Annotated in this window: 60 protein-coding genes, 3 tRNA genes and 1 pseudogene (1 of these 64 only partly in view); 44 read left to right on the forward strand and 20 right to left on the reverse strand. The window is 65.9% G+C overall.

The window, feature by feature from the left end; all coding sequences use genetic code 11:
• The 10 genes from G3N98_RS10495 to G3N98_RS10540 all read left to right on the forward strand — a co-directional run.
• Nucleotides 1–252 (forward strand): hypothetical protein (locus tag G3N98_RS10495; protein ID WP_206148134.1); only part of this gene is annotated, 252 nt, incomplete at its 5' end.
• Nucleotides 249–737 carry a type II secretion system protein gene (locus G3N98_RS10500; protein ID WP_089472688.1) on the forward strand — a complete coding sequence of 163 codons (489 nt, stop codon included), beginning with the start codon at nucleotides 249–251 and terminating at the stop codon, nucleotides 735–737. The genes G3N98_RS10495 and G3N98_RS10500, both read left to right, overlap by 4 nt.
• Entirely contained in the window at nucleotides 712–1,107 is a 396-nt protein-coding gene (locus G3N98_RS10505) for a prepilin-type N-terminal cleavage/methylation domain-containing protein (protein WP_089425255.1), read from the forward strand. The genes G3N98_RS10500 and G3N98_RS10505 overlap by 26 nt, the downstream gene beginning before the upstream one ends.
• Nucleotides 1,094–1,633 (forward strand): type II secretion system protein, encoded by a 540-nt coding sequence (locus tag G3N98_RS10510; protein WP_089472689.1) that lies wholly within the window; start codon nucleotides 1,094–1,096, stop codon nucleotides 1,631–1,633. Before G3N98_RS10505 ends, G3N98_RS10510 begins: the two co-directional genes overlap by 14 nt.
• Before the next feature lie 13 nt (nucleotides 1,634–1,646).
• On the forward strand, nucleotides 1,647–2,330 hold the full coding sequence (locus tag G3N98_RS10515; RefSeq protein WP_089425257.1) for a response regulator transcription factor: 684 nt from the start codon (nucleotides 1,647–1,649) through the stop codon (nucleotides 2,328–2,330).
• Between the two features lie 587 nt (nucleotides 2,331–2,917).
• Nucleotides 2,918–3,439 carry a fimbrial protein gene (locus G3N98_RS10520; RefSeq protein WP_206148135.1) on the forward strand — a complete coding sequence of 174 codons (522 nt, stop codon included), beginning with the start codon at nucleotides 2,918–2,920 and terminating at the stop codon, nucleotides 3,437–3,439.
• 17 nt (nucleotides 3,440–3,456) lie between these two features.
• The gene (locus tag G3N98_RS10525; RefSeq protein WP_206148136.1) at nucleotides 3,457–4,185 is read left to right on the forward strand and encodes a molecular chaperone; all 729 of its coding nucleotides are present in this window, start codon (nucleotides 3,457–3,459) and stop codon (nucleotides 4,183–4,185) included.
• Nucleotides 4,186–4,299: 114 nt separating this feature from the next.
• The gene (locus G3N98_RS10530) at nucleotides 4,300–6,876 is read left to right on the forward strand and encodes a fimbria/pilus outer membrane usher protein (RefSeq protein WP_206148137.1); all 2,577 of its coding nucleotides are present in this window, start codon (nucleotides 4,300–4,302) and stop codon (nucleotides 6,874–6,876) included.
• Entirely contained in the window at nucleotides 6,873–7,841 is a 969-nt protein-coding gene (locus G3N98_RS10535; protein WP_206148138.1) for a fimbrial protein, read from the forward strand. The genes G3N98_RS10530 and G3N98_RS10535 overlap by 4 nt, the downstream gene beginning before the upstream one ends.
• Before the next feature lie 123 nt (nucleotides 7,842–7,964).
• Entirely contained in the window at nucleotides 7,965–8,510 is a 546-nt protein-coding gene (locus G3N98_RS10540; protein WP_254600243.1) for a cytochrome b/b6 domain-containing protein, read from the forward strand.
• Between the two features lie 264 nt (nucleotides 8,511–8,774).
• Here the strand turns inward: G3N98_RS10540 and G3N98_RS10545 are convergent.
• Nucleotides 8,775–8,861: transfer RNA gene (locus G3N98_RS10545), tRNA-Leu, on the reverse strand.
• 249 nt (nucleotides 8,862–9,110) lie between these two features.
• Here G3N98_RS10545 and rnr point away from each other — a divergent pair.
• The 6 genes from rnr to G3N98_RS10575 all read left to right on the forward strand — a co-directional run bounded on the left by rnr (nucleotide 9,111) and on the right by G3N98_RS10575 (nucleotide 16,309).
• Nucleotides 9,111–11,579, forward strand: coding sequence for a ribonuclease R (gene rnr, locus G3N98_RS10550; RefSeq protein WP_089472695.1), 2,469 nt, complete (start codon nucleotides 9,111–9,113; stop codon nucleotides 11,577–11,579).
• A 148-nt stretch (nucleotides 11,580–11,727) separates the two neighbouring features.
• On the forward strand, nucleotides 11,728–12,471 hold the full coding sequence (rlmB, locus tag G3N98_RS10555) for a 23S rRNA (guanosine(2251)-2'-O)-methyltransferase RlmB (protein WP_039358863.1): 744 nt from the start codon (nucleotides 11,728–11,730) through the stop codon (nucleotides 12,469–12,471).
• A gap of 97 nt (nucleotides 12,472–12,568) precedes the next feature.
• Complete coding sequence (locus tag G3N98_RS10560) at nucleotides 12,569–13,441, forward strand: N-acetylmuramoyl-L-alanine amidase (RefSeq protein WP_206148139.1); 873 nt, start codon at nucleotides 12,569–12,571, stop codon at nucleotides 13,439–13,441.
• Between the two features lie 91 nt (nucleotides 13,442–13,532).
• Nucleotides 13,533–14,228 (forward strand): ribose-5-phosphate isomerase RpiA, encoded by a 696-nt coding sequence (gene rpiA, locus G3N98_RS10565; RefSeq protein ID WP_089472697.1) that lies wholly within the window; start codon nucleotides 13,533–13,535, stop codon nucleotides 14,226–14,228.
• A gap of 277 nt (nucleotides 14,229–14,505) precedes the next feature.
• Nucleotides 14,506–15,222 carry an FCD domain-containing protein gene (locus tag G3N98_RS10570; RefSeq protein WP_089425265.1) on the forward strand — a complete coding sequence of 239 codons (717 nt, stop codon included), beginning with the start codon at nucleotides 14,506–14,508 and terminating at the stop codon, nucleotides 15,220–15,222.
• A gap of 100 nt (nucleotides 15,223–15,322) precedes the next feature.
• A complete protein-coding gene (locus tag G3N98_RS10575; protein WP_089431016.1) occupies nucleotides 15,323–16,309 on the forward strand; it encodes a Gfo/Idh/MocA family oxidoreductase in 987 nt (328 codons plus the stop codon).
• A gap of 32 nt (nucleotides 16,310–16,341) precedes the next feature.
• Here the strand turns inward: G3N98_RS10575 and G3N98_RS10580 are convergent, their stop codons facing one another.
• The 7 genes from G3N98_RS10580 to G3N98_RS10610 all read right to left on the reverse strand — a co-directional run bounded on the left by G3N98_RS10580 (nucleotide 16,342) and on the right by G3N98_RS10610 (nucleotide 21,612).
• Nucleotides 16,342–17,034, reverse strand: a complete 693-nt coding sequence (locus tag G3N98_RS10580) for an amino acid ABC transporter permease (protein ID WP_006484207.1) — start codon at nucleotides 17,032–17,034, stop codon at nucleotides 16,342–16,344.
• Between the two features lie 122 nt (nucleotides 17,035–17,156).
• Entirely contained in the window at nucleotides 17,157–17,951 is a 795-nt protein-coding gene (locus G3N98_RS10585; protein ID WP_039358847.1) for a cystine ABC transporter substrate-binding protein, read from the reverse strand.
• 100 nt (nucleotides 17,952–18,051) lie between these two features.
• Nucleotides 18,052–19,089, reverse strand: a complete 1,038-nt coding sequence (locus G3N98_RS10590) for a quinone-dependent dihydroorotate dehydrogenase (protein WP_124584173.1) — start codon at nucleotides 19,087–19,089, stop codon at nucleotides 18,052–18,054.
• Between the two features lie 98 nt (nucleotides 19,090–19,187).
• Entirely contained in the window at nucleotides 19,188–20,018 is an 831-nt protein-coding gene (locus tag G3N98_RS10595; protein ID WP_089425267.1) for an arginyltransferase, read from the reverse strand.
• Nucleotides 20,019–20,051: 33 nt separating this feature from the next.
• The gene (gene aat / locus G3N98_RS10600; protein WP_069247864.1) at nucleotides 20,052–20,816 is read right to left on the reverse strand and encodes a leucyl/phenylalanyl-tRNA--protein transferase; all 765 of its coding nucleotides are present in this window, start codon (nucleotides 20,814–20,816) and stop codon (nucleotides 20,052–20,054) included.
• 11 nt (nucleotides 20,817–20,827) lie between these two features.
• On the reverse strand, nucleotides 20,828–21,373 hold the full coding sequence (locus tag G3N98_RS10605) for an NUDIX hydrolase (RefSeq protein WP_089425269.1): 546 nt from the start codon (nucleotides 21,371–21,373) through the stop codon (nucleotides 20,828–20,830).
• A gap of 162 nt (nucleotides 21,374–21,535) precedes the next feature.
• Nucleotides 21,536–21,612 (reverse strand) — tRNA-Met (locus G3N98_RS10610).
• Between the two features lie 197 nt (nucleotides 21,613–21,809).
• Here G3N98_RS10610 and G3N98_RS10615 point away from each other — a divergent pair.
• From G3N98_RS10615 to G3N98_RS10625, 3 genes are read left to right on the forward strand one after another with little or no spacing between them, the layout of a single operon-like run.
• Nucleotides 21,810–22,307, forward strand: a complete 498-nt coding sequence (locus G3N98_RS10615; RefSeq protein ID WP_206148141.1) for a heme-degrading domain-containing protein — start codon at nucleotides 21,810–21,812, stop codon at nucleotides 22,305–22,307.
• A gap of 3 nt (nucleotides 22,308–22,310) precedes the next feature.
• Nucleotides 22,311–22,649 carry a multidrug efflux SMR transporter gene (locus tag G3N98_RS10620; RefSeq protein ID WP_039358831.1) on the forward strand — a complete coding sequence of 113 codons (339 nt, stop codon included), beginning with the start codon at nucleotides 22,311–22,313 and terminating at the stop codon, nucleotides 22,647–22,649.
• Nucleotides 22,650–22,680: 31 nt separating this feature from the next.
• A complete protein-coding gene (locus tag G3N98_RS10625) occupies nucleotides 22,681–23,835 on the forward strand; it encodes an enoyl-CoA hydratase/isomerase family protein (RefSeq protein WP_206148143.1) in 1,155 nt (384 codons plus the stop codon).
• Nucleotides 23,836–23,953: 118 nt separating this feature from the next.
• On the opposite strand, the gene G3N98_RS10630 is transcribed toward G3N98_RS10625, so the two are convergent.
• Nucleotides 23,954–24,382: a hypothetical protein gene (locus G3N98_RS10630; RefSeq protein ID WP_006484223.1), complete on the reverse strand. Its 429-nt coding sequence runs from the start codon at nucleotides 24,380–24,382 to the stop codon at nucleotides 23,954–23,956.
• Nucleotides 24,383–24,723: 341 nt separating this feature from the next.
• On the opposite strand from G3N98_RS10630, the gene ssuD reads away from it, so the two are divergent.
• The 8 genes from ssuD to G3N98_RS10670 all read left to right on the forward strand — a co-directional run bounded on the left by ssuD (nucleotide 24,724) and on the right by G3N98_RS10670 (nucleotide 29,830).
• Nucleotides 24,724–25,881 (forward strand): FMNH2-dependent alkanesulfonate monooxygenase, encoded by a 1,158-nt coding sequence (gene ssuD / locus G3N98_RS10635; protein ID WP_059496210.1) that lies wholly within the window; start codon nucleotides 24,724–24,726, stop codon nucleotides 25,879–25,881.
• A 17-nt stretch (nucleotides 25,882–25,898) separates the two neighbouring features.
• Entirely contained in the window at nucleotides 25,899–26,711 is an 813-nt protein-coding gene (ssuC, locus tag G3N98_RS10640; protein WP_206148145.1) for an aliphatic sulfonate ABC transporter permease SsuC, read from the forward strand.
• Nucleotides 26,708–27,667, forward strand: coding sequence for an ATP-binding cassette domain-containing protein (locus tag G3N98_RS10645; protein ID WP_206148151.1), 960 nt, complete (start codon nucleotides 26,708–26,710; stop codon nucleotides 27,665–27,667). The genes ssuC and G3N98_RS10645 overlap by 4 nt, the downstream gene beginning before the upstream one ends.
• 57 nt (nucleotides 27,668–27,724) lie before the next feature.
• A complete protein-coding gene (locus tag G3N98_RS10650) occupies nucleotides 27,725–27,940 on the forward strand; it encodes a TOBE domain-containing protein (RefSeq protein ID WP_006476104.1) in 216 nt (71 codons plus the stop codon).
• A gap of 141 nt (nucleotides 27,941–28,081) precedes the next feature.
• Nucleotides 28,082–28,279, forward strand: a complete 198-nt coding sequence (locus G3N98_RS10655; protein ID WP_089425274.1) for a hypothetical protein — start codon at nucleotides 28,082–28,084, stop codon at nucleotides 28,277–28,279.
• Between the two features lie 55 nt (nucleotides 28,280–28,334).
• Nucleotides 28,335–28,580 (forward strand): hypothetical protein, encoded by a 246-nt coding sequence (locus tag G3N98_RS10660; RefSeq protein ID WP_089425275.1) that lies wholly within the window; start codon nucleotides 28,335–28,337, stop codon nucleotides 28,578–28,580.
• Nucleotides 28,581–28,710: 130 nt separating this feature from the next.
• Entirely contained in the window at nucleotides 28,711–29,697 is a 987-nt protein-coding gene (gene dusA, locus G3N98_RS10665) for a tRNA dihydrouridine(20/20a) synthase DusA (protein WP_071334403.1), read from the forward strand.
• Between the two features lie 57 nt (nucleotides 29,698–29,754).
• Nucleotides 29,755–29,830, forward strand: a tRNA-His gene (locus G3N98_RS10670).
• On the opposite strand, the gene G3N98_RS39760 is transcribed toward G3N98_RS10670, so the two are convergent.
• Nucleotides 29,819–30,088, reverse strand: coding sequence for a hypothetical protein (locus G3N98_RS39760; RefSeq protein WP_241025849.1), 270 nt, complete (start codon nucleotides 30,086–30,088; stop codon nucleotides 29,819–29,821). The two genes, G3N98_RS10670 and G3N98_RS39760, sit on opposite strands and share 12 nt — an antisense overlap.
• A 599-nt stretch (nucleotides 30,089–30,687) precedes the next feature.
• On the opposite strand from G3N98_RS39760, the gene G3N98_RS10680 reads away from it, so the two are divergent.
• Nucleotides 30,688–31,644 (forward strand): phosphatase PAP2 family protein, encoded by a 957-nt coding sequence (locus G3N98_RS10680; RefSeq protein ID WP_206148153.1) that lies wholly within the window; start codon nucleotides 30,688–30,690, stop codon nucleotides 31,642–31,644.
• A gap of 122 nt (nucleotides 31,645–31,766) precedes the next feature.
• On the opposite strand, the gene G3N98_RS39765 is transcribed toward G3N98_RS10680, so the two are convergent.
• A complete protein-coding gene (locus tag G3N98_RS39765; protein WP_241025850.1) occupies nucleotides 31,767–32,567 on the reverse strand; it encodes a VUT family protein in 801 nt (266 codons plus the stop codon).
• Nucleotides 32,568–32,911: 344 nt separating this feature from the next.
• Here G3N98_RS39765 and G3N98_RS10690 point away from each other — a divergent pair.
• Nucleotides 32,912–33,172 (forward strand): annotated as a pseudogene (locus tag G3N98_RS10690) (GNAT family N-acetyltransferase); the annotation flags it as partial.
• 75 nt (nucleotides 33,173–33,247) lie between these two features.
• On the opposite strand, the gene G3N98_RS10695 reads toward G3N98_RS10690, so the two are convergent.
• Nucleotides 33,248–33,712: a hypothetical protein gene (locus G3N98_RS10695; protein WP_089472705.1), complete on the reverse strand. Its 465-nt coding sequence runs from the start codon at nucleotides 33,710–33,712 to the stop codon at nucleotides 33,248–33,250.
• Nucleotides 33,713–34,037: 325 nt separating this feature from the next.
• On the opposite strand from G3N98_RS10695, the gene G3N98_RS10700 reads away from it, so the two are divergent.
• Nucleotides 34,038–34,433: a hypothetical protein gene (locus G3N98_RS10700; protein WP_206148154.1), complete on the forward strand. Its 396-nt coding sequence runs from the start codon at nucleotides 34,038–34,040 to the stop codon at nucleotides 34,431–34,433.
• A gap of 278 nt (nucleotides 34,434–34,711) precedes the next feature.
• Entirely contained in the window at nucleotides 34,712–35,269 is a 558-nt protein-coding gene (locus G3N98_RS10705; RefSeq protein WP_241025851.1) for a hypothetical protein, read from the forward strand.
• A 429-nt stretch (nucleotides 35,270–35,698) separates the two neighbouring features.
• On the opposite strand, the gene G3N98_RS10710 is transcribed toward G3N98_RS10705, so the two are convergent.
• A complete protein-coding gene (locus G3N98_RS10710; protein ID WP_089472708.1) occupies nucleotides 35,699–36,442 on the reverse strand; it encodes a DUF695 domain-containing protein in 744 nt (247 codons plus the stop codon).
• 86 nt (nucleotides 36,443–36,528) lie between these two features.
• Here G3N98_RS10710 and G3N98_RS10715 point away from each other — a divergent pair, with 86 nt between their 5' ends.
• From G3N98_RS10715 to G3N98_RS10730, 5 genes are all read left to right on the forward strand, one after another.
• Nucleotides 36,529–36,912 (forward strand): VOC family protein, encoded by a 384-nt coding sequence (locus G3N98_RS10715; RefSeq protein WP_089472709.1) that lies wholly within the window; start codon nucleotides 36,529–36,531, stop codon nucleotides 36,910–36,912.
• 46 nt (nucleotides 36,913–36,958) lie between these two features.
• Nucleotides 36,959–37,267: a phosphatidylserine/phosphatidylglycerophosphate/cardiolipin synthase gene (locus G3N98_RS10720; protein WP_175240331.1), complete on the forward strand. Its 309-nt coding sequence runs from the start codon at nucleotides 36,959–36,961 to the stop codon at nucleotides 37,265–37,267.
• 207 nt (nucleotides 37,268–37,474) lie between these two features.
• Entirely contained in the window at nucleotides 37,475–37,717 is a 243-nt protein-coding gene (locus G3N98_RS40330) for a hypothetical protein (protein WP_089425913.1), read from the forward strand.
• A 178-nt stretch (nucleotides 37,718–37,895) separates the two neighbouring features.
• The gene (locus tag G3N98_RS10725) at nucleotides 37,896–38,441 is read left to right on the forward strand and encodes an aspartyl-tRNA synthetase (RefSeq protein ID WP_206148169.1); all 546 of its coding nucleotides are present in this window, start codon (nucleotides 37,896–37,898) and stop codon (nucleotides 38,439–38,441) included.
• A gap of 162 nt (nucleotides 38,442–38,603) precedes the next feature.
• Nucleotides 38,604–39,077 carry a VOC family protein gene (locus G3N98_RS10730; protein WP_089472710.1) on the forward strand — a complete coding sequence of 158 codons (474 nt, stop codon included), beginning with the start codon at nucleotides 38,604–38,606 and terminating at the stop codon, nucleotides 39,075–39,077.
• A 74-nt stretch (nucleotides 39,078–39,151) separates the two neighbouring features.
• Here G3N98_RS10730 and G3N98_RS10735 read toward each other — a convergent pair whose 3' ends face one another.
• Nucleotides 39,152–40,123 carry a sensor domain-containing diguanylate cyclase gene (locus G3N98_RS10735; protein ID WP_089472711.1) on the reverse strand — a complete coding sequence of 324 codons (972 nt, stop codon included), beginning with the start codon at nucleotides 40,121–40,123 and terminating at the stop codon, nucleotides 39,152–39,154.
• Between the two features lie 264 nt (nucleotides 40,124–40,387).
• Between G3N98_RS10735 and G3N98_RS39770 the strand changes: the two genes are divergently transcribed.
• Nucleotides 40,388–40,606 (forward strand): hypothetical protein, encoded by a 219-nt coding sequence (locus G3N98_RS39770; protein WP_089472712.1) that lies wholly within the window; start codon nucleotides 40,388–40,390, stop codon nucleotides 40,604–40,606.
• A gap of 106 nt (nucleotides 40,607–40,712) precedes the next feature.
• Here G3N98_RS39770 and G3N98_RS10745 read toward each other — a convergent pair whose 3' ends face one another.
• Nucleotides 40,713–41,336 (reverse strand): phospholipase D family protein, encoded by a 624-nt coding sequence (locus tag G3N98_RS10745; protein ID WP_034201824.1) that lies wholly within the window; start codon nucleotides 41,334–41,336, stop codon nucleotides 40,713–40,715.
• Between the two features lie 340 nt (nucleotides 41,337–41,676).
• Nucleotides 41,677–42,165, reverse strand: coding sequence for a helix-turn-helix domain-containing protein (locus G3N98_RS10750; RefSeq protein WP_069247882.1), 489 nt, complete (start codon nucleotides 42,163–42,165; stop codon nucleotides 41,677–41,679).
• 178 nt (nucleotides 42,166–42,343) lie between these two features.
• On the opposite strand from G3N98_RS10750, the gene G3N98_RS10755 reads away from it, so the two are divergent.
• Entirely contained in the window at nucleotides 42,344–42,781 is a 438-nt protein-coding gene (locus tag G3N98_RS10755; RefSeq protein ID WP_039358790.1) for a PaaI family thioesterase, read from the forward strand.
• Nucleotides 42,782–42,928: 147 nt separating this feature from the next.
• Nucleotides 42,929–43,981 carry an NADP(H)-dependent aldo-keto reductase gene (locus G3N98_RS10760; RefSeq protein WP_124584208.1) on the forward strand — a complete coding sequence of 351 codons (1,053 nt, stop codon included), beginning with the start codon at nucleotides 42,929–42,931 and terminating at the stop codon, nucleotides 43,979–43,981.
• 87 nt (nucleotides 43,982–44,068) lie between these two features.
• Here the strand turns inward: G3N98_RS10760 and G3N98_RS10765 are convergent, their stop codons facing one another.
• Both G3N98_RS10765 and G3N98_RS10770 read right to left on the reverse strand, forming a co-directional pair.
• Nucleotides 44,069–45,355 (reverse strand): MFS transporter, encoded by a 1,287-nt coding sequence (locus G3N98_RS10765; protein ID WP_089472714.1) that lies wholly within the window; start codon nucleotides 45,353–45,355, stop codon nucleotides 44,069–44,071.
• Nucleotides 45,356–45,389: 34 nt separating this feature from the next.
• A complete protein-coding gene (locus tag G3N98_RS10770; RefSeq protein WP_206148159.1) occupies nucleotides 45,390–46,811 on the reverse strand; it encodes a M20 family metallopeptidase in 1,422 nt (473 codons plus the stop codon).
• 166 nt (nucleotides 46,812–46,977) lie between these two features.
• On the opposite strand from G3N98_RS10770, the gene G3N98_RS10775 reads away from it, so the two are divergent.
• The 4 genes from G3N98_RS10775 (at nucleotide 46,978) to G3N98_RS10790 (ending at nucleotide 50,702) form a co-directional block, all read left to right on the forward strand.
• Nucleotides 46,978–47,931, forward strand: coding sequence for a LysR family transcriptional regulator (locus tag G3N98_RS10775; protein ID WP_089440016.1), 954 nt, complete (start codon nucleotides 46,978–46,980; stop codon nucleotides 47,929–47,931).
• Between the two features lie 64 nt (nucleotides 47,932–47,995).
• A complete protein-coding gene (mnmH, locus tag G3N98_RS10780; protein WP_206148160.1) occupies nucleotides 47,996–49,123 on the forward strand; it encodes a tRNA 2-selenouridine(34) synthase MnmH in 1,128 nt (375 codons plus the stop codon).
• On the forward strand, nucleotides 49,120–50,178 hold the full coding sequence (locus tag G3N98_RS10785) for a permease (protein WP_206148162.1): 1,059 nt from the start codon (nucleotides 49,120–49,122) through the stop codon (nucleotides 50,176–50,178). The genes mnmH and G3N98_RS10785 overlap by 4 nt, the downstream gene beginning before the upstream one ends.
• Before the next feature lie 101 nt (nucleotides 50,179–50,279).
• Nucleotides 50,280–50,702 (forward strand): hypothetical protein, encoded by a 423-nt coding sequence (locus G3N98_RS10790; RefSeq protein ID WP_034174145.1) that lies wholly within the window; start codon nucleotides 50,280–50,282, stop codon nucleotides 50,700–50,702.
• Nucleotides 50,703–50,738: 36 nt separating this feature from the next.
• Here G3N98_RS10790 and G3N98_RS10795 read toward each other — a convergent pair whose 3' ends face one another.
• Together G3N98_RS10795 and nodI are read right to left on the reverse strand one after the other, a co-directional pair.
• Complete coding sequence (locus tag G3N98_RS10795) at nucleotides 50,739–51,572, reverse strand: ABC transporter permease (protein WP_089472719.1); 834 nt, start codon at nucleotides 51,570–51,572, stop codon at nucleotides 50,739–50,741.
• A gap of 6 nt (nucleotides 51,573–51,578) precedes the next feature.
• Entirely contained in the window at nucleotides 51,579–52,493 is a 915-nt protein-coding gene (gene nodI / locus G3N98_RS10800) for a nodulation factor ABC transporter ATP-binding protein NodI (protein WP_241025852.1), read from the reverse strand.
• Between the two features lie 336 nt (nucleotides 52,494–52,829).
• Here nodI and G3N98_RS10805 point away from each other — a divergent pair, with 336 nt between their 5' ends.
• A protein-coding gene (locus G3N98_RS10805) for a universal stress protein (protein WP_039358765.1) crosses the window boundary here: on the forward strand, nucleotides 52,830–53,160 show its 5' portion. It continues 167 nt past the right edge of the window; only the first 331 of its 498 coding nucleotides appear in the window; it begins with the start codon at nucleotides 52,830–52,832; its stop codon lies off the right edge, out of view.

Here is a 53,160-nt window from a genome sequence, read left to right on the forward strand (position 1 = left end):
ATTAGCCGCTCTCCCCACCAGACGCGCTTCCGATCTGCCGTTGCGCGGGTGACCGTGGCCGATGCCGCTGCGCCGCGCGCGGCGCTCGCCGAGCCGCAGGCACGCGGTGAGCATCGCATCACCGCCGCGGTACGCTCGCTGATCGGCTCGCTCCAGGCGCTCGTCGCGCGTTTGACGGGCGAGCGCGAACCGGCGCCGGTGCGGTATGCCGACGCGCCGGTGCTGCCGTCGCGCGCACGGGGCTTCGCATGAGCATCCGTCGACGTGCGCGCGCGCGCGGTTTCACGCTGATCGAGCTGCTGGTGGCGTTGACGCTGCTCGCGTTGCTCGCGACCGTCGCGCTGCCGCTGACCGACCTGGTCAAGCGCCGCTCGGACGAGGCCGAACTGCGCCGTGCGCTGGTGGTGATCCGCTCGGCGCTCGACGCGTACAAGGCGGCGGCCGATGACGGGCGCATCGAGCGCAGTGTCGACGCGAGCGGCTATCCGCCCGACCTGCACGCGCTCGTCGACGGCGTCGAGGACAAGAAATCGCCGGACGGCGCGAGACTGTACTTCCTGCGCAAGATCCCCGCCGATCCGATGTGCGAATGCGAGGGCAAGGCGCCGGAGGACACCTGGGAAACGCGCAGCTATGCGAGCGACCCCGATGCGTTCTCGTCCGGCGAGGACGTGTTCGACATTCGCTCGACCAACCGCAAGGAGAGCCTCAATGGCGTCCCGTACAACCAGTGGTAAGCGTGCACGCCGCACCGCGGGCTTCACGCTGATCGAACTGCTCGTCGTGATGGCGATCATCGCGTCGCTCACCGCGTTCGTCGCCCCCGGCTACCTGAAGCAGAGCGATCGCGCGAAGGAAACGGTGCTGCGCCACAACCTGAACACGCTGCGCCAGTCGATCGACGACTATCGGGCGGATCACGGCCGCGATCCCGACACGCTCGAGGTGCTGGTCGACAAGCGCTATCTGCGCGAGATCCCGCTCGACCCGGTCACGGGCAAGCGCGGCTCCTGGCAACCGCAGGCCGGCGACCGGGGCGGCGTCGCGGACGTGAAGAGCGGCGCGAAAGGGCGTGCGCTCGACGGGAGCGCATATGGGACATGGTAACCGGCGGCGTGGCGGCCGATGCCGCGGCCCGCGCGGGCAGCGCGGCATCGCGTATCTCGGCGTGCTGATGCTCGTCGCGGCGTTGGGGCTCGGCATGACGCAGGCCGCGCGCATCTGGCAGACGGTGCAGCAGCGCGATCGCGAGGCGCAGTTGCTGTTTGTCGGCGACCAGTATCGCGCGGCGATCGCAAGCTACTACAATGCGGCGGGAGGCAGCCGCTATCCGGAGTCGCTCGACGTATTGCTCGAGGACCGCCGCGCGCTGCCGACGCAGCGTCACTTGCGGCGCCTGTACGCCGATCCGCTGACCGGGTCGACGCAGTGGGGGCTCGTGAAGGCGCCGGACGGCGGCATCATGGGCGTGTTCAGCGAGGCGCCGGGGCAGCCGCTGAAGCGCCAGGGCTTCCCTGCGCGGTACGATACGTTCGGCGACAGCGACGCCTATGGCGAATGGGCTTTTGTTTACTTGCCGCCCGCTCCGGCCGACGGAGTGGCGAACGGGCCCGAGGGCGGGGCGGCATCTTGAGACTGGATCGAACATGATTGTCGCAATACTCGAAGACATGGTGACGCAGGCGGGCGTCGTGGCCGGCTGGCTCAACAAGGCCGGTTACGACACGGAGGTGCGTCACGACGGCGACAGCTTCATCGAGCTGGTGCGCACGCAGCGCGTCGACGTACTGCTGCTCGACTGGGACGTGCCCGGCAAGTCGGGAATCGAGGTGATGCGCTGGGCGCGCGAATCGTTCGCCGACACGCTGCCGATCATCATGATGACGCAGCACGACGGCGAGAACGACATCGTGTTCGGTCTGAACACCGGCGCAGACGACTATCTGATCAAGCCGTTGCGGGAGCGCGAACTCGTCGCGCGCGTCAATGCGCAGGCGCGCAAGTACTATCCGGAGACGCAGCGCGCGAAGGTCGTCGAGGTCGGCAAGTTCGTGCTCGACACGAGCTCGCATGCCGCGACCGTCGATGGCGTGCCGGTCGAGCTGTCGCAGCGCGAGTTCGATCTCGCGCTGATGCTGTTCGAGAGCGTCGGGAGGATCGTGTCGAAGGACATGATGATCAAGCGTATCTGGGGCGTGGTGGACCGGAAGTACGACGCGACGCTGGCCACCTACGTCAGCAAGTTGCGTACGAGCCTCGGGCTGCGGCCGAAGAACGGGCTCGCGATCACGACGATCTACAACTACGGGTATCGGCTCGAGTTGACCTGAGCAATCGGCCGGCCGCGGCGACGCGCGCCGGCTGACGACAGGATCGATATCGCCGATCCTTCCAGTCCCCATCCGTATTCCCGTTCCGGCAAGGCTGTCGCGGCACGCCGCTTCAGCCGCCGTTCGGCATTGAATCGACGCGCCTGCGCGAGGCTATCCTGAGGCTTTCGCGAGGCACGGCAGCCTGTCTCGCGCTCCGGTCACATCCCGTTTCCCCCGTCGTTCGTCATCGCCGCCGCGAGCGGTACGCTCGGTCGTGCCGGCCTCGGGCGCGTTTGCGCGCACCATCCGTGCCGACGGCCATATCGCTGCACGGTGCATCTTTCGCCATATGGTGAGGATTCCTTTCGTATTGATCGGGTGCTATCCGCTACGTCGACAGGTGTGCACGTGATGGCTGGGAAGCGTCGTCGCCAGCGTCGCATTGCATCGTGATTCATCCGTCCAGGCGGCATGCGTTGAGAATTTTCTTAAGTTTGTTGGGTGGCGATGGCCGGATCGGAATAATGCCTGCGAACTCGACGGGTTCGTTGTTCCGCTGTCAGGGACCGGCAGCGGAAATCCTCAATTCTCTACCCAGATACTCGATGAAAAAGACCCAGAAATCCCTCCTGTTGGCCGCGCTCCTGGCCGCATTCGGTTCGACGTCCGCACTCGCCGCGGATGGCACGATCAACTTCCACGGCAAGATCGTCGCGACGACCTGCAAGATCGACAACAGCAATATTCAGGTGCCGCTCGGCGCGATCGGTATCGACCAGCTCGCCACCGCCGGCCAGGAAAGTCGCCGCGTGCCGTTCCAGATCGCGCTGAGCGAGTGCAACGACCAGCTGAGCGGCGTGCGCGCGCAGTTCGAGGGCACGTCGAACGGCGACGATCCGACGCTGCTCGCGATCGGCACCGGCGCGCAGGACGACGCGAAAGGCGTCGGCATCCAGTTGATGGACGAAGGCGGCAAGCAGATCGGCATCAACACCGAGACCGACACGCTCAAGCTGACGCCGGGCAGCAACGTGCTGAACTTCGCCGCGAACTACGTCTCGACGTCGAACCAGACCGAGGCGGGCGAGGCGAACGGCACGGCGTCGTTCACGCTGCACTACCGCTAAGCAGACGGGATCGACCGATGACGATTCAATTCGGACAACGTACGCTGGCCTGCGTGCTCGGGCTGTGCATGACCCAGGGCGCGCTGGCGGGCGTGGTGGTGGGCGCGACGCGCGTGATCCTGCAGGAGGACCGGCGCGAAGCCGTCGTGCCCGTGAAGAATGCGGACAGCCAGCCTTACGTCGTGCAGGCCTGGATTGACGGCGGGGCGACGAAGGGCGGCGCGAAGGCACCGTTCTTCGTCACGCCGCCGCTGTCGCGGCTCGATCCCGGCAAGGAAAACCTGCTGCGCGTGATGCCCGTCAAGCACGGGCTGCCGTCCGATCGCGAGTCGCTGATGTGGCTGAACGTGAAGGAGATTCCAGCCACGCCGAAGCAGGACAACGTGCTGCAGATCGCGATCCAGACGCGGATCAAGGCGTTCTATCGGCCGCAAGGCCTGACCGGCTCGTCGGCCGATGCGCCGGCGGCGCTGACCTGGCGCATCGCGCCGTCGGGCGATGGTGTGCTGCTGACGGTGAACAATCCGACGCCTTATCACGTCACGTTCTCGAAGATCGGCATCGATGCCGGCACGATCGAGGACGTCGATCTCGAGATGGTGCCGCCGCTGCAGGCGACGACCTACAAGCTGCGCTACATCCACGCGGTGCCGACGCAGCCCGTCACGCTGCGGTTCAGCACGATCAACGACTACGGCGCGGTGACGCCGTCCGTCACGATGAAGGTGCCGACCGGCGCCGTTTGACGCAACGCGGTCGCGGGGCCGGCCAGCGGCCGTGCCGCGATCCGCTTTTTCGACTTTCCATTTTTTTGACTTCATGCGGCGTGCGCTCATCCGGCGCGCGCCGTTCCCCCATTCATGACACGATGCCTTGACCCGCTGCGCCGATGCGTGCTCGCGCTCGCTTCGACCTTCGCGTTCGGATTGCCGACCGCGGGGGCGCACGCGCACGCGAATACGGCATTCAATCCCGCGTTCCTCGCGTTCGGCAACCCGCAGGCGGACGTGGACCTCGACGTGTTCGCCGAAGCGAACGTGCTGCTGCCCGGCGTGCACCCGGTCGAGGTGTCGGTCAATGGCGAAGCGTCGGGCATGCACGACATCCGCTTCGAGCGCGATCCACGCGACGAGCAAGGCAATGCGGTACGGCCCTGCCTGGGCGCCGCGCAGCTCGACGGGTTCGGCGTGAACCTCGCGGCCTATCCGCGCGTCGCCGAGGTGGATGCCGCGGATGCCGCCGGCGCTACGCTCGCGTGCGTCGATCCGCGCGATGCGATGCCGGACGCAACGGTCACGGTGGATCCGGATCGCCAGACGCTGGCGCTGACGGTCCCGCAGGCGAAGATGAAGCGCGTGCCGCGCGGCTCGGTCGATCCGTCGCGCTGGGACGAAGGCATCAATGCACTGCGCTTCGACTATCGCTTCAACGCCGCACAGCGGCGTTACGACGGGCCGTCGGGCCACGCGACGGAAGCGTACGGCAGCGTGCGCGCGGGCCTGAACCTCGGCGCGTGGCGCCTGCGCAGCAGCGCGATGGTGAACCACAACGCGTCGGGGCTGCAGACGCAATTCATGAATACCTATCTCGAGCGCGACATTCCCGGCTGGCGCAGCCGCGTCACGTTCGGCGAGAACTTCACGTCCGACAACGTGTTCGACAGCGTGGCATTCCGCGGCGTGCAGCTCGCGTCCGACGACACGATGCAACCGGACAGCCAGCGCGGCTACGCGCCGGTCGTGCGCGGCATCGCGCAAAGCCATGCGAAGGTCGAGATTCGCCAGAACGGCTATCTGATCTACAGCAGCTACGTGCCGCCGGGGCCGTTCGAGATCGACGACCTGTACGCGATCGCGGCGCATGCGGACCTTGAGGTGACGATCGTCGAGGCGGATGGCCAGAAGCGCAGCTTCATCCAGCCGTCGGCGAGCATTCCGACCCTGCTGCGCCAGAATGCCTGGTCGTATCGCGCGGCCGCGGGGCGCTTGCGTGCCGATTCCGCCCAATCGCAGTGGTTCACGTCGGCGAGCGCCGCTTACGGCTTGCCTGGCGAGACGACGATCTACGGCGGCGCGACGTTCGCGAACGGGTATGCGGCGCTGGCGGCCGGCGCCGCGCGCAACCTGGCGCGGATCGGTGCATTGTCGGTGGACGTGACGCACGCCCGTTATCGGGACCAGGCGGGGCAGGCGGGCGCGGGCAGCGCAGTGCGCGCGATGTACGCGAAGGCGTTCGCGTCGACCGGCACGGAACTGCGCGCCGCGCATCACCAGTACTCGGGCGGCTATCGCAGCCTGTCCGACGTCGTGGTGCGCTACGCGACGTCGGTCGACACATGGGCGGGCCGTGCGGGCAAGCGCAGCCGCAGTGAGCTGAGCGTGTCGCAGAGCCTGGGGCGCGCGGGCTCGCTGTACGTCAGCGCGAGCCGGCGCGCCTACCGCGACGGTGCGGGCGAGGACCGGCTGCTCCAGCTCGGCTATTCGGGCAGCGTGTCGCGCGTGTCCTACAACGTGAGCCTGAGCGCCGAGCAGCGCGCGCGCGGCGAGCGCAGCCGGCAGGTGTCGCTGAACCTGTCGATTCCGTTCGGCGGCGGGCGCACGACGACACCGCATGCGTACGGCAGTGCGACGCTGATTGCCGGTACCGCGGGCACCGAGCAGCGCGCGGGCGTGTTCGGCACGTTGTTCGACGACGATCGCCTGAGCTATGGCGTCGACGCCGATCGCACGGCACACGGCCTGGGCGGTGCGGTGAACCTGAACTACCGTGCGACGGCCGGCCAGTTCGGGGCCACCCACAACCAGACGCGCAGCGGCTCGCAGACCTCGGTCAGCGCGGCGGGCGGGATGGTCGTGCACGGCGGCGGCGTCACGCTGTCGCAGCCGCTCGGCGAAACCGTCGCTCTGGTGCGCAGCGAGGGTGCGGCCGACGTCGGCGTGATCGCGCATGCCGGCGTGCGTACCGACCGCGCGGGCTATGCGGTCGTGCCGAGCGTCACGCCGTACCGGCAGAACCGCATCGCGTTGCGCACGGCGGAACTCGATCGTCAGCTCGAGATCCGCAACGCGATCGTGCACGTCGTGCCGACGCACGGCGCGGTCGTGCTGGCGCCGTTCGAGGTCGAGGCGGGCCGCCTGATGCTCGACATGACCGACGACGCGGGCCAGCCGGTGCCGTTCGGTGCCGCCGTGCTGACGACGGCCGGCAAGGAGGTCGGCATGGTCGGCCCGAACGGGCAGGGCTTCGTCACCGGCGTCGGCCGGGCCGGCGACCTGTTCGTGCGATGGGGCGCGCGCCCGGACGAGCGCTGCGCGCTGTCGTACAACATGGGCGAGTCGACGCCGCACAGCAATTTCCCCGAACTCGAGGTCGTCTGCTCGCGCACGCATCCGGCGCTGCGGGCCGACGCTTCTTCACCCACGTCACCCCGTTCATGAAACCCACGATATCCCGATTTGCCGCATGCCTGCGCCGCTGGGCGGCATTCGTCGCGCTGACGCTCTGCACGGCGCCCGCGTTTGCCGCGTGCCTGAGCCTCCCCGAAGATTTCAATCCGATCGAGTTCGGTTCGATCGCGGCCGACGGCGTCGAGGTCGGCGGCGTCGTCCGGTCGGTCCGGTTCACGCTGACCCTCGCCTGTGCGCCGAACGGCCAGGGCGAGCCGCTGGCGCGGACCTTGAACTACTCGAGCGAGTTCGGCCCCGCGCCGGGGATGAACCTGTGGGCAACCAATCTCCCCGGCCTTGCGCTGCGGATGGTGCGCGACGGCGAGGATCTCGGCAGCAAGACGGAAGGCGTGCTCGGGACGCATCCGGGGGACGGCTCGGCGCGCGAGTTCGTGATCGACATGGAGCTCGTCAAGATCGGGCCGGTGACGCCCGGCTTCCTGCTGGGCCAGGCGTTTGTCGTCGAGGCGTCGCCCGTGAGCGGCGATCCGGGCCATTACGTGGTGCGCAAGCACATTACGAGCAGTTACGTGCGGGGCGTCGCGTGCACCGTCAATACGGCCTCGAAGCATCTCGTCGTACCGCTCGGTGCCGTGCCCGCGTCGGCCTTCGACGGTCCGGGCTCGACCCAGGCGTCACGCGAATTCGCGATCGACCTGACCTGCAGCCCGTTCGGCGAGGCACGGCCGACACCGCTGTCGATCCAGCTGCTCGGCGAGACGGTGCCGGGCACGACCGACGTGCTGAAGCTGCTCGGCGATGACGCCGCGCAGGGCGTCGGCATTCGCGTGCTGCAGAACGACGCGCCGGTCGCGTTGAATACCTGGCACAGCCTCGGCGACGCGACGGTCGGGGCAACCACGTTGCCGTATACCGCCCAGTACTACCAGTACGGCGAGCGCGTGAAGGCGGGGTCGGGTGACGGCGTGATGACGTTCCTGATCGAGATGCGCTGACGCTGCGCCGGGTATTTTGAAATCCTTGAGAATGGTTATCAACACGGGTTTCCGCCTCGATAATTTCATCCACATATCCATGGCAACCATGTCTTCGCAACCGATAAAGGATGAATCATGCAGGTGGCTTCCCAAACAGATTTGCAGAACGAAACATTATCCAGCGGTCGATACGACCGCTTTTCCCGCGCGCTGCACTGGATTTTCGCAGCCGTGATCCTGTACACGATGGTGGCCGGAATTTCGCTGCACTTCATCACGCAGCCGGATCTCTGGCGTTTCGTGTCGACCCTGAACATGTCGCTCGCGAGCTGTCTGATCGTGCTGTTTCCGCTGCGCTACGTGTGGTCGTTCTTCCGCCGCACGCCGCCTGACGTCGCGTCGATTCCGCGTCAGCAGCAATCGATCGCGCACCTGGTGCACTCGCTGATTTACGCGCTGGTCGCCTTCGTGCTGTTCAGCGGGTTCGTGATGGTGCCGGACGGTTACTGGCTGTTTGGCCTGCTTTACGTGAAGACGCCGTATAGCGCGGGGCCGGTGACCGAGCACTGGTTCGAACTTCACAAGTTCGGCTGCTATACGCTGGCATTCGTGGTGGTGGTACACGCGGGGGCGGCACTCAAGCATCATTTCGTGTCGAAGAACGACGTGCTGAAGCGCATGCTCTGATGGTGGCAAGGCGCAAGGCGCAAGGCGGATTTCGATCCGCCACACGCGCACCACTTTGGTGCTGATTCGCGACGATTCCGGGCGGGCTGCGATGGGCGCCCAAGGCTCGGAAACGAAGGGAAGGTGGCCGGCACGATGCCGGCTTTTTTGAATGCAGAGGCAGTCGGGGAGAGGGCTCGGTTGCACATGCCCGATCCGGGCGCAGGGTTCCCTGGGCTTGAAATGAAAAAAGGCCGGCTAGAAGCCGACCTTTTCAAAAACAGATGGTGCCCAGGAGAGGACTCGAACCTCCACGATGTTGCCACCGCTAGGACCTGAACCTAGTGCGTCTACCAATTCCGCCACCTGGGCACGTTTTGCAGTAGCTGCTTGCTGCAAAGAAGCGAAATTATAGCGCCCCAATTATTCGTGTCAACACTTTTTTGCGATGCATCGCAAACCGGGCTCCACCATGCCTGCTGGCGGCATTCCGGTCATTTGGCGACACAGGCGGGTGATAGAATGACCCGCCGCCGTCAATATAGAACTGTCTGACGGACACCTCTATGTTGATGCCGTGCACCATCAATCAACGCAACGAGAACAACCATCGACAAACCCTTGAGCAAATATCCGTACCCCATTCCGAGCCGTGAAGAAATTCTCGGCGTGCTGCGTACGAGCGACGCGCCGCTGGCCGCCAACGACATCGCGGAAGCACTGTCGATCAAGCGTCAGGAGCGCGAGGGGTTCTTCCGGCGTGTCGCCGCGATGGAACGCGACGGCCAGATCCGCCTCGACAAGCGCGGCCACTACCAGTTGACCCATCCGTCGAACTTCGTCGCCGGGCGCGTGCAGGGGCATCGCGACGGCTACGGGTTCGTGATCCGCGACGACGGCCAGGACGACCTGTTCTTGCCGAACGGCGAAATGCAGAAGGTGATGCACAACGATCGCGTGCTCGCGCGGATCGTCGGCTACGATCGCCGCGGCCGTCCGGAAGGGCATGTCGTCGAAGTCACCGAGCGCGCGAACAAGCGCGTGATCGGCCGCCTGCTCAACGAGAACGGCGCGCTGATCGTCGCACCGGAAGACAAGCGGATCGGCCACGACATCCTGATCACGCAGAACGTGAAGAAGGCGAAGGTCGGGCAGGTCGTCGTCGTCGAGCTGACCGATTTCCCGAGCCGCCATTCGCAGCCGCTCGGCCGTGTCGTCGAGGTGCTCGGCGACATCGACGATCCGGGCATGGAAATCGAAATCGCGGTGCGCAAGTACGGCGTGCCGCATGAATTCAGCCAGCCGGCGCTCGACGAAGCCGCCGCGCTGCCCGACAAGGTGCGGCCGACCGACCTGCGTTTCCGCGTCGACCTGCGCGACGTGCCGCTCGTGACGATCGACGGCGAGGACGCCCGCGACTTCGACGACGCCGTCTACTGCGAGCCGGTCAAGGTCGGCCGCGGCGACGGCTACCGCCTGATCGTCGCGATCGCCGACGTGTCGCACTACGTACAGCCGGGCAGCGGGCTCGATGCCGACGCGCTCGAGCGCAGCACGTCGGTCTACTTCCCGCGCCGCGTGATTCCAATGCTGCCGGAGAAGCTGTCGAACGGCCTGTGCTCGCTGAATCCGCAGGTCGACCGTTGCGTGCTCGCGTGCGACATGGTGATCACCGCGCGCGGCGAGATCAAGGCGTACCAGTTCTATCCGGCCGTCATCCATTCGGCGGCGCGCCTGACGTACACCGAAGTCGCCGCCGTGCTGTCGAACACGAAGGGGCCGGAGGCTGCGCGCCGCGCGGATCTTCTGCCGCACCTGCAGGACCTGTACGGCGTCTACAAGTCGCTGTTCGCCGCGCGACAGAAGCGTGGCGCGATCGACTTCGACACGACCGAGACCTACATCGTCTGCAACTCGCAGGGCAAGATCGAACAGATCGTGCCGCGCCAGCGTAACGATGCGCACAAGCTGATCGAGGAATGCATGCTGGCCGCGAACGTCTGCGCGGCCGATTTCCTGAAGCGCAACAAGCATCCGGGCCTGTACCGCGTGCACGCGGGGCCGACGCCGGAGAAGCTCGAGAACCTGCGTGCGTTCCTGCGCGGCATGGGCCTGTCGCTCGGCGGCGGCGACAAGCCGCATGCGAGCGACTACGCGGCGCTGATGGCGCAGATCCGCGACCGGCCCGATGCGCAAATGCTGCAGCCGATGCTGCTGCGCTCGATGCAGCAGGCCGTCTACAGTCCGGACAACATCGGTCACTTCGGCCTGGCCTACGAGGCGTACGCGCACTTCACGAGCCCGATCCGCCGTTATCCGGACTTGCTCACGCACCGCGCGATCTACGCGATCCTGTCGGGCAAGAAATACGTGCCGAAGGCGCCGGACGGTTTCGAGCTGAACACCGCGCTGTCGCCGCGCGCCCGCGCGATGCAGCAGGCCGACGACGAATCGCGCGGCCGCTCGCGTTCGAACACGGCGATCTGGGAAGAACTCGGCCTGCACTGCTCGGCGAACGAGCGCCGCGCGGATGAAGCATCACGCGACGTCGAGGCCTGGCTCAAGTGCTACTTCATGCGCGACAAGCTCGGCGAGGAGTACGGCGGGATGGTGAACGGCGTCACGTCGTTCGGCATCTTCGTGCAGCTCGACACGCTGTTCATCGAAGGGCTCGTGCACGTCACGGAACTCGGCTCGGACTACTTCCAGTACGACGAGATCAAGAACGAGCTGCGCGGTGAACGCACGGGCATCCGCTATCGCCTGTCGGATCGCGTGCGCGTGCAGGTGAGCCGCGTCGATCTCGATGCCCGCAAGATCGACTTCCGCCTCGTGCGCGATACGCCGGTGAAGGCGCCGCGTCCGTCGCCCGCGCCGGCTTCCGCTGGCGGCGGTGTCGACCGCGGTAATGGCCCGCGCGTACGCACGCTGCCGCAGGTGGAGGATCCCGTGCCGCGCCGCAAGAAGGCCGCGAGTGCGCCGAGCGTTGCGGTGAATGAAGCGCGCGCCGCGCGCAAGAAGGGTAGCAGCGGTGGCGGTGCGGCGGCGAAGCCGACCGCGAAGAAGACACGCGCCCGCAAGAAGTATTGAGCGTTCGGGGCGGCGCCAGCGCCCGCCCTGCAGTATCGAGAGACGCCGCGTGACCGGTCATCAGCCGGCAACGCGGCGCTTTCCTTTTCCATGGATCGCGGCTGCGCGCGTCGCGCGGCCGCACGTTTGATCGAAGGTTGTTCCAGTCATGTCACGTCTGAAGGTTCTTTACGGTTTTCATGCGGTGACCGCACGTTTGCGGCACGATGCATCGACGGTTGCGGAGGTGCTGTACGACCAGACGCGCCGCGACCGCCGCATGCAGGACTTCCTGCACACCGCGAAGGAAGCGGGCGTGCGGTTGATTGCAGCCGACGAAACGCGCCTGTGGGGCCTCGCGCATACCGAGCGTCACCAGGGTGTCGTCGCGCGTGTCGAGGACATCCCGCTCGCGCAGAACCTGTCCGAGCTGCTCGACGGCATCCAGGGCCCGGCGCTGCTGCTGGTGCTCGACGGCGTCACCGATCCGCACAACCTCGGCGCGTGCCTGCGTGTCGCCGATTCGGCCGGCGCGCATGCGGTGATCGCGCCGCGCGACCGCGCGGTCGGCCTGAACGCCACCGCGGCCAAGGTGGCGAGCGGCGCGGCGGATACGGTGCCGTACATCACGGTGACGAACCTCGCCCGTGCGCTGCGCGAGCTGAAGGACGCCGGCGTGTGGATCATCGGCACGTCGGACGAGGCATCGGCGACGCTCTACGAAACCAAGCTCGACGGCCCCGTCGCGCTCGTGATGGGCGCGGAAGGCGAAGGCATGCGCCGGCTGACGCGCGACACCTGCGACGAAGTGATGAGCATTCCGATGGCCGGCAGCGTGGAAAGCCTGAACGTATCGGTCGCAAGCGGCGTGTGCCTGTACGAAGCCGTGCGCCAGCGGCGCGTGAAGGGCTGACGCAGCCCGTCCCGCGCGCCCTGCGCGGGCCTCGAATGACCCGAACGACGCGTGCCGCGATCCGATGTGGCACGCGGCTCTCCGGAGCTCGCGACCGATGACCCTGTTTCGCGCTGGCGCATCCTGCACCGTGCTGTGCCTGCTGGCTGCCTGCACGTCGCCGTCGCTCGTCGAACGCGGTACCTACTACGCCGACACGAGCCTGCACGCGCGCGGCGCCGATGCGCGGATCCGCTTTCTCGTGATGCATTACACCGAAAGCGACGAGGCGAAATCGCTGCGCACGCTGACGGGCGATTCGGTCAGCGTGCATTACGTCATCCCGCCGCAGCCACGCCTCGAGCGCGGGATGCCGGTCGTCTTCCAGCTCGTTCCGGAATCGGAGCGCGCATGGCACGCGGGCGTCAGCGAGTGGCAGGGCACGACCGAGCTGAACGCGGTGTCGATCGGCATCGAGAACGTGAACCGCGGGCCGCTCGATCCGCAAAACCGCACCTGGCAGCCTTATCCGCCCGAACAGGTCGCGGCGCTGACCCGGCTGTCGAAGGACATCGTCGCGCGCTACGGGATTCCGCCGACGCGCGTGGTCGGGCACAGCGACATCGCGCCGCAACGCAAGATCGATCCGGGGCCGCTGTTTCCTTGGCACGCACTGGCCTTGGCCGGCGTCGGCGCGTGGCCGGACGATGCGGCCGTGGCCGCGCGGCTCGGCGGTCGCGATCCGCATGCGCCGGTCGACGTGCGCGAACTGCAGCTCAAGCTCGCGCGCTACGGTTACGACGTGGCCACCGATGGCGTGCTCGACGCACGCACGCGACGCGTGTTCGCGGCGTTCCAGATGCATTTCAGGCCGTCCGACTATGCAGGCAACCCGGACGCCGAAACCGACGCGATCGCGCAGGCGTTGCTCGACAAGTACTTTCCCGGCACGCAACCGGCGGACAACGCGCCCGCGGCGGGCGCACCCTGAATCCGCCGCGCCCGGCACGCCGAAAAACCCGGGCCGTCATCCGAGTCCGGTAAACTGGCGGTTTTCCGCAATCCCGCAGCATCACCATTCCATGACTCAAGACGAACTCAAACGCCTCGTCGGCCAGGCCGCCGCTGATTACGTGATCCAGAACGTGCCGGAAGGTGCCGTGATCGGCGTCGGCACCGGCTCGACCGCCAACTGCTTCATCGACGCGCTCGCCGTCGTCAAGGCGCGCTATCGCGGCGCCGTGTCGAGCTCCGTTGCCACGACCGAGCGCCTGAAGTCGCACGGCATCAAGGTGTTCGACCTGAACGAGGTCGACTCGCTGCAGGTGTACGTCGACGGCGCCGACGAGATCGACGCGAGCGGCGCGATGATCAAGGGCGGCGGCGGCGCGCTGACGCGCGAGAAGATCGTCGCATCGGTGGCCGATACGTTCGTCTGCATCGCGGACGCCAGCAAGCGCGTGCCGGTGCTGGGTGCGTTCCCGCTGCCGATCGAAGTCGTGCCGATGGCGCGCACGGCGATCGGCCGGCGCGTGACCGCGCTCGGCGGCGTGCCGGTGCTGCGCGTGACGAAGGACGGTGCGCCGTATATCACCGACAACGGCAACGAGATCATCGACGTGAAGGGGCTGCAGATCGCCGATCCGCGTGGTTTCGAAGCGCAGGTGAACGGATGGCCGGGCGTCGTGACGGTCGGCCTGTTCGCCGAGCGCGGTGCGAATCTGTGCTTGCTCGGCACGGAAAACGGCGTTGAAACGATCGTTTATTCGGCTAATTGAAAGATATGGCAAGCAGTCCGTAATGGTGTGTCGCGTCGTAATGGACTGAATGTTTAAATCTTGTGGAAATCGGGGCCCGGTAGGCGCAATGCGCTTCCCGGGCCTTATTTTTAGCCGTATAAATCACCCGGTCAAAAAGAGGGATAACCCTGTCAGGTGTTTACCAGATAGCGAAATATCCTCGAACTCATCAACTTATAGATCATAAGAACAGTCGTAACCAGGGCCGGCGGAACTGCGGAGCAGGTGTTCGCAAATCGACGCACGGGGAGGTGTCATGGAGCAGGGCAAAGACCGGTCACTGGTCGCGAAAGTGATGGATGGGCTTGTCTCGGGTATCGTCGAGGACAAGTACGGCGGCATCTTGCCGCCGCAGGACGTGCTGTCGAAAGAGTTCGATGTGAGTCGCACCGTGATGCGGGAAGCGCTGTCGATGTTGCTTGCGCGCGACATGCTGGACGTGCGTCCGAAAGTCGGCACGCGCGTGCGGCCGATGCGCGACTGGCGGATGATCGACGAAGACGTGGTGAGCTGGCGATTCCGGGCGAAACCCGATCCGCAGTTCATGCGCGACGTCATCGAATTCCGGATGCTGATCGAACCGCGCGCGACCGCGCAGGCGGCGGTGCGTGCGACGGCTGCCGACATCGCGAGCATCCGCGAAGCGTTCGATGCGTTCAAGGTGCTGCAGCCGGGCGACTCCGGCTACGACACGGCGGACGAGTTGCTGCACACGCGGATCGTGCAGGCGAGCGGCAACCAGTTCTTCCAGCAGATGGCGGCGATCGTGCGCGGTGCGGTGCGTCTCGTGAATCCGCGTGTCGTGCAGAAGGAAGGTGCACACGACGTCGTCGTGAAGGCGCATGCACGTGTGGTCGACGCGATCGAGCGGCGCGACCCGCGCGAAGCCGAAGCCGCTTCGCTCGCGCTGATCGATTTCAGCGCCGACGAGATCTCGCGCGATTTCTCCGTCGACGTGCCCATGCGCGCCTGACGCTGCGCGAATCGCTCATCCGTGTGCCGCGGGCCGTTTATCATGACGGCCGGCCGGCAGCGTGCCGGCCACCGTCATACGACCGACACGGAAGATCAGGATGAACGACAACGACCATCGCACGGTGCGCTTCGGCATCATTGGCGCAGGCAGCATCGCGCGCCGTTTCGCGCAAAGCCTCGCGCACGTGCCGGGCGCCACGCTCGCCGGTGCCTGGGCCCGCCGCGCCGATGCCGCGGCAGACTTTTGCGAAGCGTACGGCGGTACGCCTGCTGCAAGCCTCGAAGCACTCCTCGCGAGCGATATCGACGCGGTCTACATCGCGACGCTCCATGACAGTCACGCGCAGTACACGCTGGCCGCGCTTGCTGCCGGCAAGGCCGTGCTGTGCGAAAAACCCGCGACGCTGAACGCGGCGCAGCTCGACACCGTGCTGCGTGCGGCACGCGACGCCGGGCGGCTTTTCATGGAGGCGATGAAGCCGCCGTTCTTCCCGCTGTACCGTCAGTTGCGCGCGCATCTGCATGACGACCCGATCGGCGAGATCCGGCTCGTGCGGGCAGGGTGCGCATCATCATCGGTGCCGGACGACCATGCCGTCTATCGTCTCGATCGCGCGGGCGGCGCACTGCTCGATATCGGGATCTACGAGGCGTTTCTCGCGGTGGACTGGCTCGGCGCGGCGCGCGACGTGCAGACGCTCGGCCGCGTCGGCGCAACGGGTGTCGATCTGTTCGCGAGCCTGAACAGCGTGCATGCGAACGGCGGGATCGCGCAGCTCTTTTGCGGGCTCGACGTGATGGGGCGCGGCGACGCGCTGATCGCCGCGGCCGGCGGCCACGTGACGATTCACGAGAAATGGTGGAACCCCGCGCGTGCGACGATTCGTTATGCGGACGGGCGCACCGTCGAACTCGATGCGCCGGTCGACGGCGGCGGGCTGAACTACGAGACCGCGCATTTCTGCGACTTGCTGCGCGCGGGCCAGACCGAAAGCCCGATCATGACGCACGACCATTCGCGGCAGATGATCGCGATGACCGATGCCGCGCGAGCGGCGCTCGGCGTGCGTTATTCGGGCGAGTAAGCGGGGAGGCGGGAGCCGGGCACGGCGTGCGCTCAGTGCCGCGACGGCAGCGACAGGCGCTTTTCGTACCAGCGCTGCACCCATTCGAGGATCTGGCACAGGATCCAGTACACCGCGGCGGCGGCGAGATAGAGCGGCAGCGGCTGATAGGTCGCGGCGATCACTTCCTGCGCGCTGCGCAGCAGTTCGGTCACGGTGATCACGGACACGAGCGACGTGTCCTTGATCAGGCTGATCAGGCTGTTCGACAGGCTCGGCACCGCGATGCGCAGCGCCTGCGGGCCGATCACGTAGCGCAGCGTCTGCCCCCACGACAGCCCGAGGCTGTACGCGGCCAGCCATTGACCGCGTGCGATCCCGTTGATCGCGCCGCGCATGCTTTCCGACATGTAGGCCGCGACGTTCGCGGACAGCGCGATGACGCCGGCGGGCGTCGGGTCGAGCGAGATGCCGAGGCTCGGCAGCCCGTAATAGATGACGAAGATCTGCACGAGCAGCGGCGTGCCGCGCATCAGGCTCACGTATGCGCGTGCCAGCCACGCGAGCGCGTTGACCCAGATGCGTTCGAAGCCGTCGAGCGCTTCGCTTTGCCGGATGCCCATCATCGCTAGCACGACGGCGCCAAGCAGGCCGAACACCATCGACAGCACGGCGAACTTGACGGTCAGAACGGCGCCTTGGGCGAGCACCGGCAGCGATTGGACGAGCAGGGACGTTGTCGACATGGAATACGAATCGAATGCGTGCGCGAAAGCGCAATCATAAACCGGACGAATAAAACAAAGGGCGGCATCGTCACGGATGCCGCCCTTTCCGGCCCGCCGTCAGGCGGGAAATGCAGGCGTGCTTACTTGATCGGCTTCGTCACGTCGATGCCGAACCACTTGTCCGAGATCTTCGTGAAGGTGCCGTCGGCCTCGAGTTGCGCCATCGCGTCGTCGATCGCCTTCTGGAACTTCGGGTTGCCCTTCTTGAACGGGATGCCCGACGGGTTCGCCGAACCGACGTTCGCGCCCGGGCGCAGCGGCAGTTGCGAGTTCTTCGTCAGGTACGCGAGCATCAGGCGGTCGTTGAGCGCCGCGTCGAGACGGCCGGCCGCGAGATCGCGCAGGTACTCGGGCGCGCCCGGGTACGTCTTCACGTCGATGCCCGGCACCGACTTCGCCATGTCCATGTAGTTCGTGCCGAGCGCGACGCCGAGCTTCTTGCCCTTCAGGTCTTCCAGCGACTTGAAGTCACGCGTGTCGTCCTTGCGCTGGATCAGCTGCGCGGACGAGTACGTGTACGCCGGCGAGAAGTCGAGCGTTTCCTTGCGCTTGTCGGTGATGCCGACCTGGTTGGCGATCACGTCGAACTTGCCGGCCTGCAGGCCCGCGATGATGCCGCTCCATTCGGTCGTCACGAATTCGGCCTTCACGCCGAGCTTCGCGGCCACGGCCTTCGCGATGTCGACGTCGAAGCCGACGAGTTCGCCTTGCGGGTTCTTCGAGTTGAACGGCGGGAACGTGCCTTCGAGGCCGACTCGCAGCGTGCCGCGTTGTTTCACCTGGTCGAGGAGGTCGGCCGCATGCGCGGTGGCAGCGGCGAACGACGTGCCGATCAGGCCGGCAACCAGCAGCTTCTTCAGCAGCGCAATTTTCATCGTGTGTTTCCTTGCCCTGTCCGGGTCATTGATTCTGATATCGAGGCCAATGATAGCAAAAATGCAATCGACCTCTAAATATCGTTTGTTTATGGCTATATTACGCGGTGCGTTCGCGGGCGACGGCCTTCACGCATTCCGCGACGAGTGCGGGACCGCGGTAGATGAACCCCGTATAGAGCTGCACCAGCGCCGCGCCGGCCGCGAGCTTCGCCCGGGCATCCTCGCCCGAGAAAATCCCGCCGACGCCGATGATCGGCACGTCGCTGCCGACTTCGGCGTGCAGCTTGCGGATCACTTCGTTCGACGCGTCGAACACGGGGCGGCCGGACAGGCCGCCGGCTTCGTCCGCATGCGGCAGGCCCTGGACGGCCGCGCGCGACAGCGTCGTGTTGGTGGCGATGACCGCCTCGATCTTGTGGCGCAGCAGCGTGTCGCCGATTTCCTTGACCTGTTCGTCGTCGAGATCGGGCGCGATCTTCAGCGCGAGCGGCACGAGCTTGCCGTGCAGGTCGGCGAGGCGCTGCTGCTTGTCCTTCAGCGCCGCGAGCAGTGCGTCGAGCTCGCCCGCACCCTGCAGCTGGCGCAGGTTCTTGGTGTTCGGCGACGAGATGTTGATCGTCACGTAGCTCGCGAACGGGTACACGCGCTCGAGGCAGTACAGGTAGTCCTCGGCGGCGCGCTCGATCGGCGTATCGGCGTTCTTGCCGATGTTCAGGCCGAGGATGCCGCGATAGCGGGCAGCCTGGACGTTCTTCACGAACTGGTCGACGCCGTGGTTGTTGAAGCCCATCCGGTTGATCAGTGCTTCGGCCTGCGGCAGGCGGAACATCCGCGGGCGCGGGTTGCCGGGTTGCGGGCGCGGCGTGACCGTCCCGACCTCGATGAAGCCGAAGCCGAGCGCCGCGAGCCCGTCGATGGCCGCGCCATCCTTGTCGAGGCCGGCCGCGAGGCCGACCGGGTTGCGGAACGTGAGGCCCATCACGGTACGCGGCGCGTCGGGCACGCGGGCCGACAGCGCGCAGGCAAGGCCCGTGCGGCCGGCCGCGCCGAGCGCGCGCAGCGTGAGGTGGTGAGCGTCTTCCGCATCCATCTTGAACAGGGATGCGCGGGCCAGCGGATAGAGGGAACTGAACACGGGAATTGGGCGGACAGCCGGAATGAATGACAACCCGCTATTTTACCGGGAGTTGGGCGGCAGGGGCGCGCTTCGCTTCGTCACCCCCGCGGCGCGCATCAACCCGAGCCGGAATGCCCGCCCGGCAACGGCGCACGGGCCAGTGCAGCATCGACGGGCGGCAGGTCGATCCGTTCCGGATCGAGTATCTTCCAGCGGCCGTCGATCAGCCCTTCGAGCGGGTGGAAGTTCGCCTTGTAGGCCATCTTCGGACTCTCGCGGATCCAGTAGCCGAGGTACACGTAGGGCAGGCCGAGGCTCTTCGCCTGCTCGATCTGCCACAGGATGTTGTAGGTGCCGTAGCTCGTGTGCCGGTCGTCGGGCTCGAAGAACGTGTAGACGGACGACAGCCCGTCGCCGAGGATGTCGATCATGCTGACCATGCGCAGCTTCCCGGGCTCGCCGCCCGGGGCGTCGAGGTCGCGGAATTCGACGAGGCGCGAGTTGATCCGGCTCTGCAGCAGGAATTGCTCGTACTGGTCGCGGCTGTCGCGATCCATGCCGCCGCCCGCGTGGCGCGCGGACTGGTAGCGCATGTAGAGCGCGTAGTGCTCTTCGTCGTAGTGCAGCGGCGAAACCGTCGCGACGAGCGTGCGATGTCGCTTCCACATCCGGCGCTGCGTACGCGACGGCGCGAACGCGGCGACGGGGACGCGCACCGGCACGCAGGCACGGCAGCCGTCGCAGTATGGACGATACGTGAAGACGCCCGAGCGCCGGAAGCCGGCCTTCACGAGCTCGGTGTAAATGTCGGAGTTGATCAGGTGGCTCGGCGTCGCGACTTGCGAGCGCGCGACGCGGCCGTCCAGATAGCTGCACGGATAGGGCGCCGTTGCATAGAATTGCAGCGCCGAAAGCGGTGAAAGCGGCAGCTCAGTCGGGTGAGTCATGGGCAGCTCTCGTTGCAGGGAGGGAGTGCCGCGCTAGCGCTCGATCCCGGAGGGGGCCGCCGTTTCGGCGCGGCCCGTCAGCGCGGCGAGCACGCGCTTGTCGAACTGCCACGGAATCGGCGGTTCGGCTACCGCGCTGCGCACGTGAGCGACAAAGGCCTTGCGTGCGATCTCGCGGCCGCCGAGCGACGCTAGATGCGACGTATTCTGCTGGCAGTCTATCATTTCCAGCCCCTGCTCGCGAAGGTGCGCGACGAGCGCGGCCAGCGCGATTTTCGACGCATCGGTCGCGTCAGCGTACATCGATTCGCCGAAAAACATCCGCCCGAACGACACGCCGTACAGGCCGCCGACGCGCCGCCCGTCGTGCCACGTCTCGATGCTGTGCGCGTTGCCGGAGCGGTAGAGCGACGTGTACGCGTCGATGATCTCGGCCGTGATCCAGGTACCGCGCTGCCCGCGGCGCGGCGCCTGCGCGCACGCGCGCATCACGCCCGGAAAGTCGTGGTCGACGCGCACTTCCCATTCGGGCTCGCGCAGCACGCGCTTCAGCGTCTTGCGCAGCGAGGGCGACACCTTGAATTCGGCCGGCACGAGGATCATGCGCGGGTCGGGGCTCCACCACAGCACGGGCTGGCCGTCCGAATACCACGGGAAGATGCCGCGCAGGTACGCGTCGATGAGGCGCGAGGGCAGCAGGTCGGCGCTCGCGGCGAGCAGCCCGGGCGCGCCGGTCGCGGGACCGAGCGCGCGTTCGATGGGCGGAAACGGATCGTCCGGGCCGAGCCAGGGGACCATGGGGCGGGGGCTCAGCCGTTGCGCAGCGAGCGGAAGATATCGCCGGTGTGCACGCCGTAGTCGCCCGCGGCGCGATCGGCGAAGAAGAATCGCAGGGTCTGGCTGACGGTCGGGAACGCGATTTCGTCCCACGGGATGTCGGCTTCGTCGAACAGCTTCACTTCGAGGCTTTCCTCGCCGGCCTCGAACGCCGGATCGGTGAGCCGCGCGAGGTAGAACAGGTGAACCTGGTGCACGTGCGGCACGTTGAGCAGCGTGAACAGGTTCTGCACCTCGACGCGCGCGCCGGCTTCCTCGAGCGTTTCGCGCGCGGCGGCTTCGGCCGTCGTCTCGCCCATTTCCATGAAGCCCGCGGGCAGCGTCCAGAACCCGTAGCGCGGTTCGATCGCGCGGCGGCACAGCAGGATCTGATCGCCCCAGACCGGAACCGTGCCGACGACGTTGCGCGGATTCTGGTAGTGGATCGTGCCGCAGTGATCGCAGATGAAGCGCTCGCGGTTGTCGCCCGGAGGAATGCGCGCGATGACTTCGTGACCGCAGACGGAGCAGAATTTCATGTCGAGTGGAAGGGACGAGGTGATGCGAGTGTATCACCGGGGCGTGGCATTCTTGAACGCCTGCGCGTGCAGGCCGCGTGTCGCGCGAAGCGGGACGGGGCCTGCGGCGGAAAAACAAAAAGCCCGGCGTGGAGCCGGGCTTTTTGCGTAATTCTGGACGGTTGGTTGCGGGGGTAGGATTTGAACCTACGACCTTCGGGTTATGAGCCCGACGAGCTGCCAGACTGCTCCACCCCGCGTCCGTCGAAGAAATGAATTATAAGGAGTAACCCGAATGCGTGCAAGCGGTTTCTGACAATTTCTTGTCGCTGCTTGTGGGGCCGGTACGGCGGGTGCGTGCGCTAGAATCGAGCGGTTTATTTCGTTTCTTCGGCAGCGCGGCCGTGCGCGATCGCTTCGGCGCTGTTGCGACTCTCATTACTGTATCGACGGATTCATGGACATCGCTCACGATCTGCAATCGATCGGCGCGCAGGAACAGGCGCTCGTATTTCCCCATTTCGACCCGGCCCGCGCATGGGCGCTCGGCAACCGGATGCACGCGCTCGCGACGTCGCGCGGCCATGCGATCGCGATCGACATCGTCACGTTCGGCCAGCCGCTGTTCTACGCGGCGCCGGCTGGCGCCACGCCCGACAATGCCGACTGGGTACGCCGCAAGCGCAACGTCGTCGCGCATTTCCGCCGGAGCTCGTACGCGATCGGCCTGCGCATGCAGCAGGCCGGCGCGACGCTCGCCGACAAGCACGGGCTGCCGATCGCCGAATATTCGCCGCACGGCGGCTCGTTCCCGCTGACCGTCGCCGGTGCCGGCGTGATCGGCTCGATCACTGCGTCGGGGCTCCCGCAGCGCGCGGACCACGAATTCGTCGTCGAGGCGCTGTGTGCCGAGCTCGGCCACGACTACGCCGTGCTGGCCCTCGCAAGGAGCTGAGCGATGCAGCTTCCCGGTTACGCATGGCTCGCGATCGCGATCGTCGCGGAAGTGATCGGCACGTCGGCGCTGCGCGCGGCGGACGGCTTTACGCGCCTCTGGCCGTCGTTGCTGGTCGTGGCCGGTTATGGCATCGCGTTCTACTGCCTGTCGATCACGTTGCGCACGATGCCCGTCGGCATCATCTATGCCGTCTGGTCGGGCGCGGGCATCGTGCTGATCACGCTCGTCGCGATGCTGCTCTATCGCCAGGTGCCGGACCTGCCGGCCGTGATCGGCCTCGGCCTGATCATCGCCGGCGTCGTGGTGCTGAACCTGTTCTCGAAGATGCAGGCGCACTGAGCGTGCGACTGCCATTTGCCGGATGACTCTCATGACCGATTCCACTTCCGCTGCCGTTTCCGCCGAATCCACTGAGCCCGACGTGCGCGCGACTGTCGCGAACCGCATCGGCTTTCTCGAACTGAACCGGCCGAAGGCGCTGAACGCGCTGTCGGTCGGCATGATCCGGCTGATGCAGCAGGCGCTCGACGCGTGGCGCGACGATCCGGAAGTCGTCGCGGTCGTCGTGCACAGCCCGCATCCGCGCGCGTTCTGCGCGGGCGGTGACGTGCGCTTCTTCCACGATGCGTGGCAGCGCGGCGACCGCGATGCGGTCGACACGTTCTTCGTCGAGGAATACACGCTCAACCACACGATCTTCACCTATCCGAAGCCTTATATCGCGCTGATGCACGGTGTCGTGATGGGCGGCGGCATGGGGATTTCGCAGGCGGCGCGGCATACGGGCGGCCTGCGGGTCGTGACCGACTCGACGAAGATGGCGATGCCTGAAACCCGTATCGGCCTGTTCCCGGACGTCGGGATGAGCTGGTTCCTCGCACGCACGCCCGGCGCGCTCGGCCGCTATCTCGCCGTGACCGGCGCGACGCTCGACGCGGCCGGCGCGCTGTACGCGCAGCTCGCCGACGTCTATCTGCCCGATGCCGCACTGCCGGCGCTGCTCGATACGCTGCGCAGCGCGCGCATCGACAGCGGCGAGCAGGCGGTCGCGTGCGTGGCCGATGCGGCGGCCGCACACAAGGTCGTGCCGACGCCCGACACGTCGGCGCTGGCCGACGCACGTGCCGGGATCGACCGGCATTTCGCGCAGCCGGACATCGGCGCGATCCTCGCGTCGCTCGACGCCGAGCCGGATTGCGCGGCCGTCGACGGCTGGGTCGAGAAGGCGACCCACGCGATGCGCGAACAGTTGTCGCCGCTGTCGATGGCCGTATCGCTGGAAGTCGTCGAACGTGCACGCGGGGCAACGATGGCCGATTGCCTGCGGCGCGATCTCGATCTCACGCGCTCGACGTTCGCGCGCGGCGACGTGATCGAAGGCGTGCGCGCGCTGATCGTCGACAAGGACCACCAGCCGGCCTGGCGTTTCAAGTCGTCCGCCGATATCGACCGCGCGGACGTGCTCGCGATGTTCGACAGCCCGTGGACGCCGGACACGCATCCGCTGCGGAAACTGCAGGACTGACGTCGGTTGGATTGACCGAAGCGCGCGCCGGAAACGACAAGGCCGCCTGCACGAGCAGGCGGCCTTTTGCATGGGTGTCGACCGGTGGGCGGCGAAGGGCGCAGCGCTTGCCGCCGCGTTATTCGTCGCCTGCGTCGTCCGACATGAACGCGCGCATGAACACGAGGGCGCCGAAGCCCCATACCGCGTTCGCCGCGAAGCCGGCCGCGAGCACGGGCATCATGTTGCCCGACGGCCAGATGCCGCGCAGCGGATCGATCGCGAACACGCGGGCGGCCGTCAGCACGATGCCGCCGAACACCAGCGCGCCGATCCACGAGGCCTCGCGCTCCGGAGAGACGCGCAGCAGCCACGCCATCGGGATCGCGCAGCACGCGCTGATCAGCGCATTCGCGACAAATTCAGGAATGCCGAGCGGCGCGAACGGCTGCGTGGAGAAGCCGGTTGCGGCGATCAGGTCGGCCGTATGAAGGAGGGCGAGCGTGGCTTCGCGGAAGAACAGGGCGGCCAGGAAGCCGGACAGGAATGGCAGGATGACTTTCTGCATCGATGAGTGCACCGCAGGCGCGCACGGCCGGGGCCGTCCGCGCGGAGTTATTCGGATAGGTGCGCCATTATAGGGCCCGCCCGCCGCGATATTCGCTCCAGCGTCGTGCTAATCACGAAAGCGGAAAACCTAAGCTCAAAAAAATCGTTCCAAAGCCCTGCACCGATCCCTAGACTGATTTCCCAGAAACAGCCGTGCAATCGCGTCCTCGCCCGCTGCACGGCCTGACCGGCGAGCCATCCCGATTCGAACGCACACCATGCATGCGCCGCGCATCCGCGACGCGAGCAGGGCGGTGTCTTTTTCAAATTCCGGCAAGGACAGTCAAGCAGGAGCAGCAGATGAATGTGTTCTGGTTTATCCCCACGCACGGCGACAGCCGCTACCTCGGTACGGCCGAAGGTGCGCGCGCCGCGGATTACGATTACTTCAAGCAGGTCGCGGTAGCGGCCGATACGCTCGGCTACGAGGGCGTGCTGCTGCCGACCGGCCGTTCCTGCGAGGATGCGTGGGTCGTTGCGTCGAGCCTCATCCCGGCGACGCAGCGCCTGAAATTCCTGGTCGCGATCCGTCCCGGCATCGCATCGCCGGGGCTGTCGGCGCGGATGGCCGCGACGTTCGACCGCCTGTCGGGCGGCCGCCTGCTGATCAACGTCGTGACGGGCGGCGATGCCGCCGAGCTCGAAGGCGACGGCCTGTTCGCGGATCACGACACGCGCTATGAAATCACCGACGACTTCCTGAACATCTGGCGCGGGCTGCTGTCCGCGTCGCACGACAACGGCGGGTTCGACTACATCGGCAAGCATCTGCAGTCGAAGGGCGGCAAGGCACTGTATCCGCCCGTGCAGCGTCCGCATCCGCCGCTGTGGTTCGGCGGCTCGTCGCCGGCTGCGCACCAGATCGCGGCCGATCACATCGACACCTACCTGACCTGGGGCGAGCCGCCCGAGGCCGTCGCGAAGAAGATCGCCGATATTCGCGCCCGCGCCGAGGCGCGCGGCCGCAAGATCAAGTTCGGCATTCGTCTGCACGTGATCGTGCGCGAGACCGAGGACGAAGCCTGGCGCGACGCCGAGCGCCTGATCAGCCGCCTCGACGACGAAACCATCGCACGCGCGCAGAAGGCGTTCGCGAACATGGATTCGGAAGGCCAGCGCCGGATGGCCGCGCTGCACGGCGGCAAGCGCGGCGGCCGCGAGGCGCTCGAGGTGTACCCGAACCTGTGGGCCGGCGTCGGCCTCGTGCGCGGCGGCGCGGGCACCGCACTCGTCGGCAACCCGGAGCAGGTCGCCGAGCGCATGCGCGAATACGCGGATCTCGGCATCGAGACCTTCATCCTGTCCGGCTATCCGCACCTGGAGGAGTCGTACCGTTTCGCGGAACTCGTATTCCCGCTGATCAAGGGCAACGGCGCGGCGAAAGCGACCGGCCCGCTGTCGGGCCCGTTCGGCGAAATCGTCGGCAACAGCTATCTGCCGAAAGCGGCCCAGAGCTGAGCGACAGGAGGCCTGCGATGACAACGAAAACGTCGACGACGGGCGCGGCCCGGGTCGCCCGCGCATGGCGCGGCGTCGCGCCGTGGCTCGTGCCGCTCGCGCTGCTGGCGGCATGGGAAGTCGGCGCGCGCATCGGCTGGCTGTCGACCCGCGTGCTGCCCGAACCCGTGGCGGTCGTGCGAGCGGCCTGGTCGCTCGTGACGTCGGGTGAAATGTGGGCGAACGTGAAGGTCAGCACGTGGCGCGCGCTGTTCGGTTTCGCGATCGGCGGCGGCGTCGGCCTCGCGCTGGGGCTCGCGACCGGCTTGTCGAAGGCGGCCGAGGTCGCGCTCGATTCGACGATCCAGATGATCCGCAACATCCCGGCGCTCGCGATGATCCCGCTCGTGATCCTGTGGTTCGGCATCGACGAGAAGGCGAAGCTGTTCCTCGTTGCGCTCGGGGTGTTCTTCCCGGTCTACATCAACACGTATCACGGGATCCGCTCGGTCGACGCGAACCTGATCGAGATGGCGAAGAGCTACGGCGTACGCGGCTTTGCGCTGTACCGCGACGTGATCCTGCCCGGTGCGTTGCCGTCGATTCTCGTCGGCGTGCGCTTTGCGTTCGGGCTGATGTGGGTGATGCTGATCGTCGCGGAAACGATCTCCGCGCAGTCGGGCATCGGCTACATGACGATGAACGCGCGTGAATTCCTGCAAACCGACGTGGTGGTGGTCGGCATCCTGCTGTACGCGGTGCTCGGCAAGCTGGCCGACGTGCTGGCGAAATGGCTCGAGCGCGTGACGCTGCGCTGGCACCCCGCTTATCAATCAGGAGCAAAGGCATGAATGCGACGACTTCGGCGGCCGCCTACGGCCCGCTTGCCGGCGCAGACCTCGAGGCCGAACTGGCGCAGGCGCGTGTCGCGGACGGTGACGCGCGAGACGCAGCGGTTCTCGAACGTGACGCCAGTGCCTCCGTCGTTCCGCTCGCGCGGCGACGGCCAGGAAGCCCGGCAACCGACGATGCCGTGACGCTGTCGGGTGTCAGCAAGCGCTTCGGGGCACGCACGGTGCTCGACAACGTCGAGCTCGGCATCGCGCGCGGCAGTTTCGTCGCGATCGTCGGCCGCAGCGGTTGCGGGAAATCGACGCTGCTGCGTCTCGTCGCGGGACTCGAGCAGCCGAGCAGCGGCACGCTCGAAACGCGCGGCGAGGGCGGCGGCGAACTCGATACGCGGATCATGTACCAGGACGCGCGCCTGCTGCCGTGGAAGACCGTGCTGCAGAACGTGATGCTGGGCCTCGGGCGCGGCGCGCGCGACCAGGCACGCGCGGTGCTCGATGAAGTCGGCCTGCTGGAACGCGCGAACGACTGGCCCGCCCAACTGTCGGGCGGCCAGCGGCAGCGTGTCGCGCTGGCCCGTGCGCTCGTGCACCGGCCCCAACTGCTGTTGCTCGACGAGCCGCTCGGCGCGCTCGACGCGCTGACCCGTATCGAGATGCATGCGCTGATCGAGCGGTTGTGGCGCGAGCATCGATTTACCGCGCTCCTCGTGACGCACGACGTGCAGGAGGCCGTCGCGCTTGGCGACCGCATCCTGCTCATCGAGCAGGGGCGGGTGGCGCTGGATCAGCCGGTGCCGCTCGACCGGCCGCGCGCCCGCGCATCGGCCGCGTTTGCGGCGCTCGAGGATCGCGTGCTGAAACGCGTGCTCGCCGGCGGGCCCGGTGCGGCCGACCACGACGCACCGTATGAGGCAGACAACGTTCGACCGGTCGGGCAGATCCGCTGGGCCGTTTAATTCCGGGCGGCAGAGGCCGCCCGTTCTGAGATCTTTTTCTTCGGAGCGATCAACCTGATGAGCATCACTGCAATCAACGTACGTAACCAGTTCAAGGGCAAGGTCAAGGAGATCATTCGCGGATCGGTGGTCTCCGAGGTCGACGTCGAGACGCCGTTCGGCATCGTCACGTCGGTGATCACGACCCGTTCGGTTGACGAACTCGAACTGAAGGTGGGCGCGGAAGTCGTCGCGCTCGTGAAATCGACCGAAGTCTCGATCGCGCGCCTCTGAGCCCGCTTGTGCTGCACCGGGCGGCGCCGCGGGCAATCTGCCCGTTGGCGCCGCCCGGCATTGGCGCAGCGCGTTTGCCTTGGTATTCGACGTCCGGACGAAGTGCTAGGATGGAGCGACACCGATGCCGGAGGCCAACGCATGACCCCCATCCTTTCCCCCGAAGCCATCGAGGCACTGAAATGGATCGACCAGTTCGGTGAAAGCCGGCCGGTTCCCGCCGTGTTCGACGACGTCGTCTACGCGTTGCTGAACGAGGGGCTGATCTACCAGGCGGCGGCCGACCGGGTCGACCTGACGGCCGATGGCAAATCCTTTTTATCCGACGAATACGATTGAGCGCACGGCGCCGGCCGCTCGGGCGGCCTGGCGCTGCGTCGCCACGGAGCGTGCGATGGAACCGAGAGGCAGCGACCTCGGCGATTTCAGCGAGCCGTACCGCGGCTTCGAGATCGAGGTGAAGACCGAGCAGGTCTGGGACGGCGAGCATGCGCATTACCGCGTGCTGCAGGGCGACGCGGTGCGGATCGACTGGCGGCTCGTCAAGGTCGACGGGATGCTGCTGACCGAACGGCGCGTGATCGAGCGCGTGCTCGACGAGGCCCGGCGGGCGGTCGATGCGGAGCTGGGCGAGGGGTAGCACGCGTGCCGGGCAGGCATGGCCCGTGTTGCGGTAAAATACCGGGTTGTTTCCGCGCCGCCTGGCCTGTTGCCCGAAATCCATGTCCGTACCGTCTTCACTTCCTCCCCGCCGCGTATCCGTCGCGCCCATGCTGGACTGGACCGACCGCCATTGCCGGTCGTTCCACCGTACGCTGACGCGCGACACGTGGCTGTATACGGAGATGATCACGACGGGTGCGTTGCTGTTCGGCGATGCCCAGCGGCATCTCGCGTTCACGCCGAACGAATCGCCGGTCGCGCTGCAGCTGGGCGGCAGCGAGCGGGACGATCTCGCGCGCGCGGCGAAGCTCGGCGAGCAGTGGGGCTACGACGAAATCAACCTGAATTGCGGATGCCCGTCCGAGCGCGTGCAGCGCGGCGCGTTCGGCGCGTGCCTGATGAACGAGCCGCAGCTCGTTGCCGACTGCGTGAAGGCGATGCGCGATGCGGTGTCGGTGCCGGTCACGGTCAAGCACCGGATCGGGGTCGACGCGGTCGAGGACTACGCGTTCGTGCGCGACTTCGTCGGTACGGTGGCGGAGGCTGGCTGCGAAACGTTCGTCGTGCATGCGCGCAATGCGATCCTGAAGGGGCTGTCGCCGAAGGAGAATCGTGAGATCCCGCCGCTCAAGTACGACTATGCGTATCAGCTGAAGCGCGATTTTCCGTCGCTCGAGATCGTCATCAACGGCGGTATCACGACCCTCGACGAGGTTGCGCAGCATCTCGAGCATGTCGATGGCGTGATGCTTGGCCGTGAGGCGTATCACAACCCGTACGTGCTCGCGGAGGTGGATACGCGCTTCTACGGGTCGACCGCGGCGGTGCCGACGCGCGAAGAGGCCGAGGCGAAGCTGATCGAATACTGTGCGGCCGAACTGAAGCGCGGGACCTACCTCGGCGCGATCGTGCGGCACGCGCTCGGACTGTATCGCGGCATGCCCGGCGCACGCGGCTGGCGTCGTGTGCTGTCCGACAACAAGAAGCTCGCGCGCGCTGATCTGGCCGTGTTCGACGAGGCGCGCGCGCATCTGAACGAGGCCGAAGAAGTTTTTGAAAAAAAAGCTTTGCAAGATTCAAAAGTGTTCGTATAATCTTGTTCTTCGCTGCTGAAACACAAAAGCAGCGAAGAACAAAAAGCAGTAACAGTGGTGGCTGTAGCTCAGTTGGTAGAGTCCAGGATTGTGATTCCTGTCGTCGTGGGTTCGAGTCCCATCAGCCACCCCACAGAATTCCAAGCGGTATCAAGTTGTTAAAAACGGCACTGTCCCAAAAGACAGTGCCGTTTTTGTTTTGGCATTCCACAAAATGGAATTCACAGCGCTTTCCGATTTTGTTTCGGTCGTACACCGTGCGGTTGTCGCCGGGTTCGCATGCAGGTCGGGCAGGGCGCCGCGCTCGCTCTGATGTTGGGGCGTAATATGCGCGCAAGTCATGGAATGCGAATCGACCGGCAATGACCTTCGCCTCGATCGTTTCGCTCATCAACTTCCCTCGGCATCCCTTGAATCCGTCGCGCGTGTAGTGCATGCCGCACTTCGGCGTGAACACGGACAGGCATTCCTTCGTGCCGAATCGCCTCCAACCGATCGGGGCGTGCCGCAAGCGCCGGCGTGATCTCGAACTGCTCAATTACCTTGCGGCGCATCTTCCGGCGCTGCATTGCGCGCTTCACGCGAATGTGACCGGCCTCGCGGCCGCGCGAGGTCGAGGCATTCGATTTTGCGGTTTCAGGCGAGCGGAGCATTCGAACGCAGGGCGATTGCGCGGATCGCGCGCTTGGGCGCTCCCTTCGATTCCTTCTCCGGATAGCACGTGCGAGGCGATGCACGTCGCGCTCGACAGCTCGAATGGGGTAGCAGTGGTGCGAGTGTCGACCGGTTAAGTGAGTGCCTTCGATCGACACAAGGCGGTCGAGACGCGGAAACGCCCCGTCAACGGCGGAAATACCGCAACCGTCTCCGCTACGAGTGCCGTCCCCGCGATGACTGATTTGGCCGGCCTATGACAAACGCCCAGTGTAATTTTTTGCCGGGCGTGATTGAATATGTGCTGACAGGACGGATGCACCGTCAATAAAAAGCATGGCCGGGGAAAATATGAGAACGAGCGTATTGGGGGCGTTTGCGATTGCTTGGATACTGACGGGTGTCATGTTTGCTGTCGATTTCGCGACCATGGGCCGATTTGGGCTGTCCCTCATTCACGAGTGGTATCTGCAATCGGTCGAGACGTGCGGCATGACGCTACTGATCTGCGGTGTCTTGGTCGGCATCGGACGTATCCCGCGCTATCGGGAAATTGCCGAAAAACTTCGTTGTCGGGATATCGCGCTCTCGGTCCTTTGCTTTCGGACCGTCATGATGAATGCGCAGGCGGCAGTGATTGCGACGTATATCGGGGCGGCCGTCAACCGTCCCGAGATCCAGGATGCACTTCTGGCATGGGAGCAATCGTTCGGATTCGATTGGTTGAAAAGCTACCAATGGGTCGTGCGTTACGAGGCTATTCAGCAAGTACTTTTGTTTGCATATAAAACCATTTCATATCAGATGGTTTTGTTGTGCTTTTTATTCGGACTGTTGCGCCGAAAGCAAGAGATTTGCGAGATGATGCTGATATTCGTGATTTCGCTGATATTCGTCGTTGCGATTTCGACGTGGTATCCGGCGGCGAGTGCATTCCCGTACTTCGGTATTAGTGATTCCGGACCGGCGTCTCACCTTTCTGATTATTTCAGTGCCAGAAGTGGGGTGCCCATCGTGATGAATCCCATGGCGATGCAGGGAATCGTTTCGTTACCGTCATTTCATGCAGTCGTCGCGGTAATGTTGATCTACGTCACACGTAATCTTCGCTTCATTTTTCCCGTCGCGCTTGCGCTCAATTCGGTCATGCTGGTATCGACGTTCTCGGTAGGTGGTCATTACCTGGCAGATATCGGTGCCGGCGTGATCGTGGGCATCGTGACGATATGGCTGGTGCGTCGCTGGTTCTTGGGATATGAAATCGCGCGGCGACCGCTCCTGACGGGACGCTGAATCAACCTTTCCACCGTCTGCATGCTTGCGCCACGCGCTGAAGCTGACACGGGCTGGTACCTGCGCGTCGAACTTCTTCCATCAAAAAAGCGTAGTCAGCGATAGCTGGACAGCGCTCGTCGTCACCGATCAACCACATTGCTCGCGATCCCCGCCTGAGCCGTTCGAGCGTTTCTAAAAACCACCCACGACCACAAAGCGCCGCCCGCCACCTTTGCGACGAACTGCAATGCGGCGATCGTCGGAAACACTGCCCCGAACGCAATCAGCGGAAAGACGATGGAGTCGACAGCCGCACCCGCGACGTTCGCACCGTTGGCGCGCGCCAGTATCGGAAAGCGACGTGCGAGTTGAAACACGATTGCACTTGCTACGGCCGCCGAACCGAACGCCACGAGAGACGCGAGGGCGATTTCCTTTGCAGCCGGATTGAGCGCGTAACTGACAACGCCAGCGGCCGCGATCAACGCAAGCATCCTTGACCAAAGCGCGCGGCCGCGCCAGTCCAGGTGGAGTCGGTCTCGAATCGCGAGATCGAGTCCGATCAGAAAGAACGCGATGATCGGTGTAGCAGCTGGTCCGAAATGAGCGACCATCAGGTTCGCGACAGCGACTGCTGCGATATAGATCAAGACGTACATGATTCCCCTGCAATGAAGAGTGCGCGCTGCGTCGATTCGGAGCCGAAGTTTGCCATACATGGCCGATTGAACGGAGTGGTGCTTTGCTACGAGCAAGCCGGGTGGAGCTTCGCACGGTTGGTGGTCGGCCAGCGTTGCGAGCGACAGGATATCGTCACTGTGTCGCCGGTTTTCATCAATGGATCTTCGACACGAGATTGGATGCCCGTATCCCGCCGACATGATGTTGCGAAGTTTCCTGTCCCAGCTAAGGTTCTCGCGCCCCATGCCGTTATCTTCCATGGACAGCCCTCGTGCCTCGAATGCTGATCCGTTTTCTTGCCTGCTCGCGTTCCGCGTGAGCAGGCTTTTTTCGTTTACGGGCGCGCTTTGCGCATGAATGGCGGAATGGGACAGGGACTTGGCGTGATCCGACAGCGCGCAACAGTCTTACATTGGTGTAATGTGTCGGCTTCCTCGTGCCCTCATGCTTTGCAGGGCCGTTCGATCCCGACGACCAATGATGGTGTCGGGATTTTTTTTGCCTGCATCCCGTTGCACGGGCAACGAGTTGCAGCGACGCCCGGCGGGCAGGCGCTGACGCGATCGCGTCAGGCGTGAAGAAGGCGGGCGCTGGCGGACGTCACGAGCCAGTGCCTGGCGTGTTGCTCGACTGCCTGCACGTCCATCCTTCGCATCACGGAAGCGGCATGGGCAAGCGCATGATCGAAGTCGTTCGTACCTGGGCGCGCACGATTGGCGTGGACAAGGTCCACCTGAAGGTGCTGGAGGACAACGAACGCGCGATCGGTTTCTATGAACACAACGGATGGCAACTGGCGGGCATCGAGACGAGCCGCATTGGCCAGACGGAGGTCACGGACCGGATCTATGCGATACAGGCGTAGCGGCCTGGCGACATCCGAGCGAACGGTCGCACGATGTGCGGCCGTCGCCGGGCGCAAGCCGAACGGACTCCGTCGCTACTCGCCGCAGTACCGCACGAGCAAATCGGCTTCCGTCTCGTGCACCTCGACGGGCAGGGTCGTCGCGCCTGCATAGGCCAGATAGCGTGCGCGATGCTGGCCGTTGCGGAACGACGCGACGCCGACCTTCGACAGGCCGGGGATGCCGAGCAGCGTTCGCGTTCTCGTCTCGCGAAACGTGATGTACGGCATGTCCGCAATCCTGTCCTGTTCAGGATCGAGGAATTCGCGAATGCCCGCGGCTTTTCCAGGGGCCCAGTACAGAACAGAGGGCAACACATAGTCCGTCGTGTCTCGGTCGGCACATGCCAGCAGTTTCGTCAGGTCGATCGTCACGACCCGATGGCGCGTATCGTCAGACGAGAACACCCGCTTGAGGTGCGTATAGGCATAGGGTGTGTGCCCGGGAAGCTGGATAACCCAGACTTCTACGCCATTTTCCTGTGCGTGGGCGAGTGCCATTGTTTCCTCTGATGTCGCAAGCGGCCTTATTGATTCCAGTTTAGCAGCGCGATTGCAGCGGCGAGGCGGGACAATACCCGAAATAGGAAATCGGAGCGATTCGCGGCAGAACCTGAACCACGAGCAAAACCGCTTAGAGGAAGGGTGGTGCAATCGCATGCGGTCATGTGTCGGCGATCGATATCGACAGGTCACGAGAATATCGCGATACTGCCCGCGGACATGATGCACCGCGCGAATTTCATCGAAGATTCATACAGTGTCGGGGAACCCGGGGCGCGGCCCATCGTAAGTACAGCGCTGGCAGATTGACCGGAGAAAAACCATGTCGTCGAAACTTGAAATCGAGTACCCCGATTACTGTTTCACCGCGAGGCTCGAAATCAGGGCGTCCGGGCGGACAGGTGTGGTCGACTGGCATCTCGAATCCGATTCGCGAAGCAAGACGCTTGCGTGGATCGTGTTCGATCGCTTTCTCGAGCGGCATGATTTCGTCGATGAAGAGGATGCGCGTGCCAACATCGTCGACTGGCTGGAGCGGCTGGCCGATCCGAGGTCGGGCGCGCCGGTCGAAATGGCGAAGGCGAACGCGGTTGCTGCCGGGGCGGTGGCGATGGGCGTATCGACCACATCGACTGCCGAAATCGTCGGCGAAACCGTCATCGATATCGCGGGCGAACTCGACTGGATAGAGATGGTCGCAGAATGGCTTTTCAGCTGACCGTCACGATGACGAAACCCGCTTGTCATGACGCGAGTCACGGCGTTCGCAAAATGCGGTTTCGAAAAAATCGGTGCAAGAAAATGAAACCAGAATCGTGTCGATCGGAAAAATAGAATAAACCTGCTTTGACAACACCTGCGACTTACCGGAGACTGGGCCCGGGCTGAAAATATCCGATTGAATTAAAACAAAATAAAACTCCAGACATGAAAAGAAGAACGCTGTTGACGGCGGGAGCGATCGTTGTCGCTGCCGGCCTGGCAGGCTGCACTGCCATGCTGTTCGAAGACGGCCATTACGAAGAGACAGTCGACCGATTCCTCGTCAGCGAGGACGGCAAGCAATTCGTCGTGCTCGGCAAGAAATATCACTACATCTTCGATATGCCGGACCATCTCGGCGCGGTGCTGGCATCGCCTTACCGGAAATCGATCGAGGCGTCGCTATCTGGGTTCGTCGCGCAGGGCAGCAAGATTTCGGGCGAATTCTCGCTGCGGCTCCACCGCGATCACATGACCGATGAGGACTGGAATCGTGCGCTGGAGGACGGCTTCACGAAGCTCGGAGACTGGGATCTGGGGATGAAGGGTGAACTGGCCGGATCGCGCTATCTCGCCGATGGTTTTGCGCAGGGCAAGACATGGTCGTCGTTTGCGCATTCGTACAAGATCCCGGTCACCGACCGCATCACGACGGCGGGCAAGGCCGTGCGCGTGCTCGCGACGCCTGTCACGCTCGCGGCCGACGGCGTGATGATGATCGGGGCCGTGGTGCTGTCGCCCATCATCGTGGTGATGCTCGCGCCGGTCGCGGGCGTTGCGCTCGGACCGTGACGCGATCCGCGCGGCACGCGGGCGAACCAATTGCTGCGGCATTGTCACCAAATGGTGAGTTGCCGCACAGATCGTTGCGCGGCCCACGCTCACAATTTGGTCGGTTGACCGTTCTTCCCCGGCCCGGTCAACCGTTTCCCCGCTCGCTCGCGCAGGAGCGGGGCTTTTTGCCCGTCCGACGCGGGAAGGCTGCGTCGACGGAACCGGACAGGCGTCCGGCGGGCGGCGTGAGCGCATCGATTGCGCACCCCGGCATCCGTTCGCCTGATCCGCACGAATCGCTTTCCTCGTGCCTGGGCGAACCCTCAGGCCCATCGCCGGTTTCGGCCGGTGATGCCTTGGTCCCGGCGGCGCGCAAGCAGGCCGCCGGGATATTTTTTGCGCCGGATGCGTTGCATCACGTGTCGCACAGCGGGCAGGTCGACTCGCTCAGCCAGCCTGTTCGACGCTGGTTTCCCATCCGTCGTAATCCCCGCCGAGTGCACGCACTTCGTGGTTGATCGCGATCGTATGGCGCGTGATGTCGGCCAGCGCCATGGTGCCTTCATGCGAAAACCGGACCGCCGACTTGCCGTCCTCGGTGGGCGCCACCGATTCGACCGGATAGCCTTTCGATTCGGCCCAGTCCGCGAACTGATGCGCGTCGCTCGGGTCGGGGAAGTACGCCCAGTGCATCACGCGCCGGCTTACGTCGCTGGCGTCGCCTTTCTTCCGCAATTCATCCAGCACGCGCATGTCGCGCATGATCAGCCAGTCGTCATCGGTCGGGTAGAGCGTCTGCCAGTACGCTTCCTTGTCCGGATCGTCCTGATGCGCGTACTGAAGGGCGTAAGTCGTCTGATCGGCCAGCGCGTCGACGATCTCCGCCGCTGCTTCTTCATCGAACGGCACGTAGAAAAGGAAATCGCGGTGGCCGTCGACGGTGATGCGGCCCACCTGCACGCCGCCTTTCGCGGTAATCGTGGCGTCGAGCAGATCCTCGATCGTTGCGAGGTCGGCGAATTCGTCGCCGCTCGGCAGGCCTTCCGGTGTCGGATGCGCAAAGGGCACGCGCACGCTGAGCAGCGACGTGCGCGGATCGCCCTCGGCGAGTTCCGCAAAGCTGTGGTTGAAGCTGATGAAAGCCTGATGGTCGCCCATTCTGGCAGGGAAGGTTCCCCAGGCGTCGGTCATGTGTTTCTCCCGTGCACGATTGTCTGTTGACGGTTGTAAAGCGTCCCAATGTATCATCGAAAATCACGTGGGCCGGAGAAGCGCGCATGATCGCCAATCTGGGCATCCTGGTGCCGGTCGAAGACGATCGCTTCCGGGCGGTGGTGGATTGCTATCGGTTGGCGCTCGCGCTGCCCGTGCATGCCGAAGGCGTATCGGCTGCGGGGAATCCGTGGCATCGCTTTGTCGTGGGTGGGGCGACGCTGACCATCCATACGGGTAGCGGTGGCCAGTTTCCGTACCCTGGGTTTCGTCCGACCGGCCATGGCATTGCGTTGGCCATCGAAGTGGCGCATGTGTCGGAAGCCGTCGCGCGACTGGAGTCGTGTCGCGTCAGTATCCTGAACGAATGGGACTACGGCGACGGCACGATCGCGATTTCCGTGGCCGATCCGGCGGGAAACGTCTGCGAGATCTGGGGCCGTCCGTGACCGCGTATCGGTACGGCGGGCCGCAAAAAATTCGAAGGAGATGCCGATGTCGATGTTTGCGGTGAATGGCGTGCGAATCGATCCGCTCAGCGCGCGCGTGACGCACGTGCGCTGGGCGGCCGTGAATCCGGCTGACCGGTCGTGGGCGGCGCCGCCCAGCGAAGCACCGGTGGCGGACGTGGCGCGCGCGCTCGCGTCCGGAAACGATGTCCGCGCAATCTTCTCGGCATCGGACGCCACCGCGATCGGGCCCCGGCTGAAGCGCGTGCTGTATCGCGATGCATCGGAAGGCATCGAGCTCGACATCGATGCAACGAACGAGTCGCGTACTTTGCGCGACCTGCCGCAAATCTGACCGGCGCGGCATGCGTCAGCGATGGCGCGTGCCGCCGCATGGAGGGCGGCACCTGGCCGAATGGCCGCTCGCGCGACGTCGATCGCGAGGAGTAGTATTGGATGACCGTCATGCTGCATTGGCGGTTGCGCCGAACGGTCTGACGGGCACGTGATTTTGAGCCAGCCCGTTTTACCGGAAGCGAACATCGCAAACGCGTACGAGATCATGTCGAGACCGCTCATCGCCCTGTTGGCATCCGCTCTTTGTCTGGCATTGTCGGCTTGCCAGGCCGCGCCCGAGCCGTCTCCGCTACCGTCGCCCGACACCGCGTCGGTTGCCGCGGCCGTGCCGGCATCGTCGCCGTCCGAGCCGATCCGTGGCGTCGGCCAGGCACCTCATCTGGCAGGGCAGAGCCACTGGGCCACTGGTCAATGCACGACCAACGGTACCGTCAAGGTGTGCAACTGAACATGACCGATGCCGACGGAGCGTGGCCCGTTCCGCGCGGACGAAGGCGCGTTGTCGTGGGTCGATGCTCACCTTCGTCGATCCCGACCATTTTCCGGCGACAGACAGCCTGTCTCGGCGCTTCGATCGGGTGTCCGGCCCCGATGAGCCGGTTGTCGTCGATATGGGCGATTGCGCGATGAACGACGAAAGCGAAACCACCGGTTCGTCCGGCTGGCATGTCGATCCCGACGCGGAAACTGTCGTCGGCCGGTTGCCGATGACGCTGGCGGTTGACGGCCGGAGCCTGAAAGGAAGGGCGATCGCGTGCGCGGTGCTGGCCGTGGCGAGCCTGTGCGGTTACGCGGCCGCGCCGGCGCTTTGGCCGGTGGCGGCACTGGCCGTGTTGCTGGCGCTGGCGGGGGCCGCCTTCTTCGTGTCGTCGCGACGCAGGATGGCGCTGCAGGTCGACGAGACGGGCTTCAGGCTGATCGGGGCTTTGCGCGAGCAACCCGTCACGCGATGGCGTGACGTCACCGAATTCCGGATCATCAGCGTTGCCGGAAATCGCTACATCGGCTACCAGTTCTCGGCGCTTTCATCGCGCAACAAGGTACCGGGTGGCGTGATGCTGCCGATCGCCCGGTTTGCCGATCTGCCGCTCGATGCGGTGGCCGGATTGCTGGAGGCATGCCGCCGGCAGTTCGGCGTGCCGGGCAACGAGGTCGACCTGACGGGCCGATGACGCCCGATGCGGGGAACCCGCGTGCGCCGATCCCCGGGAAAACAAAAAAATGTCCGCCGCCGTGTCGATTTCCGCCGGGTTCGTCCGTCGTAGCATCGGAGGCGTGCGCATCGCGCGTCCGTCCCGATTCCGATACGACAACCGCCCGAAGGAGCGACACCCATGTCCACGTCCGTCAAACCGATCCCGGAAGGGATGCGCACGCTGACGCCGCACCTGATCTGCGCCGGCGCAATCGCAGCCATCGATTTCTACAAGCGCGCGTTCAATGCGAGCGAACAGTTTCGCCTGGCGATGCCCGACGGCCGGCTCGCGCACGCGTGCCTCGTGATTGGCGATTCGACACTGATGCTGGTGGATGAAATGCCCGAGCACGGCGCGCTCGGGCCGAAGGCACTGAAAGGCACGTCGGTGTGCCTGCACCTGTACGTGCCGGACACCGACGCGGCGATCGCGAAGGCGGTCGCGGCCGGCGCGACGGTCACGATTCCGGCTGCCGACATGTTCTGGGGCGATCGCTACGGACAGGTCGAGGATCCGTTCGGCCATCGCTGGTCGCTCGCGACGCATCAGCGCGACCTGACGCCCGAGCAGATCGCGGAGGCCATGGCCAGCGCGCCGCCGTGCGGAAGCTGACGCAACCACGCAGCCGCAGTTGAGCGGCGGGGCGGCCGGGTGGTGGCAGGCGCCTGCGCCCGGTCCGCCCGCGCTTACGTGCCGGCCGTCTTGCCGCGCTGCTTGTCCTCGTACATCCGTTGATCGGCCGATGCGAGCAGGTCGGCCACGTCGCGATGGTGTGCGGGATCGTAGTCGACGTGGCCGACACTGAACCGGATGTCATAGCCGCGTGCGTCGGCCGCGTTGCGCAGCGCGAGCGCCTGCGTCACGCGTTCGACCGGCTCGGCAACGTCGGCCGGATCGGTGGCGCTCAGCAGCACGACGAACTCGTCGCCGCCAAGCCGTGCGACCACGTCGCTGTCGCGCAGCGCGCCCGTCAGCGTGTCGGCGAAGGCCTTGAGCGCGTGGTCGCCTTCGGCGTGGCCGAAGCGGTCGTTGATCGACTTGAAATCGTTCAGGTCGAAGAACAGCAGCACCGCGTGACGGTCGAGGCGATCGCACAGGCTCAGCACGTGGCGGGCGAGAATCTCGAAGCCGCGCCGGTTGGTCAGTTGCGTGAGCTCGTCGGTGGTCGCGAAATGCAGCGCGGCGATCTCGCGCTCGGTCATGTGGGCGAGATCGCCGAGCAGCGCGAGTTCGTCGGGTTCGAGCGAGCGCGGCCGCGTGTCGATCAGGCACAGCGTGCCGATGGGTGCGCCGTTCGGCGCAGTGAGCGGTCGACCGGCGTAAAAGCGGATGCCGGGCGCGCCGGTGACGAGCGGATTGTCGTGGAAGCGATTGTCGTTCAGCGCATCCTGGATCACCATCGTATTGCCCTCGAGCAGCGCATGGGCGCAGAACGACACGTCGCGCGACGTTTGTGTGACGTCGAGCCCGGCATGGCTCTTGAACCACTGCCGATCGGCGTCGACGAGGCTGACGAGTGCGATCGGTACATCGAACAGCCTGCGTGCGAGACGCGTCAGGCGATCGAAGCGCTCTTCGGGTGGCGTGTCGAGGATCGAGAGCGAATGAAGCGTATCGAGCCGGGCCGCCTCGTCGGCCGGTTTCGGTGCGATTTGCATGGGCCTTGCCTTTTGTCCCGGCTGCGACGCCGGTTACGGGATCGTATGTCGGACAGTATCGCGCATTGTTCGGCGCATCGCCACGTTGCGAATCCGCCGGCCGGTGGTTTCGGCCCGGCGCGAATCGATGCAGATCGGGTGCGAAGCAGGCGCCATGGGCCCGCGTTTCGCCCCGATGCTCAATCGGAGGCGCGATACCTCAAGGTGCCCGGCGCAGTGCCGTAAACAGGACGAGTCCATTCGTTCATCGCTTCCCATCGCACCATGGTTCGATTCCTGTACGCGGGCTATCTCGCGTTTGCGCTGTATCTTCTTTATCCGATGGTCCAGAACACGCTGGCATTCGGCGTCGTTTGCGTGAGCAGCGCGCTGCCCGGCGGTTTGCCGACGTCTTCGGCAAGCGGCGCGAGCGGACACGCGAATCGCTGTGCGCCGACGACGCAGGCCGGTGCGGCGACCGCGCGGACGCCCGACATCCATTGAGTGCGGCGGCGCGCTGGCCATTCGGCTGAATTGAGCTTCGCGCCGCGCTCGCCGATCATCAGCAACACGGCGGATCGAACACGGGGCAAGCGCCGCGCGGCCTGCGTCAATAGCTGGAGCGGTACGGCGTGCCCTGGTCGAAGCGGCTTTGCCAGTGCGTGAGATAGCGCGACGCGAGTTGCGGGTTGTTCCACACCACGACGACGTTCTCGGAATTGCGGCTGGCCGCCGATGCGCTGTAGTTGAACGAGCCCGTTTCGACGTGCTCTGCGTCGATCACGAGGTACTTGTCGTGATGGATCGCATAGGCGTCGATCGTGCGCGTCGGGATACCTGCGTTGACGAGCAGGTTCAGCGCCTGCTTGCTGCTTTTTGCGCGATTGCCCTTGTCGTCGACGACCACCGCGACATTCACGCCGCGTCGCTTGGCCGCGAGCAGTGCGCGCGTGACAGGCGGCGACGTGAACGAATAGGCGGCGACGCGGATCGAGCTGCGCGCGGCGCCGATTGCTTTCAGCACGAGCGCTTCGGCACCGCCGTCGGGCGAAAACGCCGATTCGACGACCTGTGTCGCGGGTGCTTCGTGAGTAGGGGCCGGCAGCCAACGCGACACGAGGTCGATCGCCTGCTGAAGCAGCGATTCACTTTGCGTCTTGCCGAAGGCGGCGAACGGAGTGGCGAGCAGGGAGGCGGCGAGACAGGCAGCGGCGAGGCGATTGCGCGACAACATCTTGGACAGCGAACAATTTCGAGACAGCGGGCCGTGAGTGTAACGCAGACGTGGCGGCCCGGTCACGCGTGGATGAGACGGGATGACGCATCGCGATGACCGCGATGGCAGAGGCGGTGACGCAAAGTTGCGTTGTGCGGGATCCGAGTGCGTGATCGGGTTGGTCCGCGGATGGGGACGATAGCAGCGCGCGATTGCGCGTGCGATGGTGGTGGAATGGCAGCGTATAAGCCATGCGCGAGTGCAGCCGGGCGGGTTCGATGCGGCCCGTGACAGCAGCGCGAGTGCGACTAACGATCTGCGTGCGTTACGCGTTCATTCATGGATGCACGACGCTGCGTCAATCCTCGGCCGCGGGAGCCCCGGCCGCCTCGGCTGCAATCCAACCGGGGCCACGCTCCGGCTGCACGTCGCGTGCGTCGAGCGGTTCGCCGCACGCGGAGCATACGGTGACCGCATGCATCAGATGGCCGCACGTGCGGTGACGCAACTGCACCGGCGGCCCCTGGCCGTCGTCTTTCCAGCGGTCGCCCCACGCCGTCAGCGCGAGCAGGGTCGGGTAGAGGTCGAGGCCCTTGTCCGTCAGCCGGTATTCGAACCGCGGCGGCCGCTCCTGGTACGCGCGCTTGACCAGCACGCCTTCGTCGACGAGTCGCGCGAGCCGTTCGGCCAGCACATGGCGCGTGAGGCCAAGCTGGGCCTGGAACGCGTCGAAGCGGCGGCAGCCGAGGAACGCGTTGCGGAGGATCAGCATGGTCCAGCGGTCGCCGAGCACGGCGAGCGTACGCGCGACCGAACAGTTCAGCGTGCCGATGTCATCCCATTTCATCGTCGAGTCTCTTGCGTCCTTTGCGGCGGTTCGGCGAAATAGCGGGTTCGATTATAGAACCCGTCTTCGGTTGCAACGGGCCCGGCCACGTTGACAACGGGCGCCGTCGTTGCCAATAATGAGTTCCAATTTAGAACTTACTCGCGCGGCGACGCGCTTTCAACCCGGAGACAACCCGATGAACCCGCTTTCCCTGTCTGGTCTCGATCTGTTGCGCGCGGCGGTATCGGGCGATGCGCCGCTCGCGTCGATTTCCGAGACGATCCCGATGCGTCCGCTCGACGTCGAACTCGGTTATGTGAAGTTTTCGGCGCGAGCGGACGGCCGGCACCTGAATCCGCTCGGTGGCGTGCACGGCGGGTTCGCCGCGACGGTGCTCGATTCGGTCACCGGGTGCGCGGTGCATTCGATGCTGGATGCGGGCGTCGGCTACGGCACGGTCGACCTGCATGTGAAGATGCTGCGGCCCGTGCCGCGCGACGTCGATCTGGTCGCGGAAGGGCGCGTGATTCACCTGTCGCGCTCGCTGGGCGTCGCGGAGGGCACGCTGAAGACTGCGGACGACAAGATCGTTGCGCATGCGTCGGCAACCTGTTTCATCCAGCGGCCGCAGTGACGGCGGGCGGGAGCGCCATCGTCCGGGCCGGCGCGTGAACCTCGTTGCCGGCGCCGAAGGCCGCCTGTAAGCGTGGGCGGCGCCTGTCTGAAGCAGTCGCTTCAATGTGATAGCGTTCCTGCTTTCCACCGACGCGACAGGAACAGCATGGAATACCGCACACTTGGCGATTCGGGCATCGAGGTCAGCCTGATCGGCCTGGGCACGATGACGTGGGGCGAGCAGAATTCGGAGCGCGACGCGCATGAGCAGATCGACTACGCGATCGGGCAGGGCGTCACGCTGATCGATGCCGCAGAGATGTATCCGGTGCCGCCGAAACCCGATACGCAGGGGCGCACCGAGGCGTACATCGGCACCTGGCTCGCGCAGCATCGCGCGCAGCGCGAGCGCATCGTGCTCGCGACGAAAATCGCGGGGCCGGCGCGGCAGCCGCACAATCCGCGCCATATTCGCGGCGAAGGCAACCAGTTCGACCGCAAGAACCTGACCGAAGCGCTCGACGGCAGCCTCAAGCGCCTGCAGACCGACTACGTCGATCTCTACCAGCTGCACTGGCCCGATCGCAGCACGACGACGTTCGGCCGTCCCGCCTATCCGTGGGTCGACGACGCCTATACGGTGCCGATCGAGGAAACCCTCGGCGTTCTCGCGGAATTCGTGAAGGCCGGCAAGGTGCGTGCGATCGGCGTGTCGAATGAAACGCCGTGGGGCGTCGCGCAGTTCCTGCGCGCGGCCGAGAAGCTCGGGCTGCCGCGCATCGCGAGCATCCAGAATCCGTACAGCCTGCTGAACCGCACGTTCGAAAACGGGCTGTCGGAATTCACGCATCGCGACGGCGTCGGCCTGCTCGCGTATTCGCCGCTCGCGTTCGGCTGGCTGTCCGGCAAGTACGAGAACGGTGCGCGTCCGGCCGGCGCCCGCATCACGTTGTTCGAACGCTTCCAGCGCTACAGCAAGCCACAGGCCGTCGAGGCGACGTCGCGCTATGTCGCGCTCGCGCGGCGTCACGGGCTGTCGCCCGCGCAGCTCGCGCTGGCGTTCGTCAACAGCCGGCCGTTCACGCGCAGCAACCTGATCGGGGCGACGTCGCTCGAGCAGTTGAAGGAGAACATCGGCAGCGTCGACGTGAAGCTGTCCGACGAGATCCTCGCCGAGATCGACGCGCTGCACGAACTGCAGCCGAACCCGGCGCCTTGACCGGAAGCCGGTGGCGCCCGGCCCGCGCGGCAGCGATGCCGCGGCGGGCCGCACCGGCGGCGCATCGCTACGCCGTCGGTTCTTCCGTTATCGCATCTTGAGCCGCGTGCGCGCGACGAACAGCGCGGCGAGGCTCAGCAGCGCGCACCCCATCAGATAGAGCGCCGGCGACAGCCGGTTCCCGGTCGCGCTGATCAGCCAGGTGATGACGAACGGCGCGAAGCCGCCGAACAGCGTGACACCCGTGTTGTAGCTGACCGCGAGCCCCGTTGCGCGGGTCTGCGACGGGAACAGCTCGGCCATCAGCGCCGGCAGCGCGCCGCAGTACATCGCCTTCAGCGCACCGATCCAGACCAGGGCGGCGAGCATCGTCGCGAACGACGCGTGACGCGTAAGCCACGCGAACGTCGGGTACACGGTGACGAGCATCAGGACCGCCGCGACCGCCATCATGCGGATCCGACCGGTGCGATCGGACAGGTGGCCGACGACCGGCGTGACGAGCGTGAGCACGAAGCCGGTCGCGAGCGTGGCAGCGAAGCCCGTCGAGGCGGGCAGGCCGAGCTGCTTGATCGCGTAAGTCGGCATGTACAGGATCATGTAGTTGATCGCGGTCGAGATCACGAGCGCGCCGATCGACAGCAGCACCCGCACCTTTTGTTCCGCGAACAGCTCGCGCACGGGCGCTTCCGAACGTGCCTGCGTCTTGAACTCGACGCCCTCGTCGACGTAGCGGCGGATATACAGCCCGACCGGGCCGATCGCGAGCCCGAACAGGAACGGCACGCGCCAGCCCCAGCTTTCGAGTTGCGCGGTCGTCAGCGTGGCGGTCAGCAACGCGCCGAAGCCCGATGCGAGCAGCGTCGCGAGGCCCTGGCTCGCGAACTGCCAGCTCGACATGAAACCGCGCCGCTGCGGTGCGTGCTCGACGAGGAACGCGGTCGAGCTCGCGAATTCGCCGCCCGCGGAAAAGCCTTGCATCAGCCGCGACAGCATGATCCCGAGCGGCGCGAGCAGGCCGATCGACGCGTAGGTCGGCATCAGCGCGATCAGCAGCGTGCCGGCCATCATCATCGCGATCGACAGCAGCAGCGACGCCTTGCGGCCCGCGCGATCCGCGTACGCGCCGAGCACGAAGCCGCCGATCGGCCGGATCAGGTAGGACAGCCCGAACGTGCCGAGCGTCAGCATCAGCGACGTTGCTTCGCTGGTGGCGGGGAAGAACAGCTTGGCGATCGTCACCGCGAAGAAGCCGTAGACGATCAGGTCGAACCATTCGAGGGCGTTGCCGATCGACGCCGCGAAGATGATGCGCCGGATCTTCGCGGCGCTGGGGCGGGCGGCTTCCTGCGAGGTCAGGGTGGTCGTATTCATCGTGTGTGCAGGTCCCGTGAAAGGGCGAAGCGCGTTACAGGGCGGCGCCGGCCTCGGCGGGCGCCGTGCGGCGAGCGGTCGGCGCGTCGTCGCCGAGATCCCAGAAGAGGCCGGCCATTATCTGCAGCCCCTCGCTGACGACGCTCGCGAGCAGGTGCTCGTCCGGTGCGTGCTGCGAGCACGCCGGGTACGAGTGCGGCACCCACAGCGTCGGCAGCCCGAGCGTGTCGGCGAACACTTCGTTCGGCAGCGTGCCGCCGAGATTCGGCAGGATCGCGGGCTTCTTGCCGGTGGTCCGCGCCAGCGACGCGACGGCCCAGCGCACCCACGGATCGTCGGGCGGCACGCGCGTCGCCGGTGCGCCGCGTTCGACGTCGATCTCGATGTCGGCGAAGCCGTGTGCATCGAGGTGCGTGCGCAGATGCGCGTGCAGCGCCTCCCAGTCGGTGCCGACGACGAAGCGCAACTGGCAGTGCGCGTACGCGGCGGGCGGGATCGCGTTGACGGGGTGCTCGGGGTTGCCGGCCTTGAACGCGAGGATCTCGAACGTGTTCCAGCCGAACACGCGCTCGGGCGCGGTGAGGCCGGGCTCGCCCCAGTCGGCGTCGAGCGCCGGATCGCCGGGGCCGCCGCCGACGGAGAGGTCGGCGAGCGCATCGCGCACGGCCGCCGGAATCGGCGGCGGACGCAGCCCCGCGACGCGAATCGCACCGCGCGCGTCGACGAGGCTCGCGAGCGCATGCGCGAGCACGATCGCCGGATTGCGCAGCAGCCCACCCCAGTTGCCGGAGTGATGCGCGCCGTCACGGGCGCGCAGGCTCAGCTTGAAATTGACCGAGCCGCGCGAGCCGAGGAACACCGTCGGGCGCGCGGCGGCGATGCGCGGGCCGTCGGAGGCGATCAGCACGTCGGCCGCGAGCGCGTCGCGCTCCTGGCGGCACAGTGCGTCGAGCCCCGGCGAACCCGTTTCCTCGCCCATCTCGATCAGCAGCTTTGCGTTGAAGCCGAGCCGGCCGCCGCGCGCGTCGAGCACGCTCGCCAGCGCGGCCAGGTTGATGGTGTGCTGGCCCTTGTTGTCGGCGCTGCCGCGGCCGTACCAGCGGTCGCCGTCGGCCGTCAGCGTCCACGGCGACAGCGGCGCGCGCCACTGCGCGTCGTAGCCGCGCACGACGTCGCCGTGGCCGTAGATCAGCACGGTCGGCAGCGCGTCGTCTTCGTGGCGCGAGGCGAGCAGGAACGGGCCGCCGCCGTCGACGGGATTGTCGACGATCCGCGACGTGAAGCCGAGGCGCGCGGCTTCGGGGGCGATCTCGTCGGTCAGGTAGGCGCGCAGCGCGGCTTCATTGCCGCTTTCCTGGCTTTCGGTGCGCAGGCCGACGCGGCGGCTCAGGGTCGTGAAGAACGCACCGGATTCGAACTGGTCCAGCGCGTGCTGGATGGCGGCGGTACGGCTCAAGTCGGGTCTCCTCTGACGGGTTCGCCGCACGCGCCGGATCGGGCATGCAGCGTGAAGTGCGATCGATTCTAGGAAGTCGTTTTTTTTGTCACAATGATCGAATTTCGAACCTTTCTTTGCCGAAAAGGCAAAGCGGCAAGCCCGGCAGACGGGCGGAGACAGAGCGATGGCGGCTTTCCTGCATGGCCTGGCGTTGCGGTATTTCGTCGAGGTGGCGCGCACCGGCTCGATCAGCGACGCGTCCGCGCGGCTGCACGTGGCCGTATCGGCGATCAGCCGCCAGATCGCGAAACTGGAGAGCGAGCTCGGCGCACCGCTGTTCGAGCGCCGGCCGCGCGGAATGGCGCTGTCGGAGGCCGGCGAGCGGCTGCTGGCGTTCGCGCAGCGCAGCCTGCTGGAGGCCGAGCACGTGATGAAGGACATCGGCGGGCTCGACGCGCTGCACGGCAGCCTGCTGAAGATCGCGTGCTCGGAAGGGTTCGCGATCGACTTCCTGCCCGGCACGCTGGCCAGCTTCAAGGCGCGCCATCCGGGTGTCGATTTCTCCGTATGGGTGGTGTCGCCGGCGGACGCGACGCGGCGTGTGCGCGACGGCGATGTGGACATCGCGTTGAGCTTCAGCCTCGCGCCGGAGAAGGGCGTGCGCGTCGACCACTCCGAGCGCGCGCCGATCTTCGCGCTCGTGCGGCACGACCACCCGCTCGCGACGCGGGAAGCCGTGTCGCTCGCCGATGTCGCGCGTCACCCGCACGTGCTGCCCGAGGCCGGCACGACGGTGCGCCAGCTGATCGACATCGCGTGCGCGCTCGACGGGCTGCTGCTCGAGCCGGAACTGACGAGCAACAACACGGCGGCGATGTACGGTTACGCGCGCCGTACGGGCGCGGTGATGTTCACGGGGCTGCTGTCGGTGCGTGACCGCTGCGCCGCGGACGGCTTCGTCGTCGTGCCCGTGACGAACCCGCAGTTGCGCGAGCGCAGCATCCAGGTGCAGACGATGGCGGGGCGCGATCTGCCCGCGTCGGTTCGCGCATTCCGCGACCATCTGATCGACGCGATGCAGGCCGCGTCGGCGCCGCCGACTGCCGCGCGCGGCCCGAGAGGCCGGCCCGTGAGATAATCGTCAATCCGCCTTCCGTGCCCATGCGGCTCATCGAGCCGCATCGCCCCCGTTCGACGCCAAATTGAAGAACCTGATTGTCACCCTCGATCGCGCCGGCGAGTTCGACGAGATCATCGACGTGCGCACGCCGCTCGAGTTCGCCGAGGACCATATTCCCGGCGCGCTGAACGCGCCCGTGCTCAGCAACGAGGAGCGCGTGCTCGTCGGTACGATGTACCGCCAGGTGTCGCCGTACGAGGCGACCCGGGTCGGCGCGGCGATGGTCGCGCGCAACATCGCGCGCCATCTCGACACGACGTTCGCCGACCGTCCGCGCAACTGGCGGCCGCTGATCTATTGCTGGCGCGGCGGCAAGCGCTCGGGCTCGATGACGACCTGGTTCAACCTGATCGGCTGGAAGGCGCGCCAGCTCGACGGCGGCTACAAGTCGTACCGCCAGTCGGTGTGCGCGACGCTCGACTCGCTGCCGACGCGCTTTCGCTACATCGCGCTCGTCGGCCATACGGGCTGCGGCAAGACGCGTCTGCTGAACGCACTGCGCGACGTGGGCGCGCAGACGCTGGATCTCGAGGCGCTTGCGTGCCATCGCGGTTCGTTGCTCGGCGCGCTGCCGGGCAAGCCGCAGCCGGCGCAGAAGGGGTTCGATTCGGGGCTCGTCGAAACACTCGGACGTTTCGACCCCGAATGGCCGGTGTTCGTCGAGTCGGAAAGCCGCAGGATCGGGCTCGTGCAGTTGCCGATCGCGTTGATCGAAGCGTTTCACGCAGGGCCGTGGGTGCATGTCGACGCGGCGCATGACGAGCGCATCGCATTTCTCCTCGACGATTACGCCCACCTGTTCGACGAACCGGATGCGTTCAAGGCGCAGCTCAATCGGCTGATCGGCCTGCACAGCCGCGAGCAGGTGACGCACTGGAAGGCGCTGATCGATGCGGACGCGCGGGCCGAACTGTTCACCGAACTGATCGACAAGCATTACGATCCGGCCTACGCACGGACCTACCGCGCGGCATACAACAAGCCGAACCGGGTGCTGACGTTCACGTTCCGGCCCAACGCCGCCGATGGGCGCGAGCAGGCGCGTGCGCTGCTGGCCCAGCTCGCACAGGCCGGGCTACCCGCATCGGCCGCGTTTGCTGCAGGCGCGACATTCGAAACTGACCAAAACCAATCGACCACCACACGATGACGACCACACGCACCCAACCCAATCCGGCCCTCGGCTGGATGACCTTCCTGCTGATCGCGGTCGCGGGACTGTTCTATGTGAAATGGTTTCCGTACTACAACAAGGCGTTCGTGGCCGCCGAGCACCATTCGATCGGCCAGTCGATCCTGATGGGCACGTCGGCGACCGCGCCCGAGCCGTCGCTGAAGGCCGCGCTCGACTACGCGTGGGCGTACGGCAAGGCGATCTGGCAGGCGATGGTGCTGGGCCTGCTGCTCGGTTCGGCCGTGCAGGCGCTGCTGCCCGCGCACTGGGTCGCGCGCGTGCTCGGCCGCACCGGCTTCGGCAGCGTCGCCGCGGGCGGCCTGCTGTCGCTGCCCGGCATGATGTGCACGTGCTGTGCGGCGCCGGTCGTCGCGGGGCTGCGTGCGCGCCATGCATCGCCGGGCGGCGCGGTCGCGTTCTGGCTCGGCAACACGGTGCTGAACCCGGCGGCGCTGGTGTTCATGGGCTTCGTGCTCGGCTGGCACTGGAGTGCGCTGCGCCTCGTGCTCGGCATCGCGATGGTGTTCGGGATCGGCTATTTGCTGAACCGTATCGCACGCCCTGAAGACCGCAGCATCGACGATGTGCAGCTCGCCGCGCTGGCGGCCGAGCAGGCCGCGGCCGGCAATCCGTTCGTTCGCTGGATGAAGCTGCTTGCGCGCATGGCCGTGCGGCTCGTGCCCGAATACATCGTGCTCGTGCTGCTGCTCGGCGCCGCGCGCGCGTGGCTGTTCCCGCATATCGGCCCGGACATCGGCAATCATCTCGGCTGGATCATTGCATTCGCGGTTGCGGGCATGCTGTTCGTGATCCCGACGGCCGGCGAGGTGCCGATCATCCAGGCGATGCTGTCGCTCGGCATGGGCGTCGGCCCGGCCGCCGCGCTGCTGATGACGCTGCCGCCGATCAGCGTGCCGTCGCTCGCGATGCTCGCGCGTTCGTTCAAGCCGTACATGCTGGCCATCGTCGCGACGCTCGTCGTCGTGTTCGGGATCGCGAGCGGCCTGCTCGCGGTCGCGCTCGGGTTCTGACGCGCGCAGGCGGCGCGCCAGCAGGGCGCAATCGTGGTATTCATCCGGCGCCGCCGTTTCACGCGTGCGGCGCCATTTACAAGAAGCAAACAGGAAAACGCATGACCCAACCGAAGATCCATCCTCGACTCGAAAAGGCGCTGACGCGCGGCGATCTCGCGATCCGCCAGGCCAATTCCGCGCGGGCGACTGCCGTGCTGAACGCACTCGGCACGATGATCATCGAGGCCTCCGCAACGATCGGCGTCGAGGCCAGCATCGACATTCCGCAGGGCGACCGCATTTACGATCCGGTCAACGGCCTGTGGCCGCAGAAAATGCTGGTGTCGTTCGACGGCCCGGTGGACGAAGCCGACAAGGAAGAGCTGCGCACGGTGTATCTGGTGGCCGACGATCCGGGCACGCAGTTCCGCGTCGAATGGCATCGCGCGGACGGCAAGCTCGGCCGCCAGGAAGGCGGCCCGCTCGCGACCGTCGCGTTCCTGACCGACGTCGAAATCCCGTGGAGCGACGACGACGAGTAAGGTCGTCGCAGGAAGCCGGCGCCCGTGCGCCGGCCGTCAGCGCATCATCCGCCGCCGGAACAGCCACGCGGACAGCAGGAATCCGCCGACCGCGTAACCGGCGAGCACCGCGACATGCAGTGCGACGTCGGTTGCCGGCCGGCCGAGCATCGCGGGCCGGATCAGCTCGACGGCATTCGCGAGCGGCAGCGCCTGCGCCGCGTGCTGTGCGATCGGCGGCAACTGCGTGATCGGGAAGAACACACCCGACAGCAGCAGCATCGGCGTCAGCACGAGCGTCTGATAAAACATGAAGAAATCGTAGGACGGCGCGAGCGCCGTGACGATCATCGCGATGCTGGCAAACGCGAGGCCTGCGAGCGCGATCACGGGCAGCGCCGCGAGCATCGACGGAAACTGCGCATAGCCGAGCGCCCCCGCGACGAGCATGATCGCGGCCCCCGACAGCATCGCCTTGCTGGCTCCCCAAACGATCTCGCCGAGCACGATGTCGCCGAGCGCGAGCGGCGTATGCATGATCGCTTCCCACGTGCGCTGCACGTGCATGCGCGAGAACCCCGAATACATCGACTCGAAGCTCGCGGACATCATCACGCTCGACCCGACCGTGCCGGCCGCGAGGAACGCGATATACGACACGCCGTCGACATGGCCGAGCATCAGCCCGAGCCCGAACCCCAGCCCGAACAGATAGATCATCGGATCGGCAAGATTGCCGAACATCGACGCGAGCGCGAGCTTGCGCCAGACGAGATAGTTGCGCCGCCAGACGGCGATCCAGTTGGTCGCGTTCGCGGGCATCGCGATCGCGAAGCGCGACACGCGCGGCGGTGCCGACGGTGCGGCGGTCGAATAGTTGCGGACATCCATGATCGATCAGTCCTGCATTTCGCGGCCCGTGAGCCGCAGGAACACATCTTCAAGATTGGCCGGGCGATGCAGATAGCGCAAGCCCGTGCGACCCTTGAGTCGCGCGCTCAGCGGTTCCGGATCGCTCACGTAGCAGAACAGCGTCTCGCCGCTGATCTCGGTGTGCTTCGCGAACGCCGACAACTCGTCACGCAGCGTGGCCGGATCGGGCCCGTAGATCTCGATCACGTCGCAGCCGATCTCCGATTCGATCAGCGCGTGCGGCGCGCCTTCGGCGATCTTGCGGCCTTCCTCGATCACGCACAGGCGGTCGCACAGGCGCTCGGCTTCTTCCATGAAGTGCGTGGTGATCAGGATCGTCTTGCCGCGCGCGAGCAGCGAGCGCAGCCGCTCCCACATGAGGTGACGCGCCTGCGGGTCGAGGCCCGTCGTCGGCTCGTCGAGCACCAGCACGTCGGGATCGTTGACGAGCGCGCGGGCGAGCGTCAGGCGGCGCTTCATGCCGCCCGACAGCTCGCCGACCTTCGCATCGGCCTTGTTCTCGAGCTTCGCGAATTCGAGCAGCGGCTTCACAAGGGCATGCGCGGCCTGCGCCGACATGCCGAAGTAGCGGCTGAAGACGAGCAGGTTCTCGCGCACGGTGAAGTCGGGGTCGAGATTGTCGAACTGCGGGACGACCCCGACGCGCTGGCGCGCATGCCGCGCACGCGATGGAACCGGTTCGCCGCAGAGCGAAATGGTGCCTGCATCGGGATGCGTGAGGCCGAGCAGCATTTTCAGCGTGGTGGTCTTGCCGGCGCCGTTCGGCCCGAGCAGGCCGTAGCATTCGCCGGCCTGGACGGTGAAGGACAGGCCGTTGACGACGAGCTTGTCGCCATAGTGCTTCTCGACGTTCCGGAATTCGATCGGTGCAACGGACATGGGCATGTTGTCGTTGTAGGCGGCGCGGAAGCGTTCCGCTGCCGGATGCGTGGCCGGTTTACGAACCGATCGGACGATTGCGTGTCACACGGGCATGACCGAAGCGCACGACGCCGGCGCCTGATGGCCCGCTGGAGTACGAACGGGCCATTCTAGTGCATCGGCTGCGTCTCTTCAGGGCATGCCTGCACGGTGCGATGCATGGTCGCACCGATCGTGCACTGCATCATCGCGCACGAGCCGAGCGGGGCGAATCAGCGTTTTCCATCCCTTGCGTCCTGAATTGCGGCGCACCATGATGAATGCGTAGGCTCGGTGTTGTGACAGGGAGGTTTCATGGCTAGCTACAACAAGATTTTGCTGTGTTACGACGGCACGCTCGAAGGACGCAAGGCACTGCGTTGCGGCGCCAATCTCGCGATGGACCTGAAGGCCGAGACGCATTTGCTGTCGGTGGTCGACATGCGCTCGAGCATTGCACAGAGCGCGGGTCTGCTGACCGACGTCGCGTGCGGTCGGTTCGAGGAAACCGCGCGTGAAATCCTGCAGGAAGGGGTGAACTGGCTGCGCGAGCGCGGCGTGCAGGCCGAAGGCCATTTCGCGTTCGGCTATCCGATCGACGAAATCGCGAATCTCGCGACGGAGCTGAAGGCCGACCTCGTCGTCG

Source organism: Burkholderia sp. Tr-20390 (assembly GCF_017104595.1).
Taxonomy (GTDB): domain Bacteria; phylum Pseudomonadota; class Gammaproteobacteria; order Burkholderiales; family Burkholderiaceae; genus Burkholderia.

Excerpts from the sequence above, each read along its gene's own strand:
- G3N98_RS10500 (WP_089472688.1), top strand. The coding sequence starts at position 249 with ATGAGCATCCGTCGACGTGCGCGCGCGCGCGGTTTCACGCTGATCGAG.
- G3N98_RS10505 (WP_089425255.1), top strand. The coding sequence starts at position 712 with ATGGCGTCCCGTACAACCAGTGGTAAGCGTGCACGCCGCACCGCGGGC.
- G3N98_RS10510 (WP_089472689.1), top strand. The coding sequence starts at position 1,094 with ATGGGACATGGTAACCGGCGGCGTGGCGGCCGATGCCGCGGCCCGCGC.
- G3N98_RS10515 (WP_089425257.1), top strand. The coding sequence starts at position 1,647 with ATGATTGTCGCAATACTCGAAGACATGGTGACGCAGGCGGGCGTCGTG.
- G3N98_RS10520 (WP_206148135.1), top strand. The coding sequence starts at position 2,918 with ATGAAAAAGACCCAGAAATCCCTCCTGTTGGCCGCGCTCCTGGCCGCA.
- G3N98_RS10525 (WP_206148136.1), top strand. The coding sequence starts at position 3,457 with ATGACGATTCAATTCGGACAACGTACGCTGGCCTGCGTGCTCGGGCTG.
- G3N98_RS10530 (WP_206148137.1), top strand. The coding sequence starts at position 4,300 with ATGACACGATGCCTTGACCCGCTGCGCCGATGCGTGCTCGCGCTCGCT.
- G3N98_RS10535 (WP_206148138.1), top strand. The coding sequence starts at position 6,873 with ATGAAACCCACGATATCCCGATTTGCCGCATGCCTGCGCCGCTGGGCG.
- rlmB (WP_039358863.1), top strand. The coding sequence starts at position 11,728 with ATGTCACGTCTGAAGGTTCTTTACGGTTTTCATGCGGTGACCGCACGT.
- G3N98_RS10560 (WP_206148139.1), top strand. The coding sequence starts at position 12,569 with ATGACCCTGTTTCGCGCTGGCGCATCCTGCACCGTGCTGTGCCTGCTG.
- rpiA (WP_089472697.1), top strand. The coding sequence starts at position 13,533 with ATGACTCAAGACGAACTCAAACGCCTCGTCGGCCAGGCCGCCGCTGAT.
- G3N98_RS10570 (WP_089425265.1), top strand. The coding sequence starts at position 14,506 with ATGGAGCAGGGCAAAGACCGGTCACTGGTCGCGAAAGTGATGGATGGG.
- G3N98_RS10575 (WP_089431016.1), top strand. The coding sequence starts at position 15,323 with ATGAACGACAACGACCATCGCACGGTGCGCTTCGGCATCATTGGCGCA.
- G3N98_RS10580 (WP_006484207.1), bottom strand. The coding sequence starts at position 17,034 with ATGTCGACAACGTCCCTGCTCGTCCAATCGCTGCCGGTGCTCGCCCAA.
- G3N98_RS10585 (WP_039358847.1), bottom strand. The coding sequence starts at position 17,951 with ATGAAAATTGCGCTGCTGAAGAAGCTGCTGGTTGCCGGCCTGATCGGC.
- G3N98_RS10595 (WP_089425267.1), bottom strand. The coding sequence starts at position 20,018 with ATGACTCACCCGACTGAGCTGCCGCTTTCACCGCTTTCGGCGCTGCAA.
- aat (WP_069247864.1), bottom strand. The coding sequence starts at position 20,816 with ATGGTCCCCTGGCTCGGCCCGGACGATCCGTTTCCGCCCATCGAACGC.
- G3N98_RS10605 (WP_089425269.1), bottom strand. The coding sequence starts at position 21,373 with ATGAAATTCTGCTCCGTCTGCGGTCACGAAGTCATCGCGCGCATTCCT.
- G3N98_RS10615 (WP_206148141.1), top strand. The coding sequence starts at position 21,810 with ATGGACATCGCTCACGATCTGCAATCGATCGGCGCGCAGGAACAGGCG.
- G3N98_RS10620 (WP_039358831.1), top strand. The coding sequence starts at position 22,311 with ATGCAGCTTCCCGGTTACGCATGGCTCGCGATCGCGATCGTCGCGGAA.
- G3N98_RS10625 (WP_206148143.1), top strand. The coding sequence starts at position 22,681 with ATGACCGATTCCACTTCCGCTGCCGTTTCCGCCGAATCCACTGAGCCC.
- G3N98_RS10630 (WP_006484223.1), bottom strand. The coding sequence starts at position 24,382 with ATGCAGAAAGTCATCCTGCCATTCCTGTCCGGCTTCCTGGCCGCCCTG.
- ssuD (WP_059496210.1), top strand. The coding sequence starts at position 24,724 with ATGAATGTGTTCTGGTTTATCCCCACGCACGGCGACAGCCGCTACCTC.
- ssuC (WP_206148145.1), top strand. The coding sequence starts at position 25,899 with ATGACAACGAAAACGTCGACGACGGGCGCGGCCCGGGTCGCCCGCGCA.
- G3N98_RS10645 (WP_206148151.1), top strand. The coding sequence starts at position 26,708 with ATGAATGCGACGACTTCGGCGGCCGCCTACGGCCCGCTTGCCGGCGCA.
- G3N98_RS10650 (WP_006476104.1), top strand. The coding sequence starts at position 27,725 with ATGAGCATCACTGCAATCAACGTACGTAACCAGTTCAAGGGCAAGGTC.
- G3N98_RS10655 (WP_089425274.1), top strand. The coding sequence starts at position 28,082 with ATGACCCCCATCCTTTCCCCCGAAGCCATCGAGGCACTGAAATGGATC.
- G3N98_RS10660 (WP_089425275.1), top strand. The coding sequence starts at position 28,335 with ATGGAACCGAGAGGCAGCGACCTCGGCGATTTCAGCGAGCCGTACCGC.
- dusA (WP_071334403.1), top strand. The coding sequence starts at position 28,711 with ATGCTGGACTGGACCGACCGCCATTGCCGGTCGTTCCACCGTACGCTG.
- G3N98_RS39760 (WP_241025849.1), bottom strand. The coding sequence starts at position 30,088 with ATGAGCGAAACGATCGAGGCGAAGGTCATTGCCGGTCGATTCGCATTC.
- G3N98_RS10680 (WP_206148153.1), top strand. The coding sequence starts at position 30,688 with ATGGCCGGGGAAAATATGAGAACGAGCGTATTGGGGGCGTTTGCGATT.
- G3N98_RS39765 (WP_241025850.1), bottom strand. The coding sequence starts at position 32,567 with ATGGAAGATAACGGCATGGGGCGCGAGAACCTTAGCTGGGACAGGAAA.
- G3N98_RS10695 (WP_089472705.1), bottom strand. The coding sequence starts at position 33,712 with ATGGCACTCGCCCACGCACAGGAAAATGGCGTAGAAGTCTGGGTTATC.
- G3N98_RS10700 (WP_206148154.1), top strand. The coding sequence starts at position 34,038 with ATGTCGTCGAAACTTGAAATCGAGTACCCCGATTACTGTTTCACCGCG.
- G3N98_RS10705 (WP_241025851.1), top strand. The coding sequence starts at position 34,712 with ATGCTGTTCGAAGACGGCCATTACGAAGAGACAGTCGACCGATTCCTC.
- G3N98_RS10710 (WP_089472708.1), bottom strand. The coding sequence starts at position 36,442 with ATGACCGACGCCTGGGGAACCTTCCCTGCCAGAATGGGCGACCATCAG.
- G3N98_RS10715 (WP_089472709.1), top strand. The coding sequence starts at position 36,529 with ATGATCGCCAATCTGGGCATCCTGGTGCCGGTCGAAGACGATCGCTTC.
- G3N98_RS10720 (WP_175240331.1), top strand. The coding sequence starts at position 36,959 with ATGTCGATGTTTGCGGTGAATGGCGTGCGAATCGATCCGCTCAGCGCG.
- G3N98_RS40330 (WP_089425913.1), top strand. The coding sequence starts at position 37,475 with ATGTCGAGACCGCTCATCGCCCTGTTGGCATCCGCTCTTTGTCTGGCA.
- G3N98_RS10725 (WP_206148169.1), top strand. The coding sequence starts at position 37,896 with ATGAACGACGAAAGCGAAACCACCGGTTCGTCCGGCTGGCATGTCGAT.
- G3N98_RS10730 (WP_089472710.1), top strand. The coding sequence starts at position 38,604 with ATGTCCACGTCCGTCAAACCGATCCCGGAAGGGATGCGCACGCTGACG.
- G3N98_RS10735 (WP_089472711.1), bottom strand. The coding sequence starts at position 40,123 with ATGCAAATCGCACCGAAACCGGCCGACGAGGCGGCCCGGCTCGATACG.
- G3N98_RS39770 (WP_089472712.1), top strand. The coding sequence starts at position 40,388 with ATGGTTCGATTCCTGTACGCGGGCTATCTCGCGTTTGCGCTGTATCTT.
- G3N98_RS10745 (WP_034201824.1), bottom strand. The coding sequence starts at position 41,336 with ATGTTGTCGCGCAATCGCCTCGCCGCTGCCTGTCTCGCCGCCTCCCTG.
- G3N98_RS10750 (WP_069247882.1), bottom strand. The coding sequence starts at position 42,165 with ATGAAATGGGATGACATCGGCACGCTGAACTGTTCGGTCGCGCGTACG.
- G3N98_RS10755 (WP_039358790.1), top strand. The coding sequence starts at position 42,344 with ATGAACCCGCTTTCCCTGTCTGGTCTCGATCTGTTGCGCGCGGCGGTA.
- G3N98_RS10760 (WP_124584208.1), top strand. The coding sequence starts at position 42,929 with ATGGAATACCGCACACTTGGCGATTCGGGCATCGAGGTCAGCCTGATC.
- G3N98_RS10765 (WP_089472714.1), bottom strand. The coding sequence starts at position 45,355 with ATGAATACGACCACCCTGACCTCGCAGGAAGCCGCCCGCCCCAGCGCC.
- G3N98_RS10775 (WP_089440016.1), top strand. The coding sequence starts at position 46,978 with ATGGCGGCTTTCCTGCATGGCCTGGCGTTGCGGTATTTCGTCGAGGTG.
- G3N98_RS10785 (WP_206148162.1), top strand. The coding sequence starts at position 49,120 with ATGACGACCACACGCACCCAACCCAATCCGGCCCTCGGCTGGATGACC.
- G3N98_RS10790 (WP_034174145.1), top strand. The coding sequence starts at position 50,280 with ATGACCCAACCGAAGATCCATCCTCGACTCGAAAAGGCGCTGACGCGC.
- G3N98_RS10795 (WP_089472719.1), bottom strand. The coding sequence starts at position 51,572 with ATGGATGTCCGCAACTATTCGACCGCCGCACCGTCGGCACCGCCGCGC.
- nodI (WP_241025852.1), bottom strand. The coding sequence starts at position 52,493 with ATGTCCGTTGCACCGATCGAATTCCGGAACGTCGAGAAGCACTATGGC.